The following is a 57099-nucleotide window of genomic DNA, read 5'->3' on the forward strand; positions in this document are numbered from 1 at the left end:
CCATGTCGGTGCACATGGGTGGGGGAGCGCAGTCCGGCGGCCCGCCGGTCGGCGTCCAGCCCGGCTGGAGCTGATCCGGGGATCGGGGCGGCGGCCCGTGTCAGGTGACCGGACGGCGGGGCGCACGGAGGCCGTAGGGTTCTGACAAAGGACGCCGCCCCCGAGAAAGGTTTCTAGGTGAGCTCCCCCCGGCTGCCGGAACACCTCGAACTGCTGCTGACCGACGAGCCCGTGCTGGACGTGTACGCGCACGGTCCGTGGCGGGTACCCGACGGGCTGTACGAGGAGCTGCGGGAACGCGCGGTGGAACTCGCCGGTGACGAGCGGGCGGTGCCGCTGGCACGGAAGCTGAGCGACTTCTACGCGCCCGAGACCTCGGTGGCGGGCGCGGAGCTGTGGTCGTTGCTGACCTTCCTGCTGGGCGCGTCCGCGCTGCGCTCGGGGTCCCGCGGTGACGTCGACTTCGAGCTGCTGTCGGGGTTCCTGGCCAAGCCGGAGCGCCCCGTCCGCGACCCGCTGGCCTGGTTCAGCCAGGCGGGCCGCTACCGCCCCCCGGGGCTGTGGCTGGTCGACCCGGCCGGGCACGACCGGGAGCGCCGGGAGGTGATGTACGACCTGGCCCGCGACTGCGTCGCGCTGCTGGAGGGGTTGGAGCCGCTGGAGCCGCGCCGCCGGGCGCTGCTGGAGCTGTTCGACCGCCGTGCGGCCGACCCGCCGCTGCGCGAACTGGACCTCACCGCCCCGCCCGGCCGGGTGGAGGAGAGCTGGGCCGAGTCCGCCGACGAGGACATCCTGGCGGCGTTGCCCGAGCTGGCGGGCCCGGTCGGCTACCTGAGCTGGGCCTGCGAGGGGCTGGCCGCCGCGCACGAGCGGCTGGTGGCGGCGGCGCCCGAGGGCGGCCCGTTCGAGGCCGCGCTGGCCCTGCTGCTGTTGCAGGCCGAGCGGTCCCGCCCGCCGGCCGAGTTGGCGGTCGCGCTGGGCGTCCCCGGCTACGAGGCGGTGACCGAACGGCTGGATCTGCTGCGCGACCGGTTCTCCCCGACCGCCTGGCAGGCCGACCTGCGCGCCTGGCTGGCCCGCGGGCTGGTGGCGGGAGAGGTCGACGCCTGCCGTGCCTGGCTCGACATGGCCGTGCGGATCACCGGGGCCGTCCAGGGCCTGCCCGACACGGCCACCAGCCCGCGCTGCCGGCTCCCGGTCCGCGCCTTCCAGACGGACCTGCGCCGGCTGTTCGCCCGCCGCCGCGCCCCGGTGAACCCGATCGCCGGACGGCTCCCGGAGCGTCCCGCGTCCACCGAACCCGTGCCGACGACCGGTGATGTGGCCGGTGACCGGGTCGATCTCGTCGACGAGATCGTCGGGCAGCCGGAGCTGGCGACGGCGCTGCGCGAGGCGATCTCCGGCCGGAGCCGCGACCGGCGGCCGGTCCGGCTGCTGATCGCCGGCCCGGAGGGCACCGGCAAGGGCACGGCCGTGGAGGTGCTGGAACGCGCGCTGGTCGAGCGCGGGGCGGTCCGCGAAGCGCTGTGGATCTCCGACCAGCTTTTCCCGAGCCTGACGGTCAGCGAGGCGGTGCTGTGGCTGCAGACCCGGGTCCGCGAGTGCACGGAGGGCCGGATGCTGCTGGTCGTCGACGATCTCGACCGGCTGGCCGGCTACGAGCGCTGCGGGGCCGCGGTGGTGGAGGAACTGCGCCGGCTGGTCGCGCGCAGCCCACGGCTCGACGTCGTCCTGCTGTGCCGTCCCGGCGGCGACGGCCGGTTGCTGCACGCCAACCCGGCGCTGCTGCGGTCGCTGCGCGTCGTCCGCACCCGGGAGTTCGTCGAGGACGACTACGCGCGGCTGTTCGGCCGGGCGGTGGCCCGGCACGGCGGCGGCGTCGACCGTGACGTCGCCCAGGTCGCCGGGGTGCTGCTGACCCGCACCCCGCCGCTGCTCAACCTGCGCAACGCCCGGCTGGTGGAGTACCTGGCCGACCAGTGCGCCGCCGCGGCACGGCACCGGACCGGCCGGGACGGCCCCTACGAGGTGACCATGGCCGACCTGCCGCAGCGGCTGGGGCCGGAGACCGCCGCGGACGCCGATCCGATGGCCGAGCTGGCCGGCTGTGTCGGCATCGAGCCGGTCAAGCAGGAGGTGCGGCTGCTGGTGGCCGAGGCCAAGGCCGCCCGGCTGCGCCGGGAGGCGGGCATGGCGGTGGCGGCGCGTCCCCGGCACCTGGTGTTCACCGGCAACCGCGGCACCGGCAAGACGAAGGTCGCCCGCATCCTCGGCCGGGTCTACGCCGAGGTGGGGGCGCTGTCCACCGGTCACCTGGAGGAGGTCGACCGCGCCGATCTGGTGGGCGACTACTCCAGCGAGAGCGGCCACAAGGTCCGGCGGGCGGTGGAGCGGGCGCTGGGCGGGGTGCTGTTCGTCGACGACGCGCACCGGCTGGACCCGGCCGAGTCGCCGCACGGCCGCGAGGCGGTCGGCGCGCTGATCGCCGCGATCCAGGCGCGCCCCGAGGACCTGCTGGTGGTGCTGGCCGGGCCCGAGAACGAGATCAACGGCCTGCTGAAGTCGCAGGCGGAGCTGGCCGCGTTCTTCCCCCGGATCGTGCGTTTCCCCGACCTGTCGGAGGACGAGCTAGTGGCGGTGTTCGCGGCGAAGGCCGCCGACGCCGGGTTCGCCCTGGCCGACGGGGTGCTCGACAAGGTGCGGAGCCTGGTGCACTCGACGCCGCGCGACCGGGGTTTCGGCAACGCCCGGCTCATGATCAACCTGCTCGACCGGGCGGTGGCGATGCAGGGCCGGCGGGTGCTGGAGGACGACCGGGTCGACGAGGACGAGTCGCTGGACGAGCTGCTGCTGGAGGACATCCCGGGCACGCTGGCCGGGACCGGTCCGGTGGAACTGCCGCACGACCCGCTGACCGAGATCGAGCGGCTGGTGGGGCTGGCCCCGGTCAAGAAGGAGGTGCGGCTGCTGGTGGCCGAGGCCCGGGCCGAGCAGATGCGCCGGGACGCGGGCATCCCGATCGCCCCGCCGACCCGGCACATGGTCTTCACCGGCAGCCCGGGCACGGCCAAAACGACCGTGGCCCGGCTGGTCGCCGCGGTGTACGCCCGGCTGGGCCTGCTGTCGTCGGGGCACCTGGTGGAGGTGTCCCGGGGCGACCTGGTGGCCGAGTACGTCGGGCAGACCGCCCCCAAGGTGCGGGCGGCGGTCGAGCGGGCGCTGGGCGGGGTGCTGTTCGTCGACGAGGCGTACTCGCTGACCGCGGCCGGCGACGACCGGCGCGACTTCGGCTACGAGGCCATCGCCGAGCTGCTGCGGCTGATGGAGGAGCACCGCGCGGACCTGGTGGTGATCGTGGCGGGGTACGCGGCGGAGATGGAGCGGTTCCTGGCCTTCAACCCCGGGCTGGCCTCGCGGTTCCCCACCGTGCTGGAGTTCCCCGACTACACCGACGACGAGCTGGTCACGATCTTCGAGTTCATGGCCGCCGAGGCCGGGTTCACCCTGGCCGACGGGGTGCTGGGCAAGGTCCGCCGCATCCTGGCCGCCCTCGACCGCGGCGCGTCCTTCGGCAACGCCCGGCTGATGCGCAACCTGCTGGCCCGCTCGGTCGCGTTGCAGGCCCACCGCATCACCGGCCTGCCCGAGACCGCCCACGAGGAGGTGCGCCTGCTGCGTCCCGAGGACCTGCCCGACCCCGGCCGGGCCCCCCGCGACGACGGGTTGGGCCCCTACCTCTGAGGCGTCCCGGGGGCGGGCTCGGGCCCGGCCCGGTAGGCGGCGGCCTGCAGCCCGTACAGCTCGGCGTACAGCCCGCCTTGGGCCATCAGCGCGGCGTGGTCGCCCTGCTCGATCACCCGGCCGTGGTCGAGGACGTAGATCCGGTCGGCGTGCCGCACGCTGGCCAGCCGGTGCGTGATGAGCAGGACCGTGCGGCCGTCGGCGTGCGTCCGGATCCGCTCGAACAGGGCGTGCTCGGCCCGGGCGTCCAGCGCCGCGGTCGGCTCGTCGCAGATCAGCAGGGGAGCGTCCCGGTAGAAGCCGCGGGCCACCGCCAGCCGCTGCCACTGCCCGCCGGACAGCTCGTGGCCGTTCTCGAAACGGCGGTCCAGCAGGGTCTCGTAGCCGTGGGGCAGTTCGTCCACGACCTGGTCGGCGCCTGCGGCGCGGGCCGCTCTGGCCAGTTCCCCGTCGAGTTCGGCCCGGCCCATGGTGATGTTGTGCCGGGCGCTCATCGGCCAGTGCGTGTAGTTCTGCGCGATCACCGCGATGCGCTCGCGTAACAGTTCCTGGTCGAAGCGGTGGACGGACACTCCGTCCCAGCGCACCTCGCCGGCGTCCGGGAGGTACAACCCAGAGATGATCTTTGCCAGGGTGGTCTTCCCCGAGCCGTTCTCGCCGACCAGCGCCACCACCTCGCCGCGCCGCAGCTCGATCGTCACCCCCCGCAGGGACGGGTCCGTGGCGCCCGGGTAGGCGAAGGTGAGGGACTCCACGGTGATCCGGTCGAACCCGTCCGGGATCTCGGCGCCGTCGGCGGGGACCTGCGGGATGCGCCGCTCGGCCTCGGCACAGAAGTCGAGGTAGTCGCGGAAGTACAGGCCCTCCTCGTACACCCGGTTGGTGGCGTAGACCAGGTTGGCCAGGGACGTCTGGCCGGTCCGGATGGCCAGCACCGCCGTGCCGGCCACCGCCAGCGGGATCTTCCCCAGCCACAGCAGCAGGCCCAGCGACACGTACACCCCGGCGGTGGCCACCCCCTGCAGGGCGTCCCCGGAGACCCGGACCAGCGTCTGCCGGCGGGCCAGGTCCAGCTCGGCGTCCCGGACGTACGCGGCGATCCGGTCGTACTGCCGCAGCAGGAACCCGCGCATGGTGAAGGAACGGACCTCGGCCGCCGGATCCCGGTTGGCCATCAGGTCCGACAGGATCCACTTGCGGCGCTCGGCCGAGACCAGGGTGAGCAGCATGAGGTAGCGCAGCCGGGCGGCGCGCACCGACGCCCAGCCGTCGGGCAGCGCGGTGAGCAGCAGCAGCGGCAGCAGCACCGGATGCAGGACGCCGAGCGTCCCGGCGGCCGCGACCAGCCCGACGGCGCCCGTCAGCACGTCGACGGCGGTCTGCACGACGGCGGGCGCCGCCCGCATCCCCCGCAGGTTGGCCCGCTCCATGGCGTCGTGGAAGTCCGCGTCGTCGAGCGCGGCCAGCTCCACCCGGGTGGTCAGTTCGAACAGCCGGATCTCCACCATGCGGTCGACCTGGGGGGTCAGCCGCGACTGGGCCCAGCCGGCGCCCGCGCGCAGCGCCGCCTGGAGGGTCGTCGCCACCCCAACCAGGATCAGCGAGGGCAGCGCGGCGCGCACCCGGTCGGGTGTCGGCCCGGCGGCGAACAGCGCGTTCAGCACTCCGGTGGTGGCGAGCAGGCCGAAGGCGGTGAAGACTCCGGCGGCCAGGTTCAGCCCGATGGCGGCGGCGGTGTCGGCCCGGCTCGCCGACCAGGCCAGCCGGGTCGCCTGGGCGATCAGCGCGGGCAGCTGCCGGGCCTGGCCGCGCAGGCTCGTCTCGGCGAGCGTGGCGGTGTGCAGGTTCCACTTCGGCTGTGCCATCTTCGGCAGCCCGTCGTCGGACGGGGGAGCCCGTCGCTTCCCGCGGCGGGGCCGCAGCTTCATGCGCGCTCCAGGAGGGTCGTCCGCAGTCATCCGCAGTGCTGACACGAGTCTGCGTCGCCAGGGCCATCCGCTCCATGCCGTCGGTCACACATCATGGCGACCTACGAGATAGGGACATCATTCGCACAGGTGACGCGAAACCGGCCGAGTTTCAATATGTTGACTCCATGACGGACGCATGGTCGGAGGGCCGGACCCGGGAGTCCCGGGTTCCGCCCGCCCAGGACTACCGCAGCGGCGCGCCTACCCGCGAGGTGCGGCGGCCGCGCCGCCGCCGCTTCGGCTGGGGCCGGGCGCTGCTGACGCTGCTGGTCGTGATCCTGGTGGTGGTCGTCGGCGGCTACTTCTACCTCGACTCGCGGCTGCACCGCGAGGAGGTCCTCACCGACTACGCCGGCCGTCCCGCCGACACGCCGGGCACCAACTGGCTGATCGTCGGTTCCGACAGCCGGGCCGGGCTGTCCAGCGCCGACCGGCGCCGGCTCAAGACCGGCCGGGCGCAGGGGCGCCGCACCGACTCGATGATGCTCCTGCACTACGGCGAGGGCGGCACCACCCTGGTCAGCCTGCCGCGCGACTCGTACGTGCCCATTCCGGGCCATGGCTCCAACAAGCTCAACGCGGCGTTCGCGTTCGGCGGGCCCAAGTTGCTGGTCCGCACGGTGGAGCGGGCGACCGGGCTGCGCATCGACCACTACGCGGAGATCGGGTTCGGCGGGTTCGTGGGCGTCGTCGACGCCGTCGGCGGCGTCGACATGTGCATCAAGCAGCGGATGCGCGACCCCAAGGCCGGCCTCGACCTGCAGCCCGGCTGCCAGCGGCTGGACGGCGGCCAGGCGCTCGGCTACGTGCGCACCCGCGCCTCGGCCCGCGCCGACCTCGACCGGATCGAGCGGCAGCGGCAGTTCTTCTCGGCGCTGATGGACCGGGCGACCTCGCCGGGGGTGCTCGCCAACCCGTTCCGCGCCATCCCGCTGGCGCTCAGCGCCACCGACAACTTCTCCGTGGACGAGGGCGACCACCTGCACGACCTGGTCCGGATGATGTGGGCGATGCGCGGTGTCAGCGGCGGGGACGGGTTGACCACCTCGGTGCCGGTGGGCGGGTTCGGCTCGTCTCCCGGGGTCGGCTCGTACATCCGCTGGGACACGAGCAAGGCGAACACGCTGTTCGGGGCGTTGCGCGCCGACCGGCCGGTGCCGCGCAGCGTGATCGCCAAGTGAGGCTATTGTCGGGACATGGCAGACACCTCTGACATCGAGGAACTGGAGCGCCTGCCGGCCGCGGAACTGCATGACCGAGCTCTCCGGCTGGCCCGGGAACGGCGCGACGTGGGCTTCGTCTGGGACCTGCTGCGGCAGATCCCGGCGGCGAACGCCGCGACCGGCGATCTCGATCGGGCGAAGTTCGACATCCTGCACGGCCTGGCTCTGCTCGACGAGCTCCGGCACGCCGACGAGGGGCCGCTGGCGGAGGCGCTACGGCCGGTGTACGTGGACTACCTGGCCAAGCACTCCTAGCGCCCGCCCGGAGCCGACAGTACGGACGGGACGGTGCGGAACAGGCGGCACGACTGCGACGCCTGACCGGCTCTTTGTGCCCGTATGGGGCGTCCCCGCCCGACCATGGGAATCACTCTCGGTGGCAGATCCATTACCTAGGGTGGGGCTCATGAACAAGAAGTACGTGAAGATCGCGGCGCTCGCGTTCGCCGCCTGGTACATCATCAGCCGCCCCGAGGGCGCGGCCGATCTGGTCTCCGCCGCGGTGGGCGGGTTGAACCACGCGGCCGAGTCGGTTTCGCAGTTCATGAGCGCAATTCCGTGACGGATCACCGGCCGGGCACGGGCGGTCGCGGGGTGAACGTCACTCTTGTCGTGGAAGGCCGCAGGTCAGCGCGGTGAGAGTTGGTGTCGGCGTACCGCGGTGGTCACGAAAGCCTTACAGTCTCTTTGCGGAGAGAATCAGGCGGGCACAACTGAATCAGGTCAGTGTGTCACTGTGCGAGCAAAGGGACGGCGCCCATGGTAAAGAAGTACGGCCGCTACGTTGCCATCGCTTTCGTTGCGTTCTACCTGCTCAGCCAGCCGGCCAACGCTGCCAACGTGGTCGACAACGCATTCGGCGCGCTGGCTGACGCGGGCGACTCGCTTGCTCAGTTCGTGAACAACCTCGGCTGAGGGTCACGGCTTCCGATCTCCTAAGATCGGGACCATGTCTATTTTCGAGGTAGAGATCGGGAGCCTGCGGGGCGGAACCGCAGATCTCGGACAGTATCGGGGCAAGGCCGTGCTGGTCGTCAACGTCGCCTCCAAGTGCGGCCTGACCCCGCAGTACACGGCGCTGGAGGAATTGCAGCGTCGCTACTCCTCCCGCGGATTCACCGTCCTCGGGGTGCCGTGTAACCAGTTCATGGGTCAGGAGCCCGGAACCGCCGAGGAGATCGAGCAGTTCTGCTCGACGACCTACGGGGTGTCCTTCCCGATGACGGAAAAAGTCGAGGTCAACGGCGAGGACCGGCACCCGCTCTACGGCGAGCTGGTCGACACCCCCGACGTGGGCGGGCACACCGGCGACATCCGGTGGAACTTCGAGAAGTTCCTGATCGCCCCGGACGGCACGGTGGCGGCCCGGTTCGCCCCGCAGACCGAGCCCGACACCGACGAGGTGGTCGCGGCGATCGAGAAGACGCTCCCCTCCTGAGCGGATGTGGACGATGGGCGGATGGACCGCCGGGGACATACCTGACCTGACCGGCCGCCGGGCGATCGTCACCGGCGCCAACAGCGGCATCGGCTTCCACACCGCGCTGGAACTGGCCCGGCACGGCGCGCGCGTCGTGCTGGCCTGCCGCAGCGCGGAGCGGGGCGCCGACGCACTCGCCCGGATCCGGGCCGCGGCCCCCGAGGGCGACGCGGCCCTCGCCGCGCTCGACCTGGCCGACCTGGCGTCGGTGCGCGCGTTCGCGGACGCGCACACCGGCACCCCCCTCGACATCCTGGTCAACAACGCCGGGGTGATGGCGCTGCCGCGGCGGACCACGGCCGACGGTTTCGAGATGCAGTTCGGCGTCAACCACCTCGGCCACTACGCGCTGACCGGGCTGCTGCTGCCCGCGCTGCTCGCCGCACCCGCCTCCCGGGTGGTCACGGTGACGAGCATGATGGCCTGGAGCGGCCGCACCAACTTCGACGACCTCCTGGACGACCCCGGGGCCGAGCGTGGCTACCGCCGCTGGGACGTCTACTCCCGGGCCAAGCTGGCCAACCTGGCATTCACCAAGGAACTCGACCGCCGGGCCACCGGGCTCACCAGCGTGGCGGCCCACCCGGGATACGCCGCCACCAACCTCCAGCAGGCCGGCCCCCGACTGGCGGGCAGCCGGCTGCGGGAGCGGGCGATGGGCGCGGCCAACGTGCTCGTGGCGCAGCCCGCCGAGCGCGGCGCCCTGCCCTCGCTGTACGCGGCCGTCTCCCCGGACGTGTCCGGCGGCGCCTGCTACGGCCCGCGCAGCTTCTTCCAGTCGCGCGGGCTGCCCACCGAGGTCTCGACGGCACCGCGGGCGGGCGACCCGGCGGTGGGCCGCCGGCTCTGGGAGATCTCCGAAACCCTCACCGGCGTCCGCTACGCGTTCCCGGCGGGCTGAGCGACGGACGCGGCGGGGCGGTCAGCCGTCCCGCCGCGCCCCGCCGGTATTTCCGCCACCGGCTCCCGTCACCGGCCTCGTCCGGTGAGCAGGTCGCGGGCCCGGTCGACCAGGCCGGTGCCGGGACCGGTCAGCCGGTTCAGCGGCGGCCGGTCGGGCGCGACCGGATGCGGCCGGGTCGGGGCGAAGCGCTTGGCCCGCTCCACCTTGCGGCCCAGGTCGAGCAGGGTGTCGGGGTCGCAGACCTCGCGCAGCCGGGCGAACAGCTCGCCCTCCTCCTCGGCGATGTGCGCCTGCACCTCGCGGACCAGCCGCCCGAAGGCGTCGTTGAAGCGGTGGTCGGAGGGCTCCAGCTCCTCCAGTTCCTTCATCGTCCGCTCGGCGGCCGCGTGGTCGGCGGTCTCCCGGTCGGCGATCTCGTCACCGTCCGGCAGGATGCGCCGGACGGCCGGGTAGAGGTGCTGCTCCTCGGCCACGGAGTGCCGGGCCAGCTCGATGACCACCTGGTCCACCAGCTCGCGCCGCCCCTGCTCGTCGTCGAGCGGGATCCGGGCGAACCGGTCGAACATCTCTTCCACCTCGCGATGGTCATGGCACAGGACGGCGATGACGTCGCGCTGTTCACCATGGGCGACCACGGTGCCTCCTTCAGCTCTACGGTCGGGCGGAGCACTGGGCCCGCCCCTGCGGTTGCGCGCCCTACCCGAGGCGGCAACCGCCAAACGACGGGGCGTCCGGGGCGCCACCACAGCTGACGCTGCGGGACGGCGCGTACGAGCGGACGGCCCGGGTCCCCGCCGGAGAGACGCTGACCCTGGCTGAGCCGTTCAAGGTGGAGTTCGATCCGGCGGTGCTGGCCGGGCCACGGCGGCGGTGAGCGGTCAGCGGGCCGTGGCGAGGGGGCGCCTGCGGGCGGCCAGCAGTGCGGCGGTCATCGGGAGTACCAGGGCGAGGGCCACTCCGGCGAGGGCGGCGTAGGAGAACAGCGCCACGATCCCTCCGGCCAGTACCCCGCCGGCCGCCGCGCCGCCGTTCATGAGCAGGTCGGACAGGCCCTGCACGGCGGGCCTGCGCTCGACCGGTACCGACTCGGTGAGCAGCGCCGACCCGGCCACCAGGCCGCACGACCAGCCCAGGCCGAGCAGGACCAGTGCGACCGTGAGCAGTTTCACCTCGTGCGGTGACGACAGCCCGGCCAGCACCGCGGCGGCGGCGAGCTGGGCCATTCCCAGCAGCAGCACCGCCACCCGCCCGAACCGGTCGGCGAGCCAGCCCACCACCGGGGACAGCGCGAACATCCCGGCGATGTGCAGGCTGATGACCACGCCGACGACGGTCAGGCTCGCGTGCCCGTGATGGAGGTGGACGGGCGTCATCGACATCACCGCCACCATCACGGTGTGGCTGACCACGACGGCCGCGACGGCGAGCCCCGCCCCGGGCGACGCCAGCAGTGTCGCCCATGCCCCGCCGCCCGGCGCGGACCCGGGCGCCGGAACGGGCGGGCGGGGGCCGGCGGTGGCGGCTAGGGGGTCGGGGCGGAGCAGGGCGAAGACGCCGAGCGCGGCCAGCGCGAAGACGCCGGTGACGAAGACGTACGGCCCGGCGCCCGCGGCCAGCCCGAGGGACTGGCCGGCCCGGTCGGCGGGGTCGGCCAGGTTGGGGCCGGCCACCGAGCCGATCGTGGTCGCCCACACCACGATCGACAGGTCGCGGGCGGCGTGGCCCGGCTGGGACAGGTCGGTGGCGGCGTACCGGGCGGCCAGGCCGCCGGCGGTCGCGGCGCCCAGCAGGAACAGCCCGGCCAGCAGGACCGGCCAGGAGTCCAGGGCCGCGCCGAGGGCCGCGACCAGTGCCCCGGCGGCGGCGCAGCCGTACGCGCCCGCCAGCGCGGGACGCCGCCCCCGCCGGGTGGCGGTCCGGGCCAGCGGGACGGCCGCGACCGCCGCGCCGAGCACGGAGCAGGTCTGGGCGAGCCCGCCGATCGCGTCCGAGCCTGACAGCCGCGCGGCGATCAGGGTGCTGATGGCGAGGCCGGTGGCCACCCCGATGCCGCCGAGCACTTGTGTCGTGGTGAGGACGGTGAGCACCCGCCGCTGCGCCGGCGACCGGGTGGCCGCCGCTTCCTTGCTCGCCGTCATGTGCTTCCGATCAACTCAGGGGCTGACATATCGGCCTTTGGTCAACGGACCCCACATCCTAGACATCGTTTCGGGCTCTCAGCCGCCGGTGAGCAGGCGGTTCAGCCGGGCGGACTCGCGCACCAGCCGGCTGGTGCCTCCGCGGGCGGCGACGGCGGCGAGCCCGGGCACCTCACCCCGGGCACCCGCCAGGGGCGCCGTCTCCGCGCCGAGGGCCACCAGGTCGGGCAGGCCCGCCGGGGCGCGCTCGCCGGCCGCCGGCAGCAGGGCGGGCAGCGCGGCGGCCACGGCCGACCAGACCCCGGCGTGCGCGCCGCCCCGGGCCGCCTCGCGCAGCGCCCCGGTCACCCGGTTCAGCTTGACGTTCTGCTGGGTGACCAGCACGCCCAGCGCCCGCCCCAGCTCGGCGGCGGGCAACCGGCCCCGGGCCGCGAGCACCAGCAGGGCGTCGACCGCCCCGGACCGCTCCTCGGCGGCCCGGGCGCCGAGCCCGCAGCACAGCGCCGCCGCGGTGGCCGCGCCCGCGGGCCCGTCGCCCTCGGCCAGCCCGAGCAGAAGCCCGCCCTGGCCCATCCGCTGCTCGGTCCCCCTGATCAGGTGGGGCAGCAGGTGCGCCGCGATCACCTCCGGGTGGGACGGCATGATCGCGGGCCACCAGCCGATCGAGTCGTGGAAGACCGTCTGTGGCATCCTCAGCCACCTGCCGTTCTCCGGGTACCGGCACAGCTTCGCGGCGAGGCCCGCGACGCCGTCGGCGGTCACGGTGGCGAGCAGCCACTCGGACGGGCCATCCGATCCCTGGGAGACCCGGTAGGAGTTCTCGGGCAGGGGCAGCGCGGCGCAGGTGACGGTCGGCTCGGGCAGCCCGCCCACGGCCATCCACGCCGCGGCGGCCCGCCCGTCGGGCGACGAGAGCGCCCCGGCCCGCCGGACGGTCGCGGCGTCGATCTCGCGGGGCAGGCGCAGCAGCGCCTGCTCCAGATCGACCGGCCCCGCGCGCAACCCGGCCGCCTCCAGCGTCTCCAGCCGGGCGACGAGTTCGGCCGGGTCGATCTGCCCGTTCGCCGTGGTCGGCGTCGCGAGCAGGACCGGTACGGTGCCGACCAGTCCGGTGAGCTCCCACATCCGGTGCAGCAGCACCTGGTGCGGCACCGGGCGCCGGACGGAGTCGGTGGACCGGACGGCGCGCGGTGTCTTCCGGCTGCCCGGGTGGAGGACGGCGCGCAGCGCGGACCACAGCCAGGTGCTGGTGTAGTCGCTGAACTCGCCGCCGCCCCAGTGGAACGCCCAGTGGCTCTCCGGCCCCACGGCGTGTTCGAAGGCAGCCGAGATCCGTTCGGGCTCGCGGTGGGCGAAGGCCACCAGGCCGGCCAGGAGCCGCTCGGTCTCCGCCCAGTCGACCTGCCAGGTCCGGGCCAGCCGCACGACCTCCCCGGCGAGCTCCGCCGGAGAGGAGATCGGCTGCGGCGGCTGGCCGGACGGCAGGTACGGCGGCAGCTCGGCGACCGGCTCGGGACCGTCGCCCGCGCCGTCGCCGCCCGCGCCGAGCGGATCCCGCAGCTCCGCGGGGAGCGCCGCGGCGGCGTCGCGGACGGCGGACCGGGTCGCGTCGGCGGCCCGGTCCAGGTGCCGGGCGGCGACCTTCACCGCCCGCTCCCGCAGGTCGAAGGCCTCCTGGCCGAACGCGGTGGTGAGCGCGAGCAGGGTGGCGTCCACCCGGTCGTGCTTGCGGGCCGTGCGGTCCAGCCAGGTCAGCGCCGCGCGCACCAGCTTCTTCTCCGGCCGGAACAGCACCGCCTCGGCGGCTTCGGCGAACAGCGCGGGTTCCAGCGGGGCAGCCTCGTCGGCGCGGCGGATCTCCCGCAGTGCCAGCTCGGCGACCTTCCCGGGGGAGGCGGGCAGCACGCGCGCCAGGTCGCGCCCCCGCGCGGCGGCCTCCTGGGGGGTCGGTTCCAGCGCGTCGTACAGGACGGTGAACCAGCGCAGCTCCTGGGCCCGGCCGCCGCGCAGGAACCGGCTCACGCAGCCGTCGAGCAGCGTCTCGCGCTTCACCCGGCCCGCGGCGGAGAGCGCGACCAGCCGGGGCACCCAGCCGCCCGTGCCCTGCAGTTCCAGCACCGCGCCGGCGCCCTCGGCCTCGAACAGCCGGGGCACGAGCTCGTCCAGGAACGGGTCGCGTTCCAGCGTCCCGAGCTCGGTCCACCGGATCCAGCCGAGCACGAAGGCGTCCCCGGCCGGGGGCGTGCCGTCCGCGCCGAAGGCCAGCTCGGCCGCCAGCCGCCAGTGGTACTGCTCGCCCTCCGCGGTGGCCGGGCGCAGCCGGCCCGCGATCCGGTGGGCCACGTCCAGCCGCCACTCGGCCGGCCGGTCGGCCAGCGCGTCCAGGGTCTCGGCGACGAGGCGGCGGAGGGCGCCGTCGCGGAAGCTCCAGGGCCGCAGCTCGTCGCGGCACAGCCAGGAGGCGGTGGCCGCGGCCCCGCCCAGGCAGCCGGCCCCCGCGACCCGCAGCGGCGCCGCCTTGACGCGGTAGAGCACGCCCCACTGGTCGCGGGAGGCGCGCAGGAAGCCGGGCAGCTCCCGGGCCACCGCCCGGCGCTCGGCCGGGGTGAACCCCTTGACCAGCGCCGCCGTGCGCGGGGAGTCGCCGGCCTCGATCGCCGCCCGCACCTCGTCCCAGGCGGTCATCGGCCCGCTCCTTCCGTCAGCTCCGCGGCGGCGGTCATCCGGGCGGCCAGCACGTGCTTGCAGGGACCCCGGCCGCCGCGGTGGTCGATCCACCAGGGGCAGGTGCACGCTCCCGCACCGGGCCGGACCTGCCGGACGCCTCCGGTGGTGGTCACCAGCGCCAGGTCCGGCTCGGCGAACCGGACGGCGCCGGAGTCGGCCAGCGCCCGGGCCGCCGCCAGCCGGGGGTTCAGCGCCGCGACCCGGTCGGGGTCGTAGGGCAGTTCGCGGTGGAAGTACGCGGCCTCGGCGGTGTCGTAGCCGACCCGCCCGGCGGTGCCCAGCCGGGTCAGCGCGGCGCGCACCCGGGGCGCGTCCAGCCCGGCCCGCCCGGCGAGCAGGTCGGGTTCGACCCGGGGCTCGAAGGCCAGCAGCGCCCCCACCAGTTCGGCGTCGTCGGCTGACTCGTCGGTGGCCAGGGCGTCCAGCACGGCGCCCTCGCCGGAGAACCCGCGGTGGAGCTCGGGGGAGAGGGACAGTACGTACCGCATGCCGGGCAGTTCCAGCTCCCAGACGCTCGCGGCCGGCCCGTTGCCGGCCCGCACCGGCGGCCCGTACACCCGCAGCGCCCGGGCGAACCGCAGCAGCGGCGCCATCGTGCCCAGCCGCTCCGGCCCGGGCAGGCAGACCGCCCCCGGGGCCGGCCGGGACGCCAGCCGCAGCGCCCGCCCGGCGGGTACGGCCCACAGCACCGTCCGCCGGCGGGGCAGCCCGCGCAGGAACCGCACCGCCTCCGGCCCGGACAGCTCGGCGCGCGGGTCGAACCCGGCGGTGATGACCTGTACCTCGGCGAACCCGCGCAGCCAGCGGTCGGGCAGCGGCACCTTCTTCTCCACCACCGCGCCGTCGAGCGTGGTGACCGCGAGTTCGTCGTCGCCCACCGCCAGGTGCAGCGGGTCGGCGCCGCCGACCCGGGCCAGCGCCTCGCGCAGCGGGCCGTTGACGTCGACGTTGGTGGTGCCGCGCTCGACCACGTCGCCGTCGAGCGCCCCCTGGAGCAGGTCGAGGCGGGCGTAGACGCCGCCGCAGGCGGAGAACGACTCCAGCCGCAGCCGGTCGCCGTTGCAGGTCACCACCGGATCGCGGAAACCGGTCGGCCGGGGTTGGTGGTAGCGGGTGCGGGCCACGTCGGCGAGGCCGAGCAGCCCCGCTGCCGCGGGCGCGGCGTGCGTGACCACGCCGCTGAAGAAGTGCGGCCGGGTGACCGGGCCGCGGGTCGTGGTGCCCCCGGAGGTGGACAGCCCCAGCCGGTCGGTGGTGAGGGCGGAGGGGCGGGCGTAGCTGTACGCCTGTGCCGTGCTCGACATGACGCAGAACCTAGGGGGCGGCACCGACAAGATGTCGGAAGATAGGGCGTTTGCCCGATGTTTCCCGAAGTGGCGCCCGGCGGCGATTCCCGCGTCGCCCGGGACGGTGACCATCACGGGCGTGAAGGTCGCCATCGTGACCGAGTCCTTCCTCCCCCGGGTGAACGGGGTGACCAACTCGGTCTGCCGGATCCTGGAGCATCTCGCGGCCCGCGGGCACGAGGCGCTGGTCATCGCGCCCGGCCCCGGCCCCAACGCCCACGCCGGGCAGACCGTCCGGCCGGTGCCGGGCATCGCCCTGCCCTTCTACCGCTCGTTCGTCGTCGGGCTGCCCACCCGCCAGGTGGCGGCGACGCTGCGCGCCTTCCAACCGGACGTCGTGCACCTGGCGTCCCCGCTGGTGCTCGGCGCCTCCGGGGCCGCCGCCGCCCGCCGGCTGGACGTGCCCGCCGTGGCGGTGTTCCAGACCGACATCGCCGGGTTCGCCCGGCGGTACGGGCTGCGCGGCACCGACCCGATCATCTGGTCCTGGCTGCGCCGGGTACACGAGCAGGCCGCCCGCACCCTGGCCCCCTCCACCCCGACGCTCCAGGAGCTGGAGCGGCGCGGCATCCCCCGGCTGGCGCTGTGGGCCCGTGGCGTGGACCACGCGCGCTTCCACCCCCGGCACCGCTCGGCGGGGCTCCGGGCCCGGCTCGCCCCGGCGGGGGAGACCCTGGTCGGATACGTGGGCCGGCTCGCCGCCGAGAAACGCCCGGAACTGCTCGCCCGGCTGGCGGACCTCCCCGGCACCCGGCTCGTGGTCGCCGGCGACGGGCCGGAGGAGCGGCGGCTGCGGCGGCTGCTGCCGGACGCGGTCTTCACCGGCTTCCTGACCGGAACGGAGCTGTCGGAACTGGTCGCCTCCCTCGACGTCTTCGTGCACACCGGCGCCGACGAGACCTTCTGCCAGGCCGTGCAGGAGGGGCTGGCCGCCGGGGTCCCGGTGGTGGCACCCGCCGCGGGCGGCCCGCTGGACCTGGTCCGTCCCGGCGTCAGCGGGCTGCTGTACCCGCCCGACGACGGCGACGCGCTGCGCGCCGCGGTGGCCGCCCTGGTCGCCGGTCCCGAGCTGCGGCTCCAACTGGGCGCGCAGGCGCACCGCTCCGTCCAGAACCGGTCCTGGACGGCCGTCTGCGCCGAACTGGTCGCGCACTACGACGAGGTCCGCGGTGTCGCCCCCCTGGGGCGGGTCGCGTGAGCTTCCCGTTCGTGGTGTCGGTGCATGACGTGGCGCCCGCGACGGCCGACGAGGCGGCCGGCTGGGTCGCCGACCTCGACGCGCGCGGGGTGCCCGCCACGCTGCTGGTGATCCCGGGCCCCTACGCCGGCGGGCCCGCGCTGCCCGACGACGCCGAACTGGTCGCGTTCCTGCACCGGGCCGAACATCGGGGGCACGAGCTGTCCCTGCACGGCTTCCGGCACGCCGGGCGGCCCGGCGGCCCGGCCTGGCGGCGGGCGGTGAACCTGGCGGTGGCCCGGGGGGCCGGGGAGTTCTGGTCGCTCACCGAACCGCAGGCGCGGTCGTTGCTGCGGGCGGGACTCGACGTGCTGGCCGACGCCGACATCGGCGTGGTCGGGTTCACCCCGCCCGGCTGGCTCGCCTCGCCGGGGGCCCGCCGGGCGCTGGCCGGGCTGGGGTTCCGGTACTGGACGAGCCAGCTCGCCGTGCACGACCTGAGCCGCGGCAGGTCCGGCCGGATGCCCGCGCTGTCGCACCGGCCCGGCGGCGCGGGGGAGCAGGCCGGAGCCCGGCTGATGGTGGGCGCGACGCGGGCGTTCACCCGCACCCGCACCCCCTTCCGCATTGCCCTCCATCCGGCCGACCTCGCCCGGCCCGGCCTGCGCTCCGCCGCCCTGGCCGCCATCGACCACGCCCTGGCCGCCGGCGGCCGCCCCGTCACCTACGAGGCCCTCGTCACCCGGTGGGCGGCCCGGGGGGCGGGGCCGACACCGTGAGGGTGGTGCAACTGGCGAACCTGTACAGCCCGGTGTCCGGCGGGCTGCGGACGGCCGTGGACATGCTGGGGCGGGGGTACGTCGCGGCGGGGCACGAGCGGGCGCTGGTGGTGCCGGGCCCGGCCTACGGCCGGCGGGAGACCGAGGCGGGGACGGTGGTGACGGTGCCGGGGCCGTCGGTGGCGCCCGGCTACCGCTTCGTCCTGGATCCGCGGCCGGTGCTGCGGGTGCTGGCCCGGCTCCGGCCCGACGTGATCGAGGTGTCCGACAAGGCGACCCTGGCGGTGGCCGCACGCTGGGCGCGCCGGAACGGGGTGCGTTCGGTGCTGTTCTCCCACGAGCGGCTGGACGCGGTGCTGTCGCCCCGGACGCCCGGCTGGGTGCCGCTGGAGGCGGCGGCGGACGGCTGGAACCGGCGGCTGGTCCGCGCGTTCGACGCGATCGTGGTCACGTCGGCGTTCTCCGCGGCCGAGTTCGCCCGGATCGGCGCGCCCGCCCTACACCGGGTGCCGCTGGGCGTCGACCTGGAGACGTTCCGTCCCCTCAGCGCGGGCCGGGACACGGCGCCACGTCCCCGGCCGCCGGACGGCACCGTGCGGCTGGTCCACCTGGGCCGGCTGTCGAAGGAGAAACGGCCCGAGCTGGCCCTGGCCGCGCTCGGCGAGCTGGTGCGCGGGGGCGTGCCCGCCCGGCTCGACCTGGTGGGAGCCGGGCCGCGGGCGGCCGCGCTGCGCCGGGAGGCCGCGCGGGAAGGGCTCCCGGTCAGCTTCCACGGGCATGTGGGTTCGCGGGCGGAGGTGGCCCGGCTGCTGGCGGAGGCCGACGTGGTGCTGGCCCCCTGCCCGTTCGAGTCGTTCGGGCTGGCGGTCCTGGAGGCACTGGCCTGCGGGACGCCGGTGGTGGCGGCCGACCGGGGCGCCGCCTGGGAACTGCTGTCCGGCGGGAGCGGGGTCGCGGTGCCGCCGCACGGCGCGGCCTTCGCCGCCGGGGTGCGGGAACTGCTGCGCCGGCCCGAGCCGCTGCGCCGCGGCGCCGCCCGCGCCCAGGCCGAGCGCTACCCCTGGCACGCCACCGTCGCGGGCATGCTCGACGTCCTCGCCCCGCACTGACTCGCCCCGCACCGACCGTCCGGAGCGCGGGCGCACGGGGCGACCCGAAGTCGAGCACGGCGGGGGTACCGGTACGCTCGGTGACGTGCGACGGTTCTTCACCCCCGGATGGCTCGGGCTGCACGCCTTGGCGGCGGTGCTGTTCAGCTCGTTCCTGGCCTTCGGCTGGTGGCAGTTGCAGCGTGCCCAGGAGGGCAACGGGCGGAGCTGGGCCTATGTCTTCGAATGGCCGATCTTCGCCATCTTCGTGATCGTGATGTGGGTCAAGATGATCCGCGACGAGCTGAGCGACGACGACACGGAGGCCGCCGAGGAACCGGCCGAACCCGCCGAGCCGCGCACCACCGCCGAGATCATCCGGCAGCACGAGGAAGAGGACGAGAGCCTGGCGGCCTACAACCGCTATCTCGCCCGGCTCAATGCGGAGTCCCGCCCGAAGGGCTGACCGGCGGGCGCGACGAACTCCGACCGCGACGACCAGAACGAGGTGTGTCCTGTGGAAGCGGCCGTGTCCCGGTATCGGGTGCTGGCGAACGTGGTGGGCGTGCTGTTGATCGTGCTCATCTTCATCGCGGTACCGGTGAAGTACATCGGCGGCGAGCCGATCGTGTCGTCGATCGTGTCGCCGGTGCACGGGGTGCTCTACATGGTCTACCTCGTGTTCGCGTTCGATCTCTACCGCCGGGCGGGCTGGCCGGTGAGCCGCATGGTCTCCATGGTGGCCGCCGGCCTGGTGCCCTTCCTGGCCTTCTTCGTCGAGCGTCGCGTGGTCGCCGAGGCCCGGGCGCAGCAGCAGGCGAGCACCTGACCCGACCGCGAGCCGTGCCGGCCGGCAGGGTGTGACACCGTGTCGGCGGCCCGCGGAGGGGGTGCTCCGCGGGCCGCGGGGGACACGGCGGTCGTTCTTTCTGCTGTCTCTTGTGGTGTGCTGTCTTCTTTTCGCTTTCGGTCCGGGCGGTCTCAGAGTGGGGGTGGGGCGGCCCGGTGCGCCCAGATGATCAGTTCGGCGTGATCGCGTCACCTCCTTCGGTCGCGGGGGCATGGGCCGGGCCGGCGGCACTGCTCAAGAGGGATGCCGCCGGCCCGGCAGAGGAGGACGCCGGTGCGGTGGGGGCGTACGGCACCGGCGTCATCTGGTCACCGAAGCGGTCGTCGGGGCGATCGCCGGCACCTGCCAGGCCCGGGACGGCCGAGGACCCGAGGTGTGTCGTCACGGCGACGACGCCCTCGGCCATCCGGGCCGGGCCTGACCGGGGAACGCTGGGGAACTCGCCACACCGGGGAGAGTGCTCGGGACGCATGTGACCCTCCCCTTTCGCCGGCCCCGGAGCCTTTGCCGCTCCGAGAGGTCGAGCCTGACTCTGTGTGACTAACTCATTGCACACAGTACCCATGTGTCATGGGCGCGTAAACACAGGTCAGCCACAGAACCCGGTACGGCCGGCAGGGCGGGGTTCGGCGCCACTCGACGGCCACCCGCGGCCCGAACCCGATGAGCACCATGCCGGCTAGGTGATGGCGCGTTCGAGCAGCGGGCGGTGGCGGAGCATCCACGCCGCCGACCGCGCTCGCCAGGCCAGCGCCCAGAGCGGTGCCGGGTCGGTGGATTCCGGGGTGACCGGCACGGCGACGGCTTCGGCGGCACAATCGCGAACGGCGTACTCGATCATCCGTGTCACGAGGGTCCGGCGCTCGCCGGCGGCCAGACCGTAACCGTCCAGGAATCGGCGCAGCTGGCCGGCGCGCGCGGCGGCGTCGGGCAGGTTCTGCCGTTCGGCGACGTCGTCATCGTGGAGCTGGGCGTTCAGCCAGGCGGCGCCGGCGATCTCGTCGAGGCGATCGGTGGGGCCGGCGGTCGGCCAGTCGATGAAGGCGACCGGCAGGCCGTCGCGGGCCACGATGTTCCAGGGGCCGAGGTCGCGGTGGCTGATGATCGCGTCGGGTGCGTCGCTGTGGAACGGCCAGGGGTGCCAGGTCGCGTCCGGCGGCGGGCGGAAGCCGGCGGTGGCGTCGTGGAGGTCGCGCAGCAGCCGGCCCACCCGCCAGACGCCTTCGTCGCTCCAGGCGTGCGGGTGGACGAAGTCGCCGTCGATGTAGGTCACGACTTCGTGCCCGCGGCCGTCGTATCCGTCGCCGACGACGCGGGGGCTGCCGGCGAAACCGACGTTCTCCAGATGGACGAGCAGGGCGTGGACCGCGGGTGTCCAGGGCCCGGCCGGGCGCAGCACGGTGTCGCCGTGCCGCAGGACGGGGGTGGGCTGGCCTTCGGGTCCGTTGAGCGGTTCGAAGGGCGGGTGTGCGGACATCGGTGCTCCTCGGGGGTGACGTCATGAAGCCATGCGGGTGGAGGCGCAGGACGGTTGCTGCGCAGGGAGCCGCTTCGACGTCAGGAGCGGGCGCGCGACACGGGCGCCGGCCGGCGGGACGGGCCGATGGTGGAGCGGGCCGTCAAGCCGCCGTCCGCGCTGCCGCCGAAGCGGAAGCCGGGACCTTGCCGGGGACCATGATCGTCACGATCGACCTCCCGAGGATCGGACCTTACATCTCCTTCGCACGCTGTCACGGCGCCCGCCGATCCGCAATGCCGTCGCGGGCGCGCGGCCGGCCCGCACGTGGGTGACTGCTGCGCCGTACGCGCCACGCCGTTCCCTGTGAACGACCGGGGCTGATCAGGCATCCGGCATGCGGATCGTCCGGTTCTTCCCGCCGGAAGCGCGCTACGCCTGTGCGGCGGCCTGGCGGAGGTGGCGGCTGACATCACCGACGAGGTCGGGGAGGACACAGCGCTCCAGGAACCGCCACTGCCCGTCGCAGCGCTCGAAGCGGTCCCGGTACCGGCCGGCGACGATGGGTTGCAGCGGCAGATCGGGCAGTGCCTGCAACACGGTGAAATACGATCGCGCGGTGGCCGTGCCGGTCTCCTCGTCGACCTCGATGGCGAGGTTGGTGGTGACGTGCCGGGTCCGTGGCGTGCCGTCGGCGTAGACGATCACCGTGTCCCGGAGCATCTTCTCGATCTCACCGCGGCCGCTCACCGTTGCCGCGCTTCCCACGAAGGTGGCGCCGGCGAGCAGGGCGTCCAGCCCGGCGAAATCCCCGGCGTCCACGAGTTCGGCGTAGCGTGCGATCAGGTTCTCGATGGCCCGGTGGCCGGACGGTGAATCGGCGGTCATGGTCGGCCTCCAAGCGAGCAGAGCGATCTTCGGTGCCGCCGGTGGTGGCAGGCTCCCGGCGCGGCGGTCCCCTCGCGGCCGGCGCATGCAGGCCCTGCCCACCGACATGCCCACCGGCACGTCCGACCGCACGGGACGGCGGTCCGCTCCGGCGATCGCTGACAGCGAACGCGGCTGCGGAAACAAAATCGTGCTCCGTTTTCTTGAGTGTGAGTGACTCAACCCCCTGGGTCCCGAGAGATGGAGCAAGCATGAGCGAGACTCTGACGCTGCCGGTGCTGCCGCTGGACGACGAGGTCGTTCTGCCCGGCATGGTGGTTCCCCTCGACAAGTCCGACGGCGAGGTGCGCGCGGCGATCGAGGCCGCCCGCGGCGCCGGCCGCCCGCAGGGCCCCGGCATCCGCTCGACCGGCAAGCCCCAGGTGCTGCTGGTGCCCCGGCTGAACGGCCGGTACGCGGCCGTCGGCACCCTCGGCGTGATCGAGCAGGAGGGGCGGCTGCCCGGCGGCGAGCCCGGCGCCGTGGTGCGCGGGGTGGCCCGGGTCCGGGTCGGCACCGGCACCAGCGGCCCCGGCGCGGCGCTCTGGGTGGAGGGCACCCGGGAGGAGTCCGTCCCCGCCGACGCCCGCACCCGGGAACTGGCCAAGGAGTACAAGAACCTGGTCGCCGCCACGCTGAGCCGGCGCGGCGCCTGGCAGGTCGTGGACGTCGTCCAGCAGATCGACGACCCCTCCACTCTGGCCGACAACGCGGGGTACGCCCCGTACCTCACCGCCGAGCAGAAGGTGCAGCTGCTGGAGACGGCCGACGTCGTCGAGCGGCTGAACCTGGTGATCGGCTGGACCCGTGACCACCTCGCCGAGATGGACGTCGCCGAGACGATCCGCAAGGACGTCCAAGAGGGCATGGAACGGCAGCAGCGCGAGTTCCTGCTGCGCCAGCAGCTCGCCGCCGTCCGCAAGGAACTGGCCGAGCTCAACGGCGACCCCGCCGACGAGGAGGACGACTACCGGGCCCGGATCGAAGCCGCCGACCTGCCCGACAAGGTCCGCGAGGCGGCCCTCAAGGAGGTCGACAAGCTGGAGCGCGCCTCGGACGCGTCCCCCGAGGGCGGTTGGATCCGCACCTGGTTGGACACCGTGCTCGACATCCCGTGGCACGAGCGCACCGAGGACTCCTACGACATCGCCGGCGCCCGCGCGATCCTCGACGCCGACCACGCCGGGCTCGACGACGTCAAGGAACGCATCGTCGAGTACCTGGCGGTGCGCAAGCGGCGCGCCGACCGCGGGCTGGGCGTGGTGGGCGGCCGCCGCTCCGGCGCCGTGCTCGCGCTGGTCGGCCCGCCCGGGGTCGGCAAGACCTCGCTGGGCGAGTCGGTGGCCCGCGCGATGGGCCGGACGTTCGTCCGGGTGGCGCTGGGCGGCGTCCGCGACGAGGCCGAGATCCGCGGCCACCGGCGCACCTACGTCGGCGCGCTGCCCGGCCGGATCGTCCGCGCGATCCGCGAGGCCGGCTCGATGAACCCGGTGGTGCTGCTGGACGAGGTCGACAAGGTCGGCGCGGACTACCGGGGCGACCCGACCGCCGCGCTGCTGGAGGTCCTGGACCCGGCGCAGAACCACACCTTCCGCGACCACTACCTGGAGGTCGAGCTCGACCTGTCGGACGTGCTCTTCCTGGCGACCGCCAACGTGCTGGAGGCCATCCCCGGCCCGCTGCTGGACCGGATGGAACTCGTCCGGCTCGACGGCTACACCGAGGACGAGAAGGTCACCATCGCCCGCGGCCACCTGCTCCCGCGCCAGCTGGAGCAGGCCGGCCTGACCGGCGAGGACGTGGCGGTCGACGACGCGGCGCTACGCCTGCTGGCGGCCGAGTACACCCGGGAGGCGGGCGTCCGCTCGCTGGAGCGGTCGATCGCCCGGGTGCTGCGCAAGGTGACCGCCGAGGTCGCGCTGGGCCGGGCGGAACTGCCCGTCACGGTCGGCGCCGCCGACCTGACCGGGTACCTGGGCCGGCCGCGCTTCACCCCGGAGATCTCGCTGGACGCGTCCGAGCGGCGCACCGCGGTGCCCGGCGTGGCCACCGGCCTGGCGGTCACCGGCACCGGCGGCGACGTCCTGTACGTCGAGGCGTCGCTGGCCGACCCGGAGACCGGCGACACCGGGGTGACCCTCACCGGGCAGCTCGGCGACGTGATGAAGGAGTCGGCCCGGATCGCGCTGAGCTACCTGCGGTCGCGCGGCGCGGAGCTGGAACTGCCGGTCGGCGACCTGCGCGAGCGCGGCGTCCACGTGCACGTCCCCGCCGGGGCCGTGCCCAAGGACGGGCCGAGCGCGGGCGTCACCATGACCACCGCCCTGGCGTCGCTGCTGTCGGGCCGGCCGGTCCGCTCCGACGTGGCGATGACCGGTGAGGTGTCGCTGACCGGGCGGGTGCTGCCGATCGGCGGGGTGAAGCAGAAGCTGCTGGCCGCGCACCGGGCGGGCATCACGACCGTGCTGATCCCCAAGCGCAACGAGCCGGACCTGGACGACGTCCCGGCCGAGGTGCTGGAGCAGCTCACGGTGTTCGCGGTCGCCGACGTCCGGGAGGCGCTGGAGCTGGCGCTGGAACCGGCCGTCAACGACTCCACCGTCGCCGCCTGAGCCGAGGGAGCGAGTGGTCCGCGGAGTGAGTGAGTGAGGTGAGGGCGGAGGTAGGCACCGCCTGAGCCGAGGGAGCGAGTGGAGTGGGCCGCGAGGGACGAGTGGTCCGCGGAGCGAGTGAGTGAGGTGAGGGCGGAGGTAGGCACCGCCTGAGCCGTCTCTCCGCCCCGGCGCCTTCGTGGCGTCGGGGCGGAGCCGTATCCGGTGCCTGGAAAGAACGCGCTGGTCACCTTATGGATAGGAATGAACGCCCTGCTCAGCGGAAGGATCCCGGCCGATCGACGGAACGGCGGAAGGGAAGACGTGCCCGCGACGACCACGGCCAAGACAGGATCGACGGCACCTTCGAAGAAAACGACGGCAGCTTCGAAGAAGAGGTCGTCGTGGTACGTGACCCCGCTACGAGTGCTGGCCGTACTGGTGGCGCTGGGCGCCCTGGGCGCCTTCTCGTACTGGGCGGCGCGGGTCACGCTGACCCCCGTCGCCGACAACGGCAACGCGGTCGGCAACACCGAGCCGGGGCACAGCCTGAAGTTCTACCTCGACCGCCCGTTCAAGGAGGCGGTGCTCAACCTCGGCGGCAACCTGGCGCTGCTGGCCCCGCTGGGGGTGCTGCTGCCGATCGTGGTCTCGCGGCTGCGCGGCCCGCTGCGGCTGGCGCTGGTGGCCGCGGTGGTCTCCCTGACGATCGAGGTGGCGCAGGGTCTCCTGGTGATGGGCCGGGCCTTCGACACCGACGACGTGATCCTCAACACCGCCGGGGTGGTGCTGGCCTACCTGCTCGTCGGCCGCCGGCTGGCCCGGCTGATCCGCGGACCCAAGTGATCACTTCGGGGTGAGCCGGAAGACGCGCAGCTCCCGGCCCGACCGCTCGACGTAGCGGTCGTACACCGGCCAGACCTTCAGCAGCCGCGGCCACACCTCGTCCCGCTCGGCCCCTTCCAGCAGCCGCGCCGTCACCGGGACGGCACGGCCCCGGAAACCGACCTCGGCCACGGGGTCCTTGAGCAGGTTGCCGGTCCAGGCGGGGTGCTTCTCCCGGCCGAAGTTGCTGCCCACCACGACCCAGCCGCCGTCCGGCTCAGGCAGGCAGGCCAGTGGCGTCCGACGGGGGAGCCCGCTGACGGCGCCGGTGGTGGTGAGCACCATGCTGGGCACCAGCAACTGGCCGGTCATCAGCCGCCCGCCCGACATCCGGTGCAGCGCCCGGTCCAGCGGCGGCATCACCGCGGGGCCGATCCGGGCGAACCAGGCCGCCCCGGAGATCCGCTGGAACGGTGGGCCGAACACCCGCTGGAACAGGGTCACGTGCTCTCCTCGTTCTCGGCCCCCAGCCGGCCGGCCTTACGGGGGTCCAGGTGCCCGGCCGCGACGAGCCAGCGGACGGAGTCGGCCAGGGTCTCCTCGACCGGCCGCAGCTCCAGCCCCAGCGCGTCCAGCGCGGGCCGGTCGTCGGTGGGCACCAGGGAGACCATGTACTCGGCGGCGTCCCGGGTCAGCGGGTAGTCGAAGCGCCGGACGCGCTTGGCCGCGTCCAGCAGCGCCCCGAGCCCGACCATCACCCCGGCCGGTACCGGGAAGCGGCGGCACCTGCGCCCGGTGACCTCGTCGCACAGGTCGGCCAGCCGGGGCCAGGTGAGGAAGTGCCCGCCGAGCACCAGCCGTGACCCGGCGGCCGTGCCGGTGGCGGCGCGGGCCAGCCCTTCGGCGAGGTCGCGGACGTCGATCATCGACATCCCGCCGCGCCGCGGCACCGGCCAGCCCATGCCGAGCCCGCCGGCCAGCCCCTCCATCAGGGCGTCCAGGGTGGGCTGGTGCGGGCCGCACACCCCGCCCGGGTAGACGATCGTGACCGGGGCGCCCGCCTCCCGCAGCTCCCGCGCGTACCGGTCGGCGGCCACCTTGGACCGGCCGTAGGCGTCCCGCGGGGCCGCCGACAGCGGCCCGTCCGCGCTGATCACCGGGCCGGCCGGTGGGACGAAGACCCCCACGCTCGACACGTGCACCACCGGCCCCAGCCCCAGCGCCACGGCACCGCCCACCACGTTGCGGGTGCCGGTGACGTTGGCCTCGATGACGGCCTCCGCCGCGCCGCCGTGCCCGGTGATCCCGATCGCGGCGGCGGAGTGCAGCGCGGAGTCGCAGCCCCGCAACGCCTCGTCGACCGCCGCCCGGTCGAGCATGTCTCCGGGGACGAACTCCACCTTCCCGGCGTCGATCCCGGCGGCCGCCAGCACGCCGGCGGCCCGCCCGGGGTCGCGCACCAGCGCCCGCACCTCGTGCCCCGCCGCCAGCAGCGCGCCGACCGCGTGCGACCCGACGAACCCGGAGGCCCCGGTGACCATGATCCGCATGCAGGCAACCTAGCGGTTGCTTCCTCACCGCGAAAGCAGATCCACGACCGGCCTGCGCGCCAGGCGGACGGACGAGAGCAGGCCACCGGTTCAAGATCGGCTGGGACGCGCCGCGAGGTTCCCTTTCGGGTCGGTCACCGGGGAAGGTCGTGCGCCCCGGCTTGAATGCCGTGAAGGAGCACGGTCCAGGTACTCGGCGTGAGAGCGATCACCGGCCCGTCCGGGTCCGTGCTGTCACGGATGTACCTGCGGTCCTCGTACGCGGCGACTTCTACGCAGGTGGGTCCGTCGGAGCTGCGCGTGCTCTTGCGCCAGGCGATGGGCGGGAAGCCGCGGCTGTGCACATCTCTCCCTGGTACGGCTACTCGGCCAGTTGGGCGATCATATCGGCCGATTCGTCGCACCCCAGGGCGTCTGTCCGGAGCCGGTCGAAGATCAGTCCATAACGGTGAACGGTGTCGCCGGCCGGCGGCCTGGCGGATCGCCTGTGCGGCACTGGTCACCTGACGACCATGGTCCTTCAGTATCCAGGGCGCGATGGCACCTCGGATGCTGAAGGACCACTGGTCAGGGGGCGTACTGCGGGTGGCCCTTCAGCCAGGTGTGGGCAATGGGCCTCCGCGGCCGTGCCCGTTGGTCACCGTGGCCCAGGTGACCTTCCCGAACAGGGCCGTGCTCTCGGTGATCAGCTTCGGCTCGGCAGGGCGCCACTCCACACCTGGTCCCACCCGGTGGTCGGGCCAGTACCAGCCCCACTCCTTGGCCACCGCTCCCACCAGCAGCAGTCCCCGGCCACCCTCCTCTGTCGCCACCGGCGATCGCGGCCTCGGCGGGGACGGGAGCTGATCCCATACCTCCACCGTCACCATCGCCCCGTCCGGTCCCGGGTCGGCCGACAGCCGGAACCGCACCGCCGGCACCTGCGGCGCCATGTGCCGTGCCGTCTCCTCCAGCGCGGTCACGCTGTTGGTCACCAGCTCGCTGACGATCAGCTGCATCGCTTCACATGCGTCGGGTAGCCCCCAGCAGGTCAGTGACTCCGCCACTAACCGCCGTGCCCATCCAGGAGCGCTCTTCGTCCCGGCCAACTCTCGGTACTCCACCAACCACGGCATCTGCCACTTCTCCGTTCAGCTCACCCGCTTGTGCACGTTCTGCTGTGTTCCGACTGTGTTCGGTGACATGCTGGCGTTGCCAGGATGCACTAGTCTCAAGAGCGATGCAATATTGCTTATGGAATACTGCTAGGGATTTTCGAGCGGGGAGATGATGGTTCGTCGACAAGATCGAGGGCGCAGCCCGGTGCTCGGGGCGCGACGGCTGGCGTTGGAGCTGACCAAGCGGCGGGAAGCTGCTGGCCTGAGCCGAGAGGAGGTGACACGGCGGCTCGAATGGGCTGGATCCACGCTGTTCCGCATCGAGACCGGCCGTACTAAGCCGCAACCGCGCAGTGTGCGGGAACTGCTCGATCTCTACAACGTCACCGGTGCTGAAAAGGAAGGACTCCTCCAACTTGCTCGCGACGCCCGGAAGGCCGGCTGGTGGCACTCCTTCCGCGACGTTCTCCCAGATCCGTACCAGGTGTTCATCGGTCTGGAAGAGGGCGCCGTGGCCGTCCGGACCTTCGAACCACTGATGGTGCCAGGGCTGCTCCAGACGCCTGACTACGCCCGCGCCATGATCCGCGGTGGGCCCCAGGAGCTCGACCCCGACGAGATCGAACGACGGGTGGAAGTGCGCACGGCGCGGCAAGAGCTCCTGAACCGACCCGACCGGCCGCGCTTGTGGGCGGTCCTGGACGAAGCGGTTCTCCACCGGCAGGTCGGCGGCGCAGCCGTGATGAAACACCAGCTCGCGCACTTGATCGAGATGGCAGAGCAGGGGCGGACGACCATCCAGGTCGTGCCGTTCGCGGCAGGCGCACATGCCGGCACGACCGGTCCGTTCGTCATGCTCGACTTTGCGGAGCCGACCGACCCCACGGTGGTGTATCTGGAAAGCCTCCCGGACGGTGTGTACCTGGAAGGCGCAAGCGATATAGCCCGGTTTATGATTGCATTCGACCGCCTACTTGCGGCCGCACTGCACCCAGACCAGTCCGTAACGCTCATCCAGCGCATTGCAGATGCAACCGGCTGAGCATCAGCTAGAAGGAGGTGCGGGATGGCTCATCGCGACACGTCCCGTACCGCATGGCGGAAAAGCTCCTACAGCGGACAGAACGGTAACTGCGTCGAGATTGCCGACCTCAACGAAAACACCATCGGCGTCAGAGACTCCACCAACCCCGCTGCCGGGCACCTCACCCTCTCAGCCGGTGGTTTCGCTGCCCTCCTGGCCCGCGTGAAGCGCGACGAGCTGACGCCCTGACAAGGTCACGACCGGCTTTGCGCGCCACTGCCCGATGACCTCCAGGACCCGAGGCGCCATGGCGCCCTGGACCCTGAAGGACCACGGTTGAAAGGGGCGATGCTCGGCACCGCCGCGGCTCCTTCGGCTCAGCCGGCGGGGCGGGGGATGGACTTGTGTTCCAGGTAGGCGGCCAGGCCCTCGGGGCCGAGTTCGCGGCCGATGCCGCTGTCCTTGTAGCCGCCGAAGGGGGTGTTGACGTCCAGGACGTAGAGGTTGACGCCGCAGCTTCCGGTGCGGACCTGGCGGGCGACGTCGACGCCGTGATCGACGTCGGCGGTCCACACCGAGCCGCCGAGGCCGTAGTCGCTGTCGTTGGCGATGCGGATCGCGTCGGCCTCGTCCTCGTACGGGATGAGGGTGAGCACCGGGCCGAAGATCTCCTCGCGGGCGATGCGCATGTCGTTGGTCGCGTCGCCGAAGACGGTCGGCGCCACGTACCAGCCCCGGTCGTGCGGGCGGTCGAGGCCGCCGACCAGGACCTTGGCGCCCTCCTCCTGGCCGATGCGGATGTAGCCCTCCACCCGCTCCTGCTGCCGCCGGGCGACCAGCGGGCCGATCTCGGTGGTGACGTCGGCGGGGTCGCCCACCTTCAGGCCGCCGACCATGGCGGCGAGCGCGTCGGCGACCTCGGCGTACCGGGCGCGCGAGGCGAGGATCCGGGTCTGCGCGGCGCACGCCTGGCCGTTGTTCATCAGGGAGGCGAGCTTGAAGCCCTCCATGGTGGCGGCGAGGTCCGCGTCGTCCAGGATGATCGCGGCGGACTTGCCGCCCAGCTCCAGGCTGACCCGCTTGAGCCGCTCGCCGCACAGGGCGGCGATGCGCCGGCCGGCGCCGGTCGAGCCGGTGAACGCCACCTTGTCGACGCCGGGGTGCGTGACCAGGTGCTCGCCCACCTCGCGGCCGGCGGGGACGATGTTGACCACGCCCTCGGGCAGGCCCGCCTCGACCATCCACTCGGCGAGCAGGTAGGCGTCCAGCGGCGTCTCGGGGGCGGGCTTGAGGACGACGGTGCAGCCGGCGACCAGGGCGGGCGCCAGCTTGGTCAGGGTGACGAACTGGGGGACGTTCCACGGCACGATGGCGGCGACCACGCCGACCGGTTCCCGGCGCACGGTCACCGGGCCGAGCATGCCCTGGCGCTCCTCCTCCCAGGCGTAGGTGCCGGCGAGGTCGACGTAGTACTGGAGCACCATCTGCGGGATCAGCGCCTGGCCGAACACCGAGAACCCGGCGGGGGAGCCCATCTCGGCCGTCACCAGCTCCGCCATCTGGGCGTGCCGCTCGGCGTAGATGGCCGACAGCCGGCCCAGCACCTCGGCTCGCTCGGCCGGGGACATGCGCGGCCACGGGCCGTGGTCGAAGGCGGTGCGCGCGGCGGCCACGGCGGCGTCGATGTCGGCCTCGGTGCCCTCCGGCACCCGGCCCAGGACCTCTTCGGTGTGCGGGGAGATGACGTCGATGGTGGCGGTGCCGGCCGGGGCGGCCCACTCGCCTCCGATGAACAGCCGGTCGTGCTCGCGCATGCTGGGTGCCTCCTGGCCAGGGGTGGAAGGGGCGGAAACGCCTGAGGGGTAACCGAATGCTTGCTCGGGATCAAGCCTCGCGCACGCTCCCGGCAATGTCCACAGGGCGGGCACCGCTTTTTGAGACTGGAGTCTCACCCGTCCAGCAGGTGCCGGTTCGGCGCGCGGGCGGGCCCGGCCAGCTCCGGGATCTCCACCACGTCCACCCCGGCCGCCCGCAGCAGCTCGGCCCCCGCGCCCTCGACGAACAGGGACGGTTCCCGCCAGGCGAACACCACCCGGCCGATCCCCGCGTCCAGGATCAGCCGGGCGCACGGCCGGGGCCGGGACGCCCGCCGCCCGCACGGCTCCAGCGAGCTGTAGATCGTCGAGCCCGCCGGCACCGCGGCGAGCCCGGCCAGCGCCGCCTCCTCCGCGTGCGCCACCGGATCGTCCTGCCGGGAGAACCCCCGCGCCAGCTCGCGGCCGTCCGGGCCCACCACCACCGCCCCGACCGAGAACGCCGTCGCCGAGGGCGGGCAGCGCCGCGCCAGGTCGCAGGCCAGCCCCAGCCAGCGCAGGTCGGCGTCGCCGGCGGGACCCGGGTCAGCCACGGTCGGACGCCCGCAGCAGGTAGCGCAGCAGGGTGAGGTCGCCGATCCGGGTGACCTCGGCCAGCCGCATCGGGTGCCGGGAGTCCTGCGGGAAGACACCCGAGTGCACGAACCGGGGCGCCAGCGGGTCGCCGACGAAGAACGGCACGATCACCAGGTGCAGCTCGTCGGCCAGCCCCTCGGTGAGGAAACGGGTGTGCACGCCCGTGCCGCCCTCGACCATCAGCCGGCGGATCCCGCGCCGGGCCAGGTCGGCGAGCAGCACCGGCAGTTCCACCGGGTCGCCCGCGTCGATCACCTCGGCCACGCCGTCCAGCCGGGCCGCCAGCCCCGGCACCGCGTCGCTCGCGGCGTACACCAGCTTCGGCGCCGACCCGGTGGTGAAGAACCGGGCCTGCGGGTCGAGGTCGCCCCGGGCGGTGAGGGTCACCTTGACCAGGTCGGGCGGCAGCCCGCGGGCGGCCCGCCGCTCCCGCCGGACGGGGGAGCGCACCAGCAGCCGCGGGTCGTCGGCCCGCACGGTGCCCGCCCCCACCAGGATGGCGTCGCAGCCGGCGCGCACCCCGTCGACCCGGTCGAAGTCGGCCGGGCTCGACAGCCGCAGCCGCTCCGGCGACGCGTCGTCGATATAGCCGTCCACTGACATCGCGCAGCTCAGCAGCACGTACGGACGTTCGCTCACCCCGACACCCTAAGGCGTCGGCGGATCACGCCAGGCAGGCCGGCACCTGACCGCCGTTGTAGGCGATCATGTCGCCGAACGCGACCAGGTGGTCGATGGGAACGCCCGGCGGCTCGTCCCGCTCCTCGGAGTACGCCCGGAACAGGTTGCCGACGATCCGCTCGGGCTCCAGCAGCCCGGCCCACTCGCCCAGGTCGGTCTCGCGGGCCGCCTCCAGCGGGGTCAGGCCGGCCGCCATGCCCTCCCGGGCCACCCCCTGCAGCCAGCGCAGGTACGCCTCGGTCGCGTCGTAGAGTTCGGGGCCGCCCACGTCGCCGTGGCCCGGCACGATCGTCGTGGCGCCCAGGGCGCGCAGCCGGTCCAGCGCCGCCAGCGTGCCCGACACCGAGCCGGCCAGCACGAAGGGCGTGCCGCCGTTGAACACGATGTCCCCGGCGAACAGCACCCCGTGGTCGGGCACCCAGACCACGACGTCGCCGGTGGTGTGCGCGACCCCGGGGTGGATCAGCTCGACCCGCAGGTCGCCCGAGTGCACCGTCAGATGGTCGGCGAAGGTCAGCGAGGGCGGGGAGATCTCGATCTCCCCCCACTCCACGTCCGGCCAGAGGTAGGTCATGACCGTGCCGCCCTCGATCATCACCTCGCGGCACTCCTCGTGGCCCACGATGACGGCGTCCTCGGCGAACACCTGGTTGCCGAAGGTGTGGTCGCCGTGGAAGTGGGTGTTGACCACCAGCCGGGTCGGCAGCGGGGTCAGCCCGGCCAGCGCGCCGTGCAGCGCCCGGGCCCGCGGCAGGGTCGCCGTGGTGTCGACGAGCGTGACCCCGTCGGGACCCACCAGCACCCCGGAGTTGCTCACGCACCAGCCGCCGGGCGGCTGGACGTAGGCGTAGATCCGGTCGGCGACCTCTTCGAGCCGGGGGTCGGGCGTCCTGAACATGCATTCCTCCAAACGGGCAGGTAGACGCACCGTACCGGCCCCGGTTCTGTGGTTTGTCGGCGTTTCTGTGACGGTTGAGCCGGGCGGGATGCGACGATGCCCGCGTCATGCGACTGCTGCACACCTCCGACTGGCACCTCGGGCGCTCCTTCCACCGCGAGGACCTGCTGGGCGCCCAGGCCGCCTACATCGACCACCTGGTGGAGACGGTGCGCGCCGAGAACGTCGACTGCGTGCTGGTGTCCGGCGACGTCTACGACCGGGCGCTGCCGCCGGTGGACGCGGTCCGGCTGTGCAACGAGGCGCTGGAGCGACTGGCCGCCGAGCAGGTCCGGGTGGTGCTCATCGCCGGCAACCACGACTCGGCCCGGCGGCTGGGCTTCGGCGCCGGCCTGATGGACGCGGCGGGGGTGCACCTGCGCACCGACCCGGCCGGCGTGGGCGAGCCGATCATGATCGACGGCGTCGCGGTGTACGGCATCCCCTACCTGGAACCCGAGCTGGTCCGTGCCCCCTGGGAGCTGCCCGAACGCGGCCACGCCGCCGCGCTCGGCGAGGCCATGCGCCGGGTCCGCGCCGACCTGGAGCACCGCCCCGGCACCCCCTCGGTGGTGCTGGCGCACGCGTTCGTGACCGGCGGTGAACCCAGCGACAGCGAGCGCGACATCTCCGTGGGCGGCGCCGCGCACGTCCCCGCGGGCGTGTTCGAGGGCATCGGCTACGTGGCGCTCGGGCACCTGCACGGCCGGCAGGCGATGACCGACCGGGTGCGCTACTCCGGTTCGCCGCTGGCCTACTCCTTCTCCGAGGCCCGGCACCGCAAGGGCTCCTGGCTGGTCGACCTGCAGCCCGGCGGGCTCACCGCCGAGTTCGTCGACGCGCCGGTGCCGCGGCGGCTCGGCCGGCTGCGCGGGCGGCTGGAGGACCTGCTGACCGACCCGGCGCACACGGCGCACGAGGACCACTGGCTGCACCTGACCCTCACCGACCGGCAGCGGCCCGCCGCCGCGATGGAGCGGCTGCGCGGCCGGTTCCCGCACGCCCTGGTGCTGGCGTTCGAGCCCGAGGACGCCGCCCCGGAGGCCGGGCGGACCTGGGCCGAACGGATCCACGAGCGGTCCGGCCCGCAACTGGCGGCCGACTTCGTCACCGCGGTCACCGGCGCCCCGCCCGCCGCCGAGGAAAGCGACCTGCTGCACGAGGCGTTCGAGTCGTGCCGGCACCGGGAGGCCGCCACGTGAGGCTGCACCGGCTGGAGATCACCGCGTTCGGGCCGTTCGCCGGCACGCAGGTCGTCGACTTCGACGCGCTCGCGGGCGCCGGGCTGTTCCTCGTCCACGGCCAGACGGGGGCGGGCAAGACCAGCGTGCTCGACGCCGTCTGCTTCGCGCTGTACGGCCAGGTGCCCGGCCCCCGGGGCGCGGCCCGCGGGCTGCACAGCGACCACGCCCCGCCCGGGCTGGGCCCCGAGGTGGTGCTGGAGACCACCGTCCGCGGCCGCCGCCTGCGGATCACCCGGTCACCGGAGTGGGAGCGGCCCAAGAAGCGCGGGTCGGGCACCACCAGGGAGAACGCCCGGGTCGTCGTGCAGGAGTACGAGCACGGCGGCTGGACCGGGCGGACCACCCGCATCGACGAGGCCGCGCACCTGATCGAGCACCTGCTCGGCATGACGGTCCACCAGTTCTGGCAGGTCGCGATGCTGCCGCAGGGGGAGTTCGCGGCCTTCCTGCGGTCCGGCGCCGACAAGCGCCGCGAGGTCCTGGAGCGGCTGTTCGCCACCGAGGTCTTCGCCCAGGTGGAGCGGTGGCTGGCCGAGCGGCGCCGGCAGACCGGCCGGGCCGCCGAGGAACTGCGCGCCGAGGCCGAGTCCACCGCCGACCGGATCGCCGAGCTGACCGGTGCCCGGCGGCCGGAGCCGGCGAAGGCGTCCCGGCCCCGGCTCGCCGAGCCCGCGGACGAGCCCGCCGACATCGAGGTGCTCGGCCCCTGGGCCACCGAGCTGGCCGGCCAGCTCGCCGCCGTCCACGACGAGACCGCCGCCGTGCTCGCCGGCGCGGAGGCCGCGCTGGCCGCGGCCCGGACCGCCGCCGACCGGGCGAAGGCACTCGCCGACATGCGCCGCCGGTACGCCGACGCGCTGCGCCGCCGGGACGCGCTCGCCGGGCACGCCGCCGAGCGGTCCGAGCTGGCCGGGCGGCTGGAGACCGCGGCCCGCGCCGACCGGGTCGTCCCGCTGGTCCGCGCCGCCGCCGACCGGGCCGGCCGCGCCGACCGGGCCGCCCGCCGCGCCGCCGGACGGCGCGCCGCGGTCGCCGGGCTGGTCCCCGCCCAGGCCCCCGAGGACGTTCTCGCCAAGGCCGAGCGGCTGCGCCGGGACGAGGCGGCCGCGCTGGCGGGCCGCCGGGCCGAGGAGGTCCGGCTGCGCGCGGCGACCGCCGAACTCGCCGCCCTCGCGGCCGAACGCGACGGGCTCGCCGCCGAGCGGGCGGAGCTGTCGGCCGCGCTGGAGACGCTGCCCGGGCGGGTGGCGGAGCTGCGCACCGGCCTGGAGTCGGCCCGGCTCGGCGCCGCCGGGCTCGGTGGCGCCGAGGGAGCCGTCGCGGACGCGGCCCGGCGGCTGGACGCGGCCGTGCGCCGCGACCGGGTGACCGGGCTGCTCGCCGCGGCCGAGGACGAGCACCGCGCGGCCGTCGACGCCGCCCAGGAGGCACGCGACCGGCAGCAGGAGTTGCGCCGGGCCCGGCTGGACGGGATGGCCGCCGAACTGGCCCGGGGGCTGGTCGCCGGCGAACCGTGCCGGGTCTGCGGCGGCACCGACCACCCGGCGCCCGCGGCCCCGTCCGGTCCGGCGGTCACCGCCGCCGACGAGCGGCGCGCCACCGCGGCCTACGAGCAGGCCCAGGCCAGCCGGGAGCAGGCCGCGAGTCGGGTGCAGGGGCACCGCGCGGAACTCGACGGCCTGCTGGAGAACGCGGGCGAGACCCCGGTCGAGGCGCTGGCCGCCGCGCACGCGGCGGCCGAGACCGCACGGGAGGAACTGGCCGAGGCGGCGGCGGGGGCCGAGCGGTGGGCGGCGGAGCTGGCCCGCGCCGAGGCGGAGCTCACCGCGGCCCGCGACCGCCACGACACGGTGGCCGGGGCGCTGACCGCCGCCGTGACCAGGAGCGACGAGCTGGCGGCGGAGACCGACCGGCTGCGCGCCGGGCTCGCCGAGGCCCGGGGCGAGGACCCCTCCCTGGAGGCGCGGATCCGGCGGCTGGAACGCGCCGCGGACGACCTCGCCGAGGCCGCCGCGGCGCAGCGGGACGCCGAGACCGCCGCCGGGGAGCTCGCCGCGGCCCGCGCCACGGCGGAGGAGGCGGCGGCCGAGGCGGGCTTCGGTACCGCCGCGGAGGCCGCCGCCGCGGCGCCACCCGAGGCCGAGCGGGCCGCGCTCCGCGACCGGATCCGCGCCCTGGACACCGAGGAGGCGGCGGTCCGCGCCGTCCTCGACGACCCGGAGCTGGCCGCCGCCGCGGCCGGGCCCGACCCCGAACCGGGCGTTTACGCGGCCCGGGCCGGCGCGGCGGAGGCGGCCCACACCACCGCCCGGTCGGCGGTGGACCGGGCCCGCCGGCGCGTCGACCGGCTGGCCGAGCTGCGCGGCGTGCTGGACCGGCGGATCGCGGCCTGGCGCCCGGCCGCCCACCGGCACGCCGTCGCCGCCGGGCTGGCCGCCGTCGCCGGGGGCGACCCGGCGGTGAACCGGGAGCGGATGCGCCTGTCGGCCTACGTGCTGGCTGCCCGGCTGGAGCAGGTGGTGGCCGCCGCCAACGAGCGGCTGGGCCGCATGTCGAGCGGCCGGTACGTGCTCCGGCACACCGTCGACCGCACCGCCACCGAGAAGGGCCGGCGGCACGGCACCGGCGGGCTCGGGCTGATCGTGGTCGACGGCTGGACCGGGCGGGAGCGCGATCCGGCCACGCTGTCGGGCGGCGAGTCGTTCATCAGCTCGCTGGCGCTGGCGCTCGGGCTGGCCGACGTCGTCACCGCCGAGGCGGGCGGCGCCGAGATCGGCACGCTGTTCGTGGACGAGGGTTTCGGCACCCTCGACGAGGACGCCCTGGACGAGGTGATGGACGTCCTCGACGGCCTCCGCGACGGGGGCCGCGCCGTCGGCGTCGTCAGCCACGTGGCCGAGCTGCGCGCCCGCATCCCGGCCCACCTGCGCGTCGCCAAGACCCGCACCGGCTCCACGGTGACGGTCGCCGCCCCCTGAGCGGGGCGCGGGTCACAGGGAGCGGTAGCAGGGCGCGGTGAAGCGGTACGCCTCGGCGGTGGGTCCGGTGAAGGGCTCCCGGCGCACCACGACGCCGGTCAGGGCGGCGGCGTCCACGGCGGCGATGGTCGACTTGCGCAGCGCGGCGGTGTCCGGGTCGCCGCTGAAGTTGCCGGCCCCCGAGGGGAGGACGCCCTCGTAGTCGACCGAGGTGAGCTGCTTGACGGCGCGGAACAGGCCGTCCCGGGTGAGGTTCCCGTCGGCGGCGGCGCGCTGCAACGCGGCCTTGAGCGGGTAGGACAGGGCCCAGCCGGCGATGTAGGAGTCGCTGGGCTCGACCGGGCCGAGGGCCTGCCGCAGGGCCTGGTGGCCGGGGCTGTCGGTGTGGAAGGGCTTGAAGGTGGTGGACTGCTCGTAGCGGGCCTTGAGCGCGGGCCCCGCGGAGGTGGCGAGCAGGGCCTTGTCCCAGGAGGGGCCGCTGCCGATGAAGCGGCCCCGGTAGCCGCGGGCGGTGGTCTGCCCGACGATCGCCCCCACCTCGGCGGGCCCGGTGCCGAGGTAGACCAGGTCGGGTTTGATCCGCAGGACGGCGTCGACGGCGGCCTTCTGCCGCTCGGGGCCGGCCGGGGTCTCCAGCCGGGCGAACTGCAGCTTGCGGCCCGCGGCAGCGATCTTGATCCCGGCGGCGGCGTCGGCACCGTAGTCCCCGGCGTAGTGCACCACCAGCACGGACTTGATCTTGTACTGGTCGACGGCGTAGTCGACGGAGTTCATGGCGTCGAAGCAGTAGTTGGCGCCGGAGTAGACGATGAAGTCCTCGAAGTTCCAGGCCGAGGTGAACGACGCGGGCACGGCCAGCATCCGGTCGGCGCGCAGGTAGGGCAGGATCGCGTTGGTGGTGGGGGTGCCCAGGGTCTGGGCGATCGCGAGGACCTTGCCCTGGATCTCCTGGTACACCCGCCGCTGCACGGCCGGGTCGTACTTGTTGTCCCGCACGTAGGTGGTGACGTCGATGTCGCGGCCGCCGATGCCGCCCTGCTCGTTGACCCGCTTCCAGAAGGCCCGCTGCGACTCGACGGCCTTGAGCGCCAGCTCCCGGAACGGGCCCGCGCTCCGGTCGGTGAGGACGCCCAGGTAGATGCAGCCGCGGTCCTTGTGCGCCGACCTGGGGCAGGGTTCGTCACTGACCCCCGGGGCGGCCGCCGCGTTGCCGGCGTTCCCGCACCCGGTGAGGACCAGGGCCAGGGCCGCCAGCACGGCGCCGGCTCCGGTGCGGCGACCGCGTCGTACCACGGAAGTCCTCCTGCGTTGTGGGGTCAGGCGGGCCGGAGCGCGCCGCCCCCGACGCGATGAGGAACATCTTCCACCCCGGTGGGAAGATTCTGCTCACCTGGGGCCGGAGTCACAAGAGGTGGAACGTACGAGGTAATTGCCGTTTGATAACACGGCGGAAACAAACTGGAACATTCTTGAGTTGCGGTGCCCGCGGTCTCAGAGGTAGAGGCCGGTGCCGTGCTCGGGCCGCTCGCTGGCGATGGCGTGCAGGTCGCGCTCGCGCATGATCAGGTAGTCATGGCCCTGGATCTCCACCTCGTACTGGTCGTCGGGGTGGAACAGCACCCGGTCGCCGACCTTGACGGTGCGCACGTGGTGGCCGACGCCGCAGACCTCGCCCCACGCCAGCCGGTTGGATTCGCGCACGGTCGCCGGTATGACGATGCCGCCGGTGCTGCGGCGCTCGCCGGACTCCTGCTCGATCCGCACCATCACGCGATCGTGCAGCATCTGGACTTCGAACTTGGGCTGGGACACGGGTGGATTTTACTGCCTGCCGGCGAAGCGACGCCCGGTGTCAGGTGTAGCTGCGGCCGACCCGTGACGACAGGCGGCCGGACAGGGACCGCGGGACCAGCCTGGTCAGCGCCGCCACGGCCTTGTAGGGCAGGCCCGGCACGCTCACCTGGACACCCCGGCGCAGGTCGCGCAGCGCCTCGTCGACGACCCGGTCGGGGCTCAGCCAGAGCCGGTCGGGGATGTTCGACACGTCCATGTGCGCCCGCTCGTGGAACTCGGTGCGCACCCAGCCGGGGCACACCGCCATCACGTACACGTTCCGCGCCTCCGGCCGCCGGGCGAGATCCTGCATGACGCTCTGGCTGAAACCGACCACCCAGATCTTCGAGGCGCTGTAGGTGCCGCGGGCCAGGAAGGCCGCGACCGAGGCCACGTTGATCACGCCGCCCCGGCCACGCTCGATCATGCCCGGCAGTGCGGCGGAGGTCAGCCGCAGCACGGCCTCGCAGTGCACCCGGAGCATGGTGATCTCGTCCTCGACCGGGACGTCGAGGAAGACGCCCTGGTGGCCGAAGCCCGCGTTGTTGACCAGCAGGTCGACGCCCTGGGCGACCCGCTGCTCGGCGGCGGAGATCCCCTCGTCGGTGCTCAGGTCGGCGGGCAGGACCTCGACCCCGATCCGGTAGGTGGTGCCCAGCTCGTCGGCGATGCCGGCCAGCCGTTTCCCGTCGCGGGCGAGCAGGACGAGGTCGAACCCGTCAGAGGCGAGGCGGCGGGCGAAGGCGGCACCGATGCCCGCGGTCGCACCGGTGATGAAGGCGGTCGGCATGTACCTGACACTACTGTGCGGTAGATCGCACGAGTAGGTGAGCGAGACCGTTTTACCGCCTTATGCCCCACCATAATCTCTGGTTTTCTGGTGGGATAGGTAGGTGGAATGGGCGGTGGGGTTCGCGGCGGGGCTGATGATCGCGGTGGTGACCGCGCCGGTGGGGGTCTCGGGAGCGGTCTTCCTGCTGCCGGTCCAGCTCAGCGTCCTGGCGGTGCCCAGCCCCGCGGTGACGCCGACGAACCTGCTGTACAACGTGGTGGCGGGGCCCGGGGCGCTGCTGCGCTACCGGCGGGACGGGCGGCTGGCCGGGCCGCTGGCCCGGCTGCTCGTGCTCGGCACGCTGCCCGGCGTGGTCACCGGGGCCGTCGTCCGCGTCCACCTGCTGCCCGGGCCGCAGGTCTTCCGGTTCATCGTGGCGGGGCTGCTGCTGCCCCTCGGCCTCTGGCTGTGCGTCCGGACGCTGCGCCCGGCCCGGACCCCGCGGCCGGGGGAGCGGGAACCGTCCCGGGGCGCCCTCGTCGGGCTCGCGTTCGCGGTGGGCACCGCCGGGGGGATCTACGGCATCGGCGGCGGGTCGATCATCGGCCCGATCCTGGTGGGGCGGGGGCTGCCGGTCGCCCGGGTCGCGCCGGCCGCGCTCGCCGCCACCTTCGTCACCTCGATCGCGGGGGCAGGGGCGTACGCGGTGCTGGCGGCACTCTCCCCCGCGGACGCCGGGGAGATCGCGCCGCTGTGGACCCTCGGCCTGCTGTGCGGGCTGGGCGGGCTGGTCGGCGGCTACCTGGGCGCCCGGTGGCAGCCCCGGCTGCCCGAGACCGGGCTCCGGCTGCTGCTCGGCGGCCTCGCCGTGGCGGTCGGCGCCCTCTACCTGGTGCAGAGCCTCCAGAACCTAGGGTAGGCGGCGGACCTCGAAGTGCCGGGGGTCGGGCCGGCGGGTGGCGCGGCGGTAGCCGAGGGTGGACCCGGGCCAGTTGTTGGTGACCTCGCCGGCGGCGTTCATGTACCAGCTGGTGCAGCCCCGGGCCCAGATCGTGTCGCGCATCCGCCGCCGCATCTCCGCCTCGAACGCCGCCTGGACGTCGGGCCGGACGTCGATCCAGGCGAACCGGTGCCGCTCGATCGCCTGGACGCACCGCAGCACGTACCGGAACTGCGACTCCAGCATGTAGATGATCGAGTTGTGCCCGAGGTTGGTGTACGGGCCGTACAGCAGGAAGAGGTTCGGGAAGCCGCTGACGGCGATGCCGAGATGGGCCCGCGCGCCGTCGCGCCAGGACTCGCTCAGCTCCCGCCCGTCCCGTCCGACGATCTTCATGGGGGCGAGGAACTCGGCCGCCCGGAACCCGGTGCCGTAGACGATCGTGTCCACCTCGCGCGGCGTGCCGTCCGCGGTGACCACCCCGGTGGGGGTGATCCGCTCGATCGGGTCGGTGACCAGCTCCACCCCGGGCCGGGCCAGCGCCGGGTAGTAGTCGTCGGAGATCAGGATGCGCTTGCAGCCCATCGGGTAGTCGGGGATCAGCGCCGCGCGCAGCGCGGGGTCGGTGACCTGGTCCGCCAGATGGTCGTGGAACCGGCGCGCTATCACCTTCATCAACCCGGGGTGGCGCACGAACGCCGGCGCCCGGGACTCCAGCGACGTGTAGACGGCCGCCCGGCCGAGCTCGCGCAGCCCCGGCACGGCCGCGAACAGCGCTCGCGTCCCCGGCCGGTACACCCGGTCGGACTTGGCGATGACATACGGCGCCGACCGCTGGAACACGTGCAGCCGGGCCGCGGTCCGGGCCAGTTCCGGGACGAACTGGATGGCGCTGGCCCCGGTGCCGATCACGGCCACCCGCCGCCCGGCGGGGTCGAAGGAGTGGTCCCAGCGGGCGGAGTGGAAGCTCGTCCCGGTGAACGAGTCGCGGCCCGCGATGTCCGGCAGGGCGGGCCGGTTGAGCTGGCCGCACGCCGAGACGAGCACCCGCGCGGCGAACTCGCCGCGGCTGGTGGAGATCCGCCACAGCCCGGCGTCCTCGTCGAAGCGGGCCTCGGTCACCTCGGTGCCGAACCGCAGGTGCGGGAGCAGGCCGTGCCGGCGCGCGCACCCGCGCAGGTAGTCGAGGATCTCGGGCTGCGGGGAGAACCGGCGGCTCCAGCCGGCGCCCGGCTCGAACGAGAAGGAGTACAGGTGGGAGGGCACGTCGCAGGCGGCGCCGGGGTAGGTGTTGTCGCGCCAGGTGCCGCCCAGGTCGGCGGCCTTCTCCAGGATGACCAGGTCGTGGATGCCGGCTCGCCTGAGCCGGATCGCCATCCCGATGCCACCGAAACCGCTGCCGATGATCGCGACACTGTGCGGAGCGTCCATAGGAGAGTCCGAATCCCGTTCTGTCCTTTCTGTGACAGTAAACGCTGACCGCCGTCGGGGGAATGGTTCGGAATGATCCAAAAATGTCGGAGAGGGCTGGAAGTATCTCCGGCATGTCGAAGGACTCGCTCGGAACCCTCATTCTCGACGCGGCCCGGCGGCTCGTACCGGACGGCGACGACCCGGCACGCTCCCTGGCGGCCCGGGAACGCGCGTTCCGCCGCCGGCTGGACGGCGAGATCCGGTCCCTGCTGGCCGCGATCGACGAGGACGGGCCGGGACTCGACCCGGCCGGCTGGGAGGCGGTGGCGGCGAGCGACTACGCGGACTTCGCCCGCCTCGCGCTGGCGGCCGCGGCCGACCGGGCCGCGGCGATCCAGTCCGGCGAGATCCCCTACCAGCCGGAAAACGCCTTCTCCGCCAAGGAGGTCCCGGTGCTCGGCCGGGCGGCCCGGACGGCGCTGGTACGCGACGACCCCTGGCTTCCGGAACTACTCGGCCGGCTGCTGCCCGCCATCGCGGTCGCCCCCACACCAGCCCGGACGCTGCCCTCCCAGGCGCTACTGTTCGAGCTGGCCCGCGCCGTCCAGGACTTCCCCACCGTCGAGGCCGTGACCGCGCTGCGCGAGGTCCGCGGCGTCATCCGGCACCGCGGCGTCCCCAAGATGCTCGACCGCAACATCAAGCGCATCGACGCCGCGCTGGCGCTCCGGCCCGAGACGGCCTTCCGGCTGCCGGACCTGGGGTTCGCCCCGGACGGGACGCTGACCCGCACCCTGGGCGCCCACCGGGCGCGCGTCGACGAGAACGGGCTGAGCTGGCAGGGCCCCGGCGGCAAGCGGCTGCGCGGCGTGCCCACCGCCGTCCGCCGCGACCACCCCGACGAGCTCAAACAGGTCCGCGCGCTGGTCAAGCAGGTGCGCGCCCACCACACCACCCTGTTGCGGGCGCTGGAGGCCGGCTTCGCCGAGGAGATCGTCCACTCCTACGGCCGGTGGCGGGACGAGCTGGCCGGCCACCCGCTCGGCCGCCCGCTGATCGAGCAGCTGATCTGGGAGGTCGAGACGGAGCCCGGGCAGTGGCGGGCCGGGCTGCCCGCCGACGGCGGCCGGGCGCTGCACGACCCGGCCGGCACGGCCCTGCCGGCGGTGGACGACGACGCGACGGTCCGGCTGTGGCACCCCATCCGGTCGGAGCCCGAGGAGATCCGGGCCTGGCGGGACCTGCTCGTCGAGCGCGGCCTGCGCCAGCCGTTCAAGCAGGCCTTCCGCGAGATCTACCTGCTCACCCCGGCCGAGCTGGTGACCGCCCGGTACTCCAACCGGTTCGCCGGGCACATCGTGCACTACCGCCGGATGTACGCGCTGTTCAAGGAACGGCGCTGGCAGTCGGGCCTGCTCGGCCCCTGGGACGGCGGCGACGGCGGCGAGGCCGTCCGCGAGCTGGGCCGCCGGCGCTGGCGGGCCCGCTTCCGGCACGACTACGTCGAGTACACCGACGCCGGCGAGCTGGCCAGCACCGACCAGGTGCGGTTCGACCACCGCCCGCCCGGCCGGCTCTGGCGGGAGGTGCCGCTGGCCGAGGTGCCGCCGGTCGTGTTCAGCGAGGCGATGCGCGACGTCGACCTGTTCGTGGGCGTCACCTCGATCGCGGCCGACCCCGACTGGCAGGACCGGGGCGACGACCCGTACTTCGACTACCGGCGGCGGGCGGGGTTCGGCGAGCTCGACGCCACCGCCGAGATCAGGGCCGAGGCGCTGGCCCGGCTGCTGCCCCGGACCCGGCTGGCCGGGCGGGCCGAGCTCGCCGGCCGCTTCCTGCGGGTCACCGGGACGCTGCGCACCTACAAGATCCACCTGGGCAGCGGCAACATCCTGATGGAGCCCGACGACGCCTACCTGTGCATCGTCCCGGCCCGCGCGGAACCGGGGGAGCGGGTGTTCCTGCCCTTCGAGGACACCCGGCTGGCGCTGATCCTCAGCAAGGCCTTCCTGCTCGCCGACGACGCCGAGATCACCGACCCGTCCATCCTGCACCAGATCCGGAGGAGCACCCGCTGATGGCCACCGTGACCTTCCTGGACGAGACCGTCTCCGGCGAGCGGCGCGACGGGCTCGCGCTGGCCGGCCTGCCCGACGCCCTGACCGCGCGCGAGCTGATCCGGCTGCGGGTCCGCGAGGAGGTCGCTCGGCACAACGCCGCACCGTACGGGCGTTTCGCCGGCCTGGTCCAGCCGGAGGAGCCGCAGCCGGGGTGGCTGCGGCGGCTCGACTGGGAGCGGCAGGCCGACATCGCCGAGCGGGCCTTCCTGCGCAACGGCTTCTTCATGCTCGCCGGCGACCGCCAGATCGAGGAGCTGGACGAGCTCGTCGACCTGACCGGTGACCCCGAACTCGTCTTCATCAAGCTCGTCCCCCTGGTCGGCGGCTGACCGCCCGTTCGAGGAGAGAACCGACCATGAGTTACGTCCCCGACCCGCGCATCACCCCGCTGGAGGAGCGGTGGACGGCCGGGCTCGACCCCGCCGTCCGCGACCTGCTCGACCGGCTGGAGAAGGCGTACGCCGCGGACCCGGCGGCCGGGCAGGCCGTCGACGCGCTGATCGCGGCCGCCGGGGACGCCGAGCTGCCGGCCGTCGCGGTCTGGGTCCAGCTGCGGTCGCACGCCTGGGTCCAGGACGGGCGGGCGAACTCCGCCCTGCTGTCCCGGCTGACCAGCGCGCTGGCCGACCGGCGGATCGGCCGGCGGGCCGGTGAGGTGGCGGTGCTGTGGCGGCTGGCGCTCGACGTGCTGGACGGGCCGTACCCGGACCGGGCCCTGGAGCTGCTGAAGCTGCCGCTGGGCGCCACCGAGCGGCTGCCGGCGGACGAACTGCCGCCGCTGGTGGACCTGCTGGTCCGGGCCCGCGAGATCGCCGAGCTGGAGTGGCAGCCGAGGACGGCCGAGCGGCGGCGCCGCCGGATCGACCGGCTGATCGCCGCCGGCGGCGGGGGGATCCACCTGCTGCTGACCGGGCACGACGGCTTCGTCGCCCGGCTGCGGGAGACCCTCGCCACCGAACTGCAGGCGCCCGGACTGCCGGAACTGCTGGCGCACTGGGGCACCGCGACGGCCTCCCGCCCGACGGCCGGCTGGAGCCGCACGGCCGGCGAGCTGCTGGCCGCCGCGCCGACCGCGCCGCGGACGCTCCGCGCCCTGCTGACCGCGCTGGCGGAGCACCGCGAGCAGCCGGCCCTGGTGCGCGCCGTCCACCGGAGGTTCGGCGGGGGACTGCGGCAGGTGGACTGGACCGAAGTCGTCTACCTGGCCGAAGAGACCGAGACGACCGTGCGGGGAGCCGTCTGGACCCTGGAGCGGCTGGACGCCGGCTGGGTCGTCCCGCTGCTGGGCGAGGTCGCCGAGGCGGCGGCGACGCCGGTGCAGGGCGCCAACGTCCGCAGCGAGATCATCGCCAATGCGGCGGTGGCGATGCTCGCCCGCCGCCCGGAGGAGGCGGCGGTGGCCCGGCTGGCCCGGCTGCGGGCCCGGGTGAAGAAGAAGACGATCCTCAACGCCGTCGGCCGGGCGCTGGACGCGGTGGGCCGCCGCGCCGGGCTCACCCCCGAACAGCTGGTCGAGCGCGCGGTGCCCGACTTCGGGCTCGGCCCCGGCGGCCGGCGCGAGGAGCGGGCAGGGGAGTTCACCGCGGTGCTCTCCATCGACGCCGGCGGCGGGGCCGCGCTGGCCTTCGCGGAGTCCGGCGGCCGGCCGCGCAAGACCGTTCCCGCGGCGGTGAAGGAAGGTCATCCCGAGCTGCTGGCCGAGCTGCGGGGCGCCGTCAAGGAACTGAAGAGGGCGCTGCCCGCCGAGCGGTTCCGGCTGGAGGCCGCGCTTGCCGGGGGCCGGTCCTGGGCAGCGCCGGACTGGCGCCGGTACTACCTGGACCACCCGGTCGTCGGGGTGTTCGCCCGCGCGCTGATCTGGGAGTGCTCCACCGACGGCGCGACCTGGACCGCCGGCCTGCCCGCCCCGGCGGGCGACCTGACGGATGCGGCGGGGGAGACGGTACCGGTCGGGCCGGCGGCGACCGTGCGGCTGTGGCACCCGATCCGGGCCACGGCCGGGCAGGTGCGCGCCTGGCGGGAACGGCTGTACGAGCTGGAGCTGCGGCAGCCGGTCAAGCAGGCGTTCCGGGAGGTGTACCCGCTCACCCCGGCGGAGCGGGAGACCGCGACCTACTCCAACCGGTTCGCCGGCCACATCCTGCGGTACGGGCAGGCCAAGGCGCTGCTGCACGGCCGGGGCTGGACGGGGCCGCAACTGGGGCACTGGGACGGCGGCGGGGACGGCCCGGCCCGCAAGGAGATCGTCGCGCCGGACGGCGCCCGCTGGCGGGCCTGGTTCCACCTCGACCTCGTCGTGGAGTACCACCGCACCGCCGAGCACTGCTCCAGCGACCAGATCCGGTTCGACCGGCACGACGGCACCGGCTGGGTCGACGCGCCGCTGGCGGAGGTGCCGCCGCTGGTGCTGTCGGAGGCGCTGCGCGACGCCGACCTGGCCGTGGGGGTGGCCTCCATCGCCGCCGACCCCGAGTGGCGGGACCGCGGGGAGGGCCGCCACCTGGAGTACTGGCACGCGGCGGGGTTCGGCGAGCTGTCGGAGCCGGCCCGGACGCGGCGGGAGGCGCTGGCCCGGCTGCTGCCCCGGACGAAGCTCGCCGGGCGGGCGGAGCTGACCGAGCGTTTCCTGCGGGTCCGGGGCTCGCTGCGCACCTACAAGATCCACCTGGGCAGCGGCAACATCCTGATGGAGCCCAACGACGCCTACCTGTGCATCGTCCAGGCGGGCCGCGGCTCCTCGTCGGGGGTCTTCCTGCCGTTCGAGGACGAGCGGCTCTCGCTCATCCTCAGCAAGGCGTTCCTGCTGGCCGACGACGCGTCCATCACCGACCCGTCCATCACCGCACAGCTTCGCTGACGGCCTCGCGCCCCCGGCCCGGCGGATTTCCGTAAGTGCGCCGATACAATTCTTCCATTGAGCGGAAGAGGTACTTCCGCTCAATGGAAGCCGGCCGGTCGGTGGTTTTACTGATGCTCGGCCGTTATTCCGGTGTGATCCTCGATTCAATTCCGCGTTATTGCGGTGTCGAGGAGGAAGCACATGAAATCCCGATCCCTTTCCAGCGTCGCGGCCGTCGCGCTGGCGGCCGTGGTCGCGCTGGCGGCCTGGCTCGCCGGCGTGCCGCGGGCTGGCGCCGCCGTGGGCTTCAGCGAGGTCACCGGCTTCGGCAGCAACCCCGGCAACATCCGGATGTTCACCTACATCCCGACCGGCCTGCCGTCCGGCGCGCCGGTGGTGGTGCTGTTCCACGGCTGTGGCGGTTCGGCCGCCGGGCTCGACACCCAGACCGGCTGGCGCAAATACGCCGACCTGTACAAGTTCGCTCTGGTGATGCCCGAGCAGAAACAGGAGAACGTCGGCTCCGGCGGAATCGTCCCGCACAAGTGCTTCAGCGTCTGGAACGAGGCCGATCGCACCCGTTCCGGTAATGGCGAGGCCCGGTCGGTCATCCAGATGGTCGACTACATGGCGGCCAACTACGGATCGAACATGTCGCGGGTCTTCGTCACCGGCTATTCGGGTGGCGGTGCCGGGACCAACGTGATGCTCGCGGCCTATCCCGACCGGTTCGCGGCGGGCACGGTGTTCTTCGGCATGCCCTACAAGTGCGCCGACACCGAGGACGACTACTTCCGTACCGGCACCTTCGGGCCGTGCTCGGGCTCGGTGTCCAGCGTCACCGCCCAGCAGTGGGGCGACCGGGTGCGCTCGGCCCATCCCGGCTACGCCGGACCCCGGCCCAAGGTGCAGATCTGGCACGGCGGCGACGACCCGCTGATCAACCCGGTGTCGCTGGAGCGGCAGCGCGACCAGTGGACCAACGTGTTCGGGATCAGCGCCGGCCCGGTCTCCACCACCAATCCCAGGCCGGGAGTGGTCAAGAGCGTGTACGGCGCCGGCCAGGTGGAGACCTGGCTGGTGCAGGACATGGGGCACACCTACCCGGTCGATCCCGGTGGTGCCGAGGAGCAGTGCGGTACCACGTCGGCGGGCTACGACCTGATCTGCGGGCCGTACCACGCCGCGAAGTTCTTCGGCCTCGGCTCCGGCGGCGGACCGACCGAACCGCCCGCCCAGGAGTGCTTCACCGCCACCAACGCCGCGCACGTCTCTGCCGGGCGGGCCACCAACCGGCTGCTGTCGACGTACGCCGACGGGTCCGGCGACTACATGGGCCCGCGGTCCAGTTCGACCCAGCGCAGCCTGCTGCGGACGGGGACCGACCATTACGAACTGGTCGACTCCTGCCCGTGACCTGAACCTTCCGCCCGCCGCCGGCCCGTCCGGCGGCGGGCGCCCGTTCAGGGCCGGGGGTAGCGGATGAGGAGGGTGGCCCGGACGTCGTCGGGGCCTGGGGCGGCGTAGCCGTGGGGAACGTCGGACCGCCAGCTGAGGTGGTCGCCCGGGCCGCCGGTCAGTGGGGCGTCCAGCGGCCCGGCGCGGAGCGTCCCGGCGAAGACGGTGAGGTGCTCGGTGACCCCGGCGTGGTGGGCGGGCGAGACCTGCTCGGTGCCGGCGGGGAGGTCCAGCCGGTACAGCTCGTAGGTGACGTCCCCGTCGTCGAAGACCTCCAGCAGTGTGGCCGCCACGGCGGTGCCGTGCATCACCGGGACGGCGGCCGGCTCCGGGGCGCCCGGACCGGCCTCGACGAGGATGGCGGTCATCGGCACGCCCAGCTGGGCCGTCACTGCCCAGAGCGTCTCCAGGGTGGGGTTGCGGGTGCCGTTCTCCAGCCCGGACAGGGTGGCCTTGCCGACGCCGGCCCGCCGGGCGAGTTCCGACAGCGACAGCCCGCGCGCCTCGCGCAGCGCGCGCACCCGACGCCCGACATCGCGCGGATCGGTGTCCAGGGCCGGTCGCCGGGCGGGGCTGGAGTCCATTCCGCCATCCTGCTGCATCCCGGGCGCTCTGGCGCGCGGGGCCGTGGGACGCTACCTTCGTTCCGTTTACGGAACGAAGGCTGGGGGCGGGATGGGACGGTGGGCGCAGCCGGTGCTGGCCGGAGTGGTCACGGCGGTGGTGGGATTCGCCAGCTCCTTCGCCATCGTGCTGGCGGGGCTGCGGGCGGTGGGCGCCGATCCGGAGCAGGCGACGTCCGGGCTGCTCGCGCTCTGCGCGGCGGTGGGGCTCACCGCCATCTGGGCCGGCCTGCGCTACCGGATGCCGATCAGCATCGCCTGGTCCACCCCGGGCGCGGCGCTGCTGGTGGCCACCGGCGGGGTGCCGGGCGGGTTCGGCACCGCGGTCGGCGCCTTCGTCGGCTGCGGCCTGCTGATCACCGTCGCGGGCCTGTTCGCCCCGCTGGGGCGGTGGATCGCCGCCATCCCCGGGCCGCTGGCCGCCGCCATGCTCGCCGGTGTGCTGCTCGACCTGTGCCTGGCACCGGTCCGGGCGCTGGCCGAGGCGCCGGCGCTCGCCGTCCCGGTCGTGCTGACCTGGGCGGTGCTCACCCGGTTCGCCCGGCCGTGGGCGGTGCCGGCGGCGCTCGCGGTCGCGGTGGCGGCGATCGTGGCGACCGCGCCACCGGGCGGACCGGCCGGCGCGGCCCTGCGCCCGGTGATCGAGCCGACCGTGCCCGGCTGGAGCCTGCAGGCCGCGATCGGCCTGGCCCTGCCGCTGTTCCTGGTGACCATGGCGTCGCAGAACATCCCGGGGATGGCCGTGCTGGCCGGGTACGGGTACCGCCCGCCGCTGCGTCCCCTCCTGATCGGCACCGGCCTGGCCACCACCGCCGCCGCGCCCCTCGGCGGGCACGCGGTGAACCTGGCCGCGATCAGCGCCGCGCTCGCCGCCGGACCCGACGCCCACCCCGATCCGGAGCGCCGCTGGATCGCCTCGGTCACCGCGGGCACGGCGATGATCGCCCTGGGGCTGGCGGCCGGGCCGGCCACCGCGCTCGTCCTACTCTCGCCGCCCGTGCTCGTCGAGGCGGTCGCCGGGCTGGCCCTGCTCGGCGCGCTGGCCGGCGCGCTGACGGCCGCCGTCGCCGAACCCGGCCGGCGCGAGGCCGCGGTGATCACCTTCGCGGTGACGGCGTCCGGCGTCACCGTCCTGGGGGTGGGCGCGGCCTTCTGGGGCCTGCTGGCCGGAGCGGCGGCCCTGCTGCTCCGGCCCCGTGCCCCCGCCGCTCCGGCCGCCGACCCCGGGCGGGACCGGGCGGCGGCGGTACCCGGCGGCGGGTGATCCGGCGGCTACCGGTCCGGCCGGGGCTGCGCCCGGTGGCGGCCGGGACTCTGCGCGCCGCGGCGCGCGGACAGCGAGACCGACATCGCGAGCACCGTGCCCGCCACCGCCCAGGTGCCGAGCACCCAGCGCGGACCGAGGGTGGCGTGGCCGCCGAAGTAGACCGTGTTGCGCACCGCGGCGTCGGCCGCCCCGGTCGGCAGCGCCGGACCGACGGTCCGCCAGAACTGCGGCAGCAGGGCGGTCGGCGGGAGACCGCCCGTACCGGGGACGCCCAGCACCACCAGGAGCAGCGCGGCCAGGCCGAGCCCCGGCACGCCGAACAGGGCCCGCAACGCCAGGGTGGTGATTCCCGCCGCGAACACGGTCAGCGCGCCGATCGCGCAGAGCGCGGCGAAGTGACCCGGCAACGCGCCGAACACCGGGTCCACGACGGCGGCTCCGGCCAGCCCCGAGACGGCGGCGTACCCGGCGAGGATCGCCAGCCAGGTCACCGTGCGCTGCGGGTCGTCCGGGCGGGCGCCGCCGGCGGCCAGCAGCACGACGGCGGCCAGGCAGCCGCCCGCGACCCAGCTGATCGCCAGCAGGGACGGGGCCAGGCCCCACCGGTCCCCGAGCGAGGGAGCCTGGACGTCGGTCACCGTGACGGTCCGCCCGCCCCGGCGCCCGGCCTCCCGCGCCACCTGCGTGGCCGCCTGGGCGGTGGCGGGCCCGGCCGCCGAGGCCACCAGCAGGGTGTCGGCCTGCCCCGGGGCGGTGGCGGCGATGTACGCGGCGGCGGCCTCGCGGCGCAGCACCCGGGTGCGGGCCGTGGCGGAGTCGGGTGCGACGGTCGTCCGGACGAAGTCGCCCGGCAGGGCGTCGAAGGCGTCGACCATCCGCGCCGCCGTCTGCACCGGTGCGGCCACCGTGATCGGCAGCCGGTGCGGCGCCGCCGAGTGGAACGCGCCCACCGCGGAGACGACGAACCCGACCTGCAGCAGCAGCAACCCGAAGATCAGCGGTGCGGCCCGCCGGCCGGCCGGTCGCGGCGGTGGCGGGCCGCCCGGCGGCGGGCCGGAGTGCTGCGGCGCGCGGCCGGTGGCCGTGGTGGTGCTCATCGTGCCCGGGTCCCCTCGTCGACGGCACGTACCGTCCGTTCGTTTCCACGGGCGGCCAAGGGGAAGACCCAGGCGCGGTCAGGAACCGGTGAGGGTGGCGGCGTGGTCGGGGACGTAGGTCTGCGACTCCCGCGGCGGGCGCCGGTACCCCCGGGACGGCGGGCGGGCCGGCAGCTCCAGCGCCGGATGCTCCACCTCGTGGTAGGGCAGGCTCGACAGCAGGTGGGCGATCAGGTTGATCCGGGCCCGGCGCTTGTCGTCGCTCTCCACCACGTACCAGGGCGACTCGGGGGTGTCGGTCTGCGCGAACATCTCGTCCTTGGCCCGGGAGTAGTCCTCCCAGTGGGTGATCGACCGCAGGTCCATCGGCGACAGCTTCCAGCGCCGCATCGGGTCGTGCAACCGGGACTCGAAGCGCCTCTCCTGCTCGGCGTCGCTGACCGACAGCCAGTACTTGCGCAGGATGATGCCGTCGTCGATGAGCAGCCGCTCGAAGACGGGGGCCTGGCGCAGGAAGAGCCGGCACTCCTCCTCGGTGCAGAAGCCCATCACCCGCTCCACCCCGGCCCGGTTGTACCAGCTCCGGTCGAAGAGCATCATCTCGCCGGCGGCGGGCAGCTGCTCGACGTAACGCTGGAAGTACCACTCGGTGCGCTGCCGCTCGGTCGGCACGGGCAGCGCCACGACCTGCACGGTCCGCGCGCTCAGCACCTCGGTGATCCGTTTGATCGCCCCGCCCTTGCCGGCGGCGTCGCGGCCCTCGAACAGGACGACGACCCGCGCTCCCTCGGCCCGCACCCAGTCCTGGAGCTTGACCAGTTCGGCCTGCAGCCGGAGCAGCTCCGCCTCGTACACCTTGCGCGGCAGCCGTTCCCTCTCCCGGTCCTTTCCCATGCCTCCGCCCTCCCGGGTCAGCGGTCCTCGAAGCTCTGCGGGACGAGGACCCGCAGCGCGTTGGCCCGCATGACGATCGTCACCGGGGTGCGCCCGCGCAACTCGCCGTCGGCCTCCACACCGAGCGGCGGGTCGGTTTCCACGTGTACCCGGTCGTCGGTGGTGAGGAACATGTCGTCGGCCAGGCTGCGGCGGTGCCCCGCCAGCATGTGCCGCACGGTCGCCGCGGCCAGTTGCGGCAGGCCGGCGTCGCCCAGCCGGTAGACCGCCAGCAACCGGTCGTCCAGGCTGGCGTCGGCGGCGAAGGGACGGCCGCTCTGGTGGCTGCCGTTGGCGATGTTCAGCTGGTGGGTGGTCAGCTCGTGGGACTCGCCGTCGATCCGCAGGACGGCCCGGAACGGGCGGTGCCGGGGCAGCAGCCGCAGCGCGGTCAGGGCGTACGCCGAGCGGCCGGCCAGCCGCTTGAGCCGGGGCGACACCCGCTCGGCGACCTGGACCGACAGGCCGATGCTCACCATGTTGGCGAACACCTCGTCGCCGATGTACCCGACGTCGACGTCGGCGACCTTGCCGTCCCGCAGCACCGCCACGGCCCCGGCCAGGCCGACGGGCAGGTGCAGGCCGCGGGCGAAGTTGTTGGTGGTGCCGAGCGGGAGCAGGCCCAGGGCGACGTCCAGCCCGGCGAGGTGCCCGACCGCCTCCGCGATGGTGCCGTCGCCGCCGCCGACGACCACCAGGTCGGGCCGCAGCGCCAGCGCGGCGCTGAAGGTCTCGGTCAGCCGGCCGGGCTCGGAGACCGGGAAGGTCTCCAGGAAGGACAGCCCGGCCTCGGCGAGCAGCCGGCGGCTCCGGTCGAACTGGCGACGGCCCCGGCGGGACCGGGTGTTGACGATGAGGACGGCGCGGCCCTCGGCACGGATGGCGGCGTCGAGTTCCCGTTTGCTCCGCATATCGGGGGGTGTACTGCCTTCCACGGGGGACACCCTGCCACACCCGCCCGCCCGGGTACCCGGCGCGGGAGCGCCAGGGCGGGCTTCAGCGGGAGTCGGGGTCGGCGAACCCGGTGAGATCGCGGCGCTCGACGGCCGCGGCCATCAGGTCGGGGAAGGCGTCGGGGGTGCAGGCGAACGCCGGGACGCCCATCGCGGCCAGCGCCGCCGCGTTCTCCCGGTCGTAGCCCGGGGTGCCCTCGTCCGACAGCGCCAGCAGCGCGATCACCTGGACCCCGGCGGCCGTCATGTCCGCCACCCGGCGCAGCGTCTCCCGGGAGGAACCACCGTCGTACAGATCGCTGATCAGCACCAGGATGGTGTCGGCCGGCCGGTCGATCAGGCCCTGGCAGTACGTCAGCGCCCGGTTGATGTCGGTGCCGCCGCCGAGCCGGGCGCCGAAGAGCACCTCGACCGGATCGTGCAGCTGCGCGGTGAGGTCCACCACCGCGGTGTCGAACACCACCAGCGAGGTGCGCAGCGAGCGCAGCGACGCCAGCACCGCCCCGAACACCCCCGAGTACACCAGCGAGGACGCCATCGAGCCGCTCTGGTCGACGCATAGCACCACGTCGCGCTGGACCGCCTGCCGCCGCCGCCCGTACCCGACCAGCCGCTGCGGCACCACCGTCCGGTGCTCGGGCAGGTAGTGGGCCAGGTTGGCGCGGACGGTGCGGTCCCAGTCGACGTCCGCGAGCCGGCGCGGCCGCTGGACACGCGCCGAGCGGTCGAGCGCCCCGGTGATCGCCGACCGGGTGTGCCGGGCCAGCCGCTCCTCCAGCCGCCGGACCACCGTGCGCACCACCGCGCGGGCCGTCTCCCTGGTCCGCTCGGGCATCACCTGGTTCAGCGACAGCAGCGTGCCGACCAGGTTGACGTCGGGTTCCACCGCCTCCAGCATCTCGGGTTCGAGCAGCAGCCGGGTCAGGTCGAGGCGCTCGATCGCGTCCTTCTGCATCACCTGGACGACGGTCGACGGGAAGAACGTGCGGATGTCCCCGAGCCAGCGGGCCACCGACGGGGCGGACGCGCCGAGCCCTCCGCCGCGCGAGCCGCCGCCCCGGCCCCGGGCCGTACCGCCCCCGCCGCCGTACAGCGACTCCAGTGCGGCGTCCATCCGCGCCTCGTCGCCCTGCAACGTCACGCCGGTGCACTCGGCGGCCTCGCCGCCCAGCACCAGCCGCCACCGCTTCAGCCGCTCGTCGTCATTCATCGGCGCCCCTCATGTCGTGGTCGGTTCCGGTGCGGCCCTGGTCCGCGGCGGGGAAGGCGAAGCCGAGCACGGTGGCCACGGTGCGGACCGCCGCGAGCGCCCGGTCCGCGTCGACCGGGACGTCGATCGGGTCGCCGTCCGCGTCACCGTCCGGGCGGTCCGGGCGGGACGCGCCGCGGCCCAGGCCGCGGGCCCGCTCGCCGACGGCCCGGCGCAGCGGAGCCGGGTAGGCGCCGAACGTCCGGCGCAGCAGCGGCAGCACATCGGTGAACGCGTTGGACGGCAACCCCGCCAGCCACCCGTCGACCAGCCGGAGCAGGGCGTCGTCGTGCACCAGCACCAGGCCGCCGCCGCTCAGGAACCCCTCCACCCAGGCGGCGGCCCGGGCGGGCGGCTCGCCGACCGACACCGCCCGCGCCATCCGGTCCTCGACGTCGGTCACCCGCCCGGCGTCCAGCAGTAGCCGGGTGAGCCGCCCCGCCACCAGCCCGTGCGCCCGGTCGCTGCCGGCCGGCCCGGCCAGCGTGCCGAGCCACCGGTCGAGGTGGTCGTCGCGGCCCAGCAGCGACACGGCGGCGTGCACGGTGTCGATCCGCTCCAGCGCCGCCCGGGCGGCGTCGTCGTCGAGCCCGGCCAGCGCGGGCGGCAGCCCGACGCAGATCCGCACCACCAGCCCGTCGACCACCGTGCCCAGCGGGCCGACCCCGGTGCTGCGCACGTCGCCGTACCGCAGCGCCCGCACCAGCGCGGGCAGCGCGTCCATCAGATGGGCCACGTCGGCGTCGGTCGCGGCCCGGTCGGCCAGCGCCCGCATCACCGCGGGCAGCGCGTCGCCGAGATCGGCCAGCAGGCAGTCTTCGGCGACCGAGGTGAGGTCGGCCAGCGTCGTCGCGCCCGCCGCCCGGGCGGCGGCCCGCGCGGTCGCGGCGTCCCGCACGGTGGTGCCCCACGCCCCCGCCTCGATCAGGTCCACGTCGAACTCGGGCCGCCAGCACAGCGTCCAGGTTTCGCGGAAGGTGCCCTTGCCGGACCCGTTCCGCGGGCCGGGCACCCCCCAGGGGACGCCGAGCAGCCGCAACCGGTGCAGCAGCCTGCTGCGGTCAAGGTCGATCGGCTTGCGCAGGTCGAGTTCCTGCTCGCGCTCCAGCGCCGCCGGCTTGAGCCGGAGCCGGCGCTGCTCGGCCTGCAGGTCGCGCTGGAGCGGCACCATGGGCGTGCCGTCGGGCACCTCGCCCAGCCGCTCGCCGACGACCATCCGCTCGTGGATCAGCTCCAGCGGCGGGTCGGCGCCCTCGCACAGCACCGCCCGGGCGGCCTCGGTCACCTCGTCGAGCCCGGCCAGCGGGCGGCCGCGCAGCGCGGCCAGGGCGTCGGCCAGCCGGACCGCCTCGATCACGTGCGCCGACGAGACGTGCAGGTCCTCCTCCCGGAGCAGCCGGGCGGCGTCGGTCAGCCACCGCTCGATGGGACGGCCGGGCGCCGCGAACAGGTGGTGGTACCAGCCCGGGGCCCGCACCCCCGCCCCGTACCCGGACCGCTGGGCCAACCGGCCGTGCGTCCACGGCACCCAGGTCGTGGAGACCTTGATCTTCGGCAGGCCGCGCAGCGTCTGGTCGTCGCGGTTCGCCGGGACGCGCGCCAGCAGGGCGGGCACGTGCCAGGCCCCGCAGACCACCGCCACCCGTTCGAAGCCCTCCCGCAGGGTGCGGCGCAGCGTCCGGCGCATGTGCGCCTCGCGGCGCTCCTCGCGCAGCCGGACGTGCGGCGGCTGCTCGGGTGCGTGCTCGCGCAGCGCGGTCATCGCCTCCGCGATCGCCGGGAACGGCGACGGCCCCTCGCCGCGGTGCTCGACGACGTCGTCCCACCACCGCTCGGCGTCGTCGTACCCGGCGGCCTCCGCCAGCCAGCCCAGCGGGTCGAACCGGACCTGCTCGGCGACCTCCTCTGCCGGCCCTGCGCTCTCCGCCGGCTCCGCGGGCGCTTCGGGTTCCGCGGGCTCCCCGGCCTCCCCGGCTTCCTCGGCCTCTTCGTTCCCCTCGCCTTCCTCGGGCGTGGCGAGTTGGTGCGCGGCGGGCAGGTCGCAGAACCGGACGGGAACGCCGGTGTCGGCCGCGTGCCGGATCGCCTGCCACTCCGGGGAGAACGCGGCGAACGGCCAGAACGCCGCCGGCGGCCGGCCCTCGCCCTCGGCGGGCGGGCCGTACGCCAGCAGGGCCACCGGCGGGACCATCGCCGGGTCGGCGGCCAGCGCGACGATCGCGTCGGCCTCCGGCGGGCCCTCGATCAGCACCGCGTCGGGCTTGAACTCCGCCAGCGCCCGCCGCACCGCCCGCGCCGACCCCGGCCCGTGGTGGCGGATGCCGAAGACCTCGACCTGGGCCACGCTCAGGACACCTCGCGGCAGGCGCGGTAGAAGTCACGCCACTCGGGGCGCTCCCGGACCACGGTCTCCAGGTAC

General features: G+C 74.4%; 51 protein-coding genes (2 of these 51 only partly in view). 25 read left to right on the forward strand and 26 right to left on the reverse strand.

Annotated elements, in window-relative coordinates; translation table 11 throughout:
• Positions 1-74, forward strand: partial view of a GTP-binding protein gene (locus DPM19_RS29185; RefSeq protein ID WP_111871273.1) — the 3' portion only. The gene continues 520 nt to the left of window position 1, outside the view; the window shows 74 of its 594 coding nt (coding positions 521-594); its start codon lies off the left edge, out of view; the stop codon is at positions 72-74.
• A gap of 103 nt (positions 75-177) precedes the next feature.
• On the forward strand, positions 178-3741 hold the full coding sequence (locus DPM19_RS35505) for an AAA family ATPase (RefSeq protein WP_158566931.1): 3564 nt from the start codon (positions 178-180) through the stop codon (positions 3739-3741).
• Here DPM19_RS35505 and DPM19_RS29205 read toward each other — a convergent pair.
• On the reverse strand, positions 3732-5669 hold the full coding sequence (locus tag DPM19_RS29205) for an ABC transporter ATP-binding protein (protein ID WP_233510892.1): 1938 nt from the start codon (positions 5667-5669) through the stop codon (positions 3732-3734). The two genes, DPM19_RS35505 and DPM19_RS29205, sit on opposite strands and share 10 nt — an antisense overlap.
• Before the next feature lie 167 nt (positions 5670-5836).
• Between DPM19_RS29205 and DPM19_RS29210 the strand changes: the two genes are divergently transcribed.
• The 6 genes from DPM19_RS29210 (at position 5837) to DPM19_RS29225 (ending at position 9315) form a co-directional block, all read left to right on the forward strand.
• Positions 5837-6892 carry an LCP family protein gene (locus tag DPM19_RS29210; RefSeq protein WP_111871274.1) on the forward strand — a complete coding sequence of 352 codons (1056 nt, stop codon included), beginning with the start codon at positions 5837-5839 and terminating at the stop codon, positions 6890-6892.
• A 15-nt stretch (positions 6893-6907) separates the two neighbouring features.
• A complete protein-coding gene (locus DPM19_RS29215) occupies positions 6908-7189 on the forward strand; it encodes a hypothetical protein (RefSeq protein ID WP_111871275.1) in 282 nt (93 codons plus the stop codon).
• 151 nt (positions 7190-7340) lie between these two features.
• Entirely contained in the window at positions 7341-7496 is a 156-nt protein-coding gene (locus tag DPM19_RS35905) for a hypothetical protein (protein ID WP_199485344.1), read from the forward strand.
• 197 nt (positions 7497-7693) lie between these two features.
• Entirely contained in the window at positions 7694-7849 is a 156-nt protein-coding gene (locus DPM19_RS35910) for a hypothetical protein (RefSeq protein WP_199485345.1), read from the forward strand.
• A 34-nt stretch (positions 7850-7883) separates the two neighbouring features.
• Positions 7884-8372 (forward strand): glutathione peroxidase, encoded by a 489-nt coding sequence (locus tag DPM19_RS29220; RefSeq protein ID WP_111871276.1) that lies wholly within the window; start codon positions 7884-7886, stop codon positions 8370-8372.
• A 13-nt stretch (positions 8373-8385) separates the two neighbouring features.
• Positions 8386-9315: an oxidoreductase gene (locus DPM19_RS29225; protein ID WP_111871277.1), complete on the forward strand. Its 930-nt coding sequence runs from the start codon at positions 8386-8388 to the stop codon at positions 9313-9315.
• Positions 9316-9383: 68 nt separating this feature from the next.
• Here the strand turns inward: DPM19_RS29225 and DPM19_RS29230 are convergent, their stop codons facing one another.
• From DPM19_RS29230 to DPM19_RS29245, 4 genes are all read right to left on the reverse strand, one after another.
• Complete coding sequence (locus DPM19_RS29230; protein ID WP_199485346.1) at positions 9384-9953, reverse strand: hemerythrin domain-containing protein; 570 nt, start codon at positions 9951-9953, stop codon at positions 9384-9386.
• A 243-nt stretch (positions 9954-10196) separates the two neighbouring features.
• Positions 10197-11456 (reverse strand): MFS transporter, encoded by a 1260-nt coding sequence (locus DPM19_RS29235; protein ID WP_111871278.1) that lies wholly within the window; start codon positions 11454-11456, stop codon positions 10197-10199.
• Between the two features lie 78 nt (positions 11457-11534).
• Positions 11535-14141: a DUF7824 domain-containing protein gene (locus DPM19_RS29240; protein ID WP_111871279.1), complete on the reverse strand. Its 2607-nt coding sequence runs from the start codon at positions 14139-14141 to the stop codon at positions 11535-11537.
• On the reverse strand, positions 14138-15487 hold the full coding sequence (locus tag DPM19_RS29245) for an SWIM zinc finger family protein (protein WP_111871280.1): 1350 nt from the start codon (positions 15485-15487) through the stop codon (positions 14138-14140). Before DPM19_RS29245 ends, DPM19_RS29240 begins: the two co-directional genes overlap by 4 nt.
• Before the next feature lie 121 nt (positions 15488-15608).
• Here DPM19_RS29245 and DPM19_RS29250 point away from each other — a divergent pair, with 121 nt between their 5' ends.
• The 5 genes from DPM19_RS29250 to DPM19_RS29270 all read left to right on the forward strand — a co-directional run bounded on the left by DPM19_RS29250 (position 15609) and on the right by DPM19_RS29270 (position 19402).
• The gene (locus DPM19_RS29250; protein ID WP_199485347.1) at positions 15609-16727 is read left to right on the forward strand and encodes a glycosyltransferase family 4 protein; all 1119 of its coding nucleotides are present in this window, start codon (positions 15609-15611) and stop codon (positions 16725-16727) included.
• A complete protein-coding gene (locus DPM19_RS35510; RefSeq protein ID WP_158566932.1) occupies positions 16724-17485 on the forward strand; it encodes a DUF2334 domain-containing protein in 762 nt (253 codons plus the stop codon). The genes DPM19_RS29250 and DPM19_RS35510 overlap by 4 nt, the downstream gene beginning before the upstream one ends.
• 5 nt (positions 17486-17490) lie before the next feature.
• Positions 17491-18594, forward strand: a complete 1104-nt coding sequence (locus DPM19_RS29260) for a glycosyltransferase (RefSeq protein ID WP_233510894.1) — start codon at positions 17491-17493, stop codon at positions 18592-18594.
• 85 nt (positions 18595-18679) lie between these two features.
• Positions 18680-19039 (forward strand): hypothetical protein, encoded by a 360-nt coding sequence (locus DPM19_RS29265; RefSeq protein WP_111871281.1) that lies wholly within the window; start codon positions 18680-18682, stop codon positions 19037-19039.
• 63 nt (positions 19040-19102) lie between these two features.
• A complete protein-coding gene (locus tag DPM19_RS29270; protein ID WP_233510896.1) occupies positions 19103-19402 on the forward strand; it encodes a DUF3817 domain-containing protein in 300 nt (99 codons plus the stop codon).
• 700 nt (positions 19403-20102) lie between these two features.
• Here DPM19_RS29270 and DPM19_RS29275 read toward each other — a convergent pair.
• Entirely contained in the window at positions 20103-20900 is a 798-nt protein-coding gene (locus DPM19_RS29275) for an aminoglycoside phosphotransferase/kinase family protein (protein ID WP_111871283.1), read from the reverse strand.
• Positions 20901-21311: 411 nt separating this feature from the next.
• Positions 21312-21767, reverse strand: coding sequence for a nuclear transport factor 2 family protein (locus tag DPM19_RS29280; RefSeq protein ID WP_111871284.1), 456 nt, complete (start codon positions 21765-21767; stop codon positions 21312-21314).
• A gap of 251 nt (positions 21768-22018) precedes the next feature.
• On the opposite strand from DPM19_RS29280, the gene lon reads away from it, so the two are divergent.
• Together lon and DPM19_RS29290 are read left to right on the forward strand one after the other, a co-directional pair.
• Positions 22019-24418, forward strand: coding sequence for an endopeptidase La (lon, locus tag DPM19_RS29285; protein WP_111871285.1), 2400 nt, complete (start codon positions 22019-22021; stop codon positions 24416-24418).
• Between the two features lie 390 nt (positions 24419-24808).
• Entirely contained in the window at positions 24809-25243 is a 435-nt protein-coding gene (locus DPM19_RS29290) for a VanZ family protein (RefSeq protein WP_233510898.1), read from the forward strand.
• Here DPM19_RS29290 and DPM19_RS29295 read toward each other — a convergent pair whose 3' ends face one another.
• The 4 genes from DPM19_RS29295 to DPM19_RS29310 all read right to left on the reverse strand — a co-directional run bounded on the left by DPM19_RS29295 (position 25244) and on the right by DPM19_RS29310 (position 27887).
• Positions 25244-25726 (reverse strand): nitroreductase family deazaflavin-dependent oxidoreductase, encoded by a 483-nt coding sequence (locus DPM19_RS29295; RefSeq protein ID WP_233510901.1) that lies wholly within the window; start codon positions 25724-25726, stop codon positions 25244-25246.
• The gene (locus DPM19_RS29300) at positions 25723-26772 is read right to left on the reverse strand and encodes an NAD-dependent epimerase/dehydratase family protein (RefSeq protein ID WP_111871287.1); all 1050 of its coding nucleotides are present in this window, start codon (positions 26770-26772) and stop codon (positions 25723-25725) included. Before DPM19_RS29300 ends, DPM19_RS29295 begins: the two co-directional genes overlap by 4 nt.
• A gap of 134 nt (positions 26773-26906) precedes the next feature.
• Positions 26907-27275, reverse strand: a complete 369-nt coding sequence (locus tag DPM19_RS36980) for a DUF397 domain-containing protein (RefSeq protein ID WP_325050297.1) — start codon at positions 27273-27275, stop codon at positions 26907-26909.
• A 90-nt stretch (positions 27276-27365) separates the two neighbouring features.
• Positions 27366-27887: an ATP-binding protein gene (locus tag DPM19_RS29310; RefSeq protein WP_325050298.1), complete on the reverse strand. Its 522-nt coding sequence runs from the start codon at positions 27885-27887 to the stop codon at positions 27366-27368.
• A gap of 187 nt (positions 27888-28074) precedes the next feature.
• Between DPM19_RS29310 and DPM19_RS29315 the strand changes: the two genes are divergently transcribed.
• Both DPM19_RS29315 and DPM19_RS29320 read left to right on the forward strand, forming a co-directional pair.
• Positions 28075-28911: a helix-turn-helix domain-containing protein gene (locus DPM19_RS29315; protein WP_199485348.1), complete on the forward strand. Its 837-nt coding sequence runs from the start codon at positions 28075-28077 to the stop codon at positions 28909-28911.
• Positions 28912-28935: 24 nt separating this feature from the next.
• On the forward strand, positions 28936-29142 hold the full coding sequence (locus DPM19_RS29320) for a DUF397 domain-containing protein (RefSeq protein WP_111871289.1): 207 nt from the start codon (positions 28936-28938) through the stop codon (positions 29140-29142).
• Between the two features lie 128 nt (positions 29143-29270).
• Here DPM19_RS29320 and DPM19_RS29325 read toward each other — a convergent pair whose 3' ends face one another.
• From DPM19_RS29325 to DPM19_RS29335, 4 genes are all read right to left on the reverse strand, one after another.
• Positions 29271-30707 (reverse strand): aldehyde dehydrogenase, encoded by a 1437-nt coding sequence (locus DPM19_RS29325; RefSeq protein ID WP_111871290.1) that lies wholly within the window; start codon positions 30705-30707, stop codon positions 29271-29273.
• A gap of 134 nt (positions 30708-30841) precedes the next feature.
• Entirely contained in the window at positions 30842-31300 is a 459-nt protein-coding gene (locus DPM19_RS35915; RefSeq protein WP_199485349.1) for a cytidine/deoxycytidylate deaminase family protein, read from the reverse strand.
• A complete protein-coding gene (locus DPM19_RS35920; RefSeq protein WP_199485350.1) occupies positions 31293-31982 on the reverse strand; it encodes a RibD family protein in 690 nt (229 codons plus the stop codon). The genes DPM19_RS35915 and DPM19_RS35920 overlap by 8 nt, the downstream gene beginning before the upstream one ends.
• A 25-nt stretch (positions 31983-32007) precedes the next feature.
• Positions 32008-32922 carry an MBL fold metallo-hydrolase gene (locus DPM19_RS29335; RefSeq protein WP_111871291.1) on the reverse strand — a complete coding sequence of 305 codons (915 nt, stop codon included), beginning with the start codon at positions 32920-32922 and terminating at the stop codon, positions 32008-32010.
• A 107-nt stretch (positions 32923-33029) separates the two neighbouring features.
• On the opposite strand from DPM19_RS29335, the gene DPM19_RS29340 reads away from it, so the two are divergent.
• Together DPM19_RS29340 and DPM19_RS29345 are read left to right on the forward strand one after the other, a co-directional pair.
• Positions 33030-34163 (forward strand): exonuclease SbcCD subunit D, encoded by a 1134-nt coding sequence (locus DPM19_RS29340; protein ID WP_111871292.1) that lies wholly within the window; start codon positions 33030-33032, stop codon positions 34161-34163.
• Positions 34160-37183 (forward strand): AAA family ATPase, encoded by a 3024-nt coding sequence (locus DPM19_RS29345; RefSeq protein ID WP_111871349.1) that lies wholly within the window; start codon positions 34160-34162, stop codon positions 37181-37183. Before DPM19_RS29340 ends, DPM19_RS29345 begins: the two co-directional genes overlap by 4 nt.
• Positions 37184-37195: 12 nt before the next feature.
• On the opposite strand, the gene DPM19_RS29350 is transcribed toward DPM19_RS29345, so the two are convergent.
• The 3 genes from DPM19_RS29350 to DPM19_RS29360 all read right to left on the reverse strand — a co-directional run bounded on the left by DPM19_RS29350 (position 37196) and on the right by DPM19_RS29360 (position 39806).
• Positions 37196-38476 (reverse strand): ABC transporter substrate-binding protein, encoded by a 1281-nt coding sequence (locus tag DPM19_RS29350; protein WP_111871293.1) that lies wholly within the window; start codon positions 38474-38476, stop codon positions 37196-37198.
• A 198-nt stretch (positions 38477-38674) separates the two neighbouring features.
• Positions 38675-38995, reverse strand: coding sequence for a GroES family chaperonin (locus DPM19_RS29355; RefSeq protein WP_111871294.1), 321 nt, complete (start codon positions 38993-38995; stop codon positions 38675-38677).
• 40 nt (positions 38996-39035) lie between these two features.
• Entirely contained in the window at positions 39036-39806 is a 771-nt protein-coding gene (locus DPM19_RS29360; protein ID WP_111871295.1) for an SDR family NAD(P)-dependent oxidoreductase, read from the reverse strand.
• 103 nt (positions 39807-39909) lie between these two features.
• Here DPM19_RS29360 and DPM19_RS29365 point away from each other — a divergent pair, with 103 nt between their 5' ends.
• Positions 39910-40707 (forward strand): sulfite exporter TauE/SafE family protein, encoded by a 798-nt coding sequence (locus tag DPM19_RS29365; protein ID WP_233510904.1) that lies wholly within the window; start codon positions 39910-39912, stop codon positions 40705-40707.
• Here DPM19_RS29365 and DPM19_RS29370 read toward each other — a convergent pair.
• On the reverse strand, positions 40699-42159 hold the full coding sequence (locus DPM19_RS29370; RefSeq protein ID WP_111871296.1) for a flavin-containing monooxygenase: 1461 nt from the start codon (positions 42157-42159) through the stop codon (positions 40699-40701). The genes DPM19_RS29365 and DPM19_RS29370 overlap by 9 nt on opposite strands.
• Before the next feature lie 113 nt (positions 42160-42272).
• Between DPM19_RS29370 and DPM19_RS29375 the strand changes: the two genes are divergently transcribed.
• The 4 genes from DPM19_RS29375 (at position 42273) to DPM19_RS29390 (ending at position 48516) form a co-directional block, all read left to right on the forward strand.
• The gene (locus DPM19_RS29375) at positions 42273-44219 is read left to right on the forward strand and encodes a DUF4132 domain-containing protein (RefSeq protein ID WP_158566933.1); all 1947 of its coding nucleotides are present in this window, start codon (positions 42273-42275) and stop codon (positions 44217-44219) included.
• Positions 44219-44590, forward strand: a complete 372-nt coding sequence (locus DPM19_RS29380) for a hypothetical protein (protein ID WP_111871298.1) — start codon at positions 44219-44221, stop codon at positions 44588-44590. Before DPM19_RS29375 ends, DPM19_RS29380 begins: the two co-directional genes overlap by 1 nt.
• 26 nt (positions 44591-44616) lie before the next feature.
• The gene (locus DPM19_RS29385; RefSeq protein WP_111871299.1) at positions 44617-47118 is read left to right on the forward strand and encodes a DUF4132 domain-containing protein; all 2502 of its coding nucleotides are present in this window, start codon (positions 44617-44619) and stop codon (positions 47116-47118) included.
• Positions 47119-47301: 183 nt separating this feature from the next.
• Positions 47302-48516 carry an extracellular catalytic domain type 1 short-chain-length polyhydroxyalkanoate depolymerase gene (locus tag DPM19_RS29390; RefSeq protein WP_111871300.1) on the forward strand — a complete coding sequence of 405 codons (1215 nt, stop codon included), beginning with the start codon at positions 47302-47304 and terminating at the stop codon, positions 48514-48516.
• 47 nt (positions 48517-48563) lie between these two features.
• Here the strand turns inward: DPM19_RS29390 and DPM19_RS29395 are convergent, their stop codons facing one another.
• Positions 48564-49142, reverse strand: coding sequence for a helix-turn-helix domain-containing protein (locus DPM19_RS29395; RefSeq protein ID WP_111871301.1), 579 nt, complete (start codon positions 49140-49142; stop codon positions 48564-48566).
• A gap of 91 nt (positions 49143-49233) precedes the next feature.
• On the opposite strand from DPM19_RS29395, the gene DPM19_RS29400 reads away from it, so the two are divergent.
• Complete coding sequence (locus DPM19_RS29400; RefSeq protein ID WP_111871302.1) at positions 49234-50445, forward strand: benzoate/H(+) symporter BenE family transporter; 1212 nt, start codon at positions 49234-49236, stop codon at positions 50443-50445.
• Positions 50446-50453: 8 nt separating this feature from the next.
• Here DPM19_RS29400 and DPM19_RS29405 read toward each other — a convergent pair whose 3' ends face one another.
• The 6 genes from DPM19_RS29405 to DPM19_RS29430 form a co-directional block, all read right to left on the reverse strand.
• Positions 50454-51545 carry a DUF3533 domain-containing protein gene (locus tag DPM19_RS29405; protein ID WP_111871303.1) on the reverse strand — a complete coding sequence of 364 codons (1092 nt, stop codon included), beginning with the start codon at positions 51543-51545 and terminating at the stop codon, positions 50454-50456.
• A 78-nt stretch (positions 51546-51623) separates the two neighbouring features.
• The gene (gene ppk2, locus DPM19_RS29410) at positions 51624-52439 is read right to left on the reverse strand and encodes a polyphosphate kinase 2 (protein ID WP_111871304.1); all 816 of its coding nucleotides are present in this window, start codon (positions 52437-52439) and stop codon (positions 51624-51626) included.
• Positions 52440-52456: 17 nt separating this feature from the next.
• Positions 52457-53389 (reverse strand): diacylglycerol/lipid kinase family protein, encoded by a 933-nt coding sequence (locus tag DPM19_RS29415; protein ID WP_111871305.1) that lies wholly within the window; start codon positions 53387-53389, stop codon positions 52457-52459.
• 85 nt (positions 53390-53474) lie between these two features.
• The gene (locus DPM19_RS29420) at positions 53475-54641 is read right to left on the reverse strand and encodes a VWA domain-containing protein (protein ID WP_111871306.1); all 1167 of its coding nucleotides are present in this window, start codon (positions 54639-54641) and stop codon (positions 53475-53477) included.
• Entirely contained in the window at positions 54634-57024 is a 2391-nt protein-coding gene (locus tag DPM19_RS29425) for a DUF5682 family protein (RefSeq protein ID WP_233510906.1), read from the reverse strand. The genes DPM19_RS29420 and DPM19_RS29425 overlap by 8 nt, the downstream gene beginning before the upstream one ends.
• A gap of 2 nt (positions 57025-57026) precedes the next feature.
• On the reverse strand, positions 57027-57099 hold the final stretch of the coding sequence (locus DPM19_RS29430; RefSeq protein ID WP_111871307.1) for an ATP-binding protein. The gene runs 1037 nt beyond the window's last position; only the last 73 of its 1110 coding nucleotides appear in the window; its start codon lies beyond the right edge, outside the window; its stop codon occupies positions 57027-57029.

This window comes from Actinomadura craniellae (genome assembly GCF_003289645.1).
Classification (GTDB): Bacteria; Actinomycetota; Actinomycetes; order Streptosporangiales; family Streptosporangiaceae; genus Actinomadura_D; species Actinomadura_D craniellae.

What these genes read in the sequence shown, in the direction of transcription:
- DPM19_RS29205 (WP_233510892.1), bottom strand. Translation starts at nt 5,669, where the DNA reads ATGAAGCTGCGGCCCCGCCGCGGGAAGCGACGGGCTCCCCCGTCCGAC.
- DPM19_RS29210 (WP_111871274.1), top strand. Translation starts at nt 5,837, where the DNA reads ATGACGGACGCATGGTCGGAGGGCCGGACCCGGGAGTCCCGGGTTCCG.
- DPM19_RS29215 (WP_111871275.1), top strand. Translation starts at nt 6,908, where the DNA reads ATGGCAGACACCTCTGACATCGAGGAACTGGAGCGCCTGCCGGCCGCG.
- DPM19_RS35905 (WP_199485344.1), top strand. Translation starts at nt 7,341, where the DNA reads ATGAACAAGAAGTACGTGAAGATCGCGGCGCTCGCGTTCGCCGCCTGG.
- DPM19_RS35910 (WP_199485345.1), top strand. Translation starts at nt 7,694, where the DNA reads ATGGTAAAGAAGTACGGCCGCTACGTTGCCATCGCTTTCGTTGCGTTC.
- DPM19_RS29220 (WP_111871276.1), top strand. Translation starts at nt 7,884, where the DNA reads ATGTCTATTTTCGAGGTAGAGATCGGGAGCCTGCGGGGCGGAACCGCA.
- DPM19_RS29225 (WP_111871277.1), top strand. Translation starts at nt 8,386, where the DNA reads ATGGGCGGATGGACCGCCGGGGACATACCTGACCTGACCGGCCGCCGG.
- DPM19_RS29235 (WP_111871278.1), bottom strand. Translation starts at nt 11,456, where the DNA reads ATGACGGCGAGCAAGGAAGCGGCGGCCACCCGGTCGCCGGCGCAGCGG.
- DPM19_RS29240 (WP_111871279.1), bottom strand. Translation starts at nt 14,141, where the DNA reads ATGACCGCCTGGGACGAGGTGCGGGCGGCGATCGAGGCCGGCGACTCC.
- DPM19_RS29245 (WP_111871280.1), bottom strand. Translation starts at nt 15,487, where the DNA reads ATGTCGAGCACGGCACAGGCGTACAGCTACGCCCGCCCCTCCGCCCTC.
- DPM19_RS29275 (WP_111871283.1), bottom strand. Translation starts at nt 20,900, where the DNA reads ATGTCCGCACACCCGCCCTTCGAACCGCTCAACGGACCCGAAGGCCAG.
- DPM19_RS29280 (WP_111871284.1), bottom strand. Translation starts at nt 21,767, where the DNA reads ATGACCGCCGATTCACCGTCCGGCCACCGGGCCATCGAGAACCTGATC.
- lon (WP_111871285.1), top strand. Translation starts at nt 22,019, where the DNA reads ATGAGCGAGACTCTGACGCTGCCGGTGCTGCCGCTGGACGACGAGGTC.
- DPM19_RS29300 (WP_111871287.1), bottom strand. Translation starts at nt 26,772, where the DNA reads ATGCGGATCATGGTCACCGGGGCCTCCGGGTTCGTCGGGTCGCACGCG.
- DPM19_RS29310 (WP_325050298.1), bottom strand. Translation starts at nt 27,887, where the DNA reads ATGCCGTGGTTGGTGGAGTACCGAGAGTTGGCCGGGACGAAGAGCGCT.
- DPM19_RS29320 (WP_111871289.1), top strand. Translation starts at nt 28,936, where the DNA reads ATGGCTCATCGCGACACGTCCCGTACCGCATGGCGGAAAAGCTCCTAC.
- DPM19_RS29325 (WP_111871290.1), bottom strand. Translation starts at nt 30,707, where the DNA reads ATGCGCGAGCACGACCGGCTGTTCATCGGAGGCGAGTGGGCCGCCCCG.
- DPM19_RS29335 (WP_111871291.1), bottom strand. Translation starts at nt 32,922, where the DNA reads ATGTTCAGGACGCCCGACCCCCGGCTCGAAGAGGTCGCCGACCGGATC.
- DPM19_RS29340 (WP_111871292.1), top strand. Translation starts at nt 33,030, where the DNA reads ATGCGACTGCTGCACACCTCCGACTGGCACCTCGGGCGCTCCTTCCAC.
- DPM19_RS29360 (WP_111871295.1), bottom strand. Translation starts at nt 39,806, where the DNA reads ATGCCGACCGCCTTCATCACCGGTGCGACCGCGGGCATCGGTGCCGCC.
- DPM19_RS29370 (WP_111871296.1), bottom strand. Translation starts at nt 42,159, where the DNA reads ATGGACGCTCCGCACAGTGTCGCGATCATCGGCAGCGGTTTCGGTGGC.
- DPM19_RS29375 (WP_158566933.1), top strand. Translation starts at nt 42,273, where the DNA reads ATGTCGAAGGACTCGCTCGGAACCCTCATTCTCGACGCGGCCCGGCGG.
- DPM19_RS29380 (WP_111871298.1), top strand. Translation starts at nt 44,219, where the DNA reads ATGGCCACCGTGACCTTCCTGGACGAGACCGTCTCCGGCGAGCGGCGC.
- DPM19_RS29385 (WP_111871299.1), top strand. Translation starts at nt 44,617, where the DNA reads ATGAGTTACGTCCCCGACCCGCGCATCACCCCGCTGGAGGAGCGGTGG.
- DPM19_RS29390 (WP_111871300.1), top strand. Translation starts at nt 47,302, where the DNA reads ATGAAATCCCGATCCCTTTCCAGCGTCGCGGCCGTCGCGCTGGCGGCC.
- DPM19_RS29395 (WP_111871301.1), bottom strand. Translation starts at nt 49,142, where the DNA reads ATGGACTCCAGCCCCGCCCGGCGACCGGCCCTGGACACCGATCCGCGC.
- DPM19_RS29400 (WP_111871302.1), top strand. Translation starts at nt 49,234, where the DNA reads ATGGGACGGTGGGCGCAGCCGGTGCTGGCCGGAGTGGTCACGGCGGTG.
- DPM19_RS29405 (WP_111871303.1), bottom strand. Translation starts at nt 51,545, where the DNA reads ATGAGCACCACCACGGCCACCGGCCGCGCGCCGCAGCACTCCGGCCCG.
- ppk2 (WP_111871304.1), bottom strand. Translation starts at nt 52,439, where the DNA reads ATGGGAAAGGACCGGGAGAGGGAACGGCTGCCGCGCAAGGTGTACGAG.
- DPM19_RS29415 (WP_111871305.1), bottom strand. Translation starts at nt 53,389, where the DNA reads ATGCGGAGCAAACGGGAACTCGACGCCGCCATCCGTGCCGAGGGCCGC.
- DPM19_RS29420 (WP_111871306.1), bottom strand. Translation starts at nt 54,641, where the DNA reads ATGAATGACGACGAGCGGCTGAAGCGGTGGCGGCTGGTGCTGGGCGGC.